The sequence below is a fragment of the Pseudomonas sp. TE6288 genome, from assembly GCF_054062095.1.
Window position 1 is genome coordinate 168764 of sequence record NZ_JBSSEW010000007.1, and the last position, 57671, is coordinate 226434.

At 63.2% G+C, this 57671-nt stretch carries 48 protein-coding genes (2 of these 48 running past the window's edge); 21 read left to right on the forward strand and 27 right to left on the reverse strand.

Going from position 1 to position 57671, the window contains the following annotated elements:
• Positions 1–841, reverse strand: partial view of a phospholipase gene (locus tag ACVWY1_RS09450; RefSeq protein WP_102684908.1) — the 5' portion only. 794 nt of this gene lie to the left of the window's left edge; only the first 841 of its 1635 coding nucleotides appear in the window; the start codon lies at positions 839–841; its stop codon lies off the left edge, out of view.
• Between the two features lie 189 nt (positions 842–1030).
• Between ACVWY1_RS09450 and ACVWY1_RS09455 the strand changes: the two genes are divergently transcribed.
• The 7 genes from ACVWY1_RS09455 to ACVWY1_RS09485 all read left to right on the forward strand — a co-directional run bounded on the left by ACVWY1_RS09455 (position 1031) and on the right by ACVWY1_RS09485 (position 10930).
• Complete coding sequence (locus ACVWY1_RS09455; protein ID WP_139669025.1) at positions 1031–1972, forward strand: AEC family transporter; 942 nt, start codon at positions 1031–1033, stop codon at positions 1970–1972.
• 120 nt (positions 1973–2092) lie between these two features.
• Positions 2093–3448: an amino acid permease gene (locus ACVWY1_RS09460; protein WP_277501867.1), complete on the forward strand. Its 1356-nt coding sequence runs from the start codon at positions 2093–2095 to the stop codon at positions 3446–3448.
• 482 nt (positions 3449–3930) lie between these two features.
• Complete coding sequence (locus ACVWY1_RS09465; RefSeq protein ID WP_457378174.1) at positions 3931–4599, forward strand: FadR/GntR family transcriptional regulator; 669 nt, start codon at positions 3931–3933, stop codon at positions 4597–4599.
• Between the two features lie 13 nt (positions 4600–4612).
• Positions 4613–5893, forward strand: coding sequence for a CynX/NimT family MFS transporter (locus tag ACVWY1_RS09470; RefSeq protein ID WP_277501863.1), 1281 nt, complete (start codon positions 4613–4615; stop codon positions 5891–5893).
• Between the two features lie 115 nt (positions 5894–6008).
• Positions 6009–6479, forward strand: coding sequence for a nuclear transport factor 2 family protein (locus ACVWY1_RS09475; protein ID WP_457378175.1), 471 nt, complete (start codon positions 6009–6011; stop codon positions 6477–6479).
• Between the two features lie 43 nt (positions 6480–6522).
• Positions 6523–6813: a GIY-YIG nuclease family protein gene (locus tag ACVWY1_RS09480; RefSeq protein WP_457378176.1), complete on the forward strand. Its 291-nt coding sequence runs from the start codon at positions 6523–6525 to the stop codon at positions 6811–6813.
• Between the two features lie 313 nt (positions 6814–7126).
• Positions 7127–10930: a YobI family P-loop NTPase gene (locus tag ACVWY1_RS09485; protein ID WP_457378177.1), complete on the forward strand. Its 3804-nt coding sequence runs from the start codon at positions 7127–7129 to the stop codon at positions 10928–10930.
• Positions 10931–11298: 368 nt separating this feature from the next.
• Here ACVWY1_RS09485 and ACVWY1_RS09490 read toward each other — a convergent pair whose 3' ends face one another.
• The 3 genes from ACVWY1_RS09490 to yejK all read right to left on the reverse strand — a co-directional run bounded on the left by ACVWY1_RS09490 (position 11299) and on the right by yejK (position 13315).
• Positions 11299–11562 (reverse strand): DUF3077 domain-containing protein, encoded by a 264-nt coding sequence (locus ACVWY1_RS09490; RefSeq protein ID WP_214500541.1) that lies wholly within the window; start codon positions 11560–11562, stop codon positions 11299–11301.
• A gap of 149 nt (positions 11563–11711) precedes the next feature.
• Positions 11712–11954: a hypothetical protein gene (locus tag ACVWY1_RS09495; protein WP_046854291.1), complete on the reverse strand. Its 243-nt coding sequence runs from the start codon at positions 11952–11954 to the stop codon at positions 11712–11714.
• A gap of 353 nt (positions 11955–12307) precedes the next feature.
• The gene (gene yejK, locus ACVWY1_RS09500) at positions 12308–13315 is read right to left on the reverse strand and encodes a nucleoid-associated protein YejK (RefSeq protein WP_110699888.1); all 1008 of its coding nucleotides are present in this window, start codon (positions 13313–13315) and stop codon (positions 12308–12310) included.
• Between the two features lie 392 nt (positions 13316–13707).
• Between yejK and ACVWY1_RS09505 the strand changes: the two genes are divergently transcribed.
• Positions 13708–13989, forward strand: coding sequence for an HU family DNA-binding protein (locus ACVWY1_RS09505; RefSeq protein WP_004882926.1), 282 nt, complete (start codon positions 13708–13710; stop codon positions 13987–13989).
• Positions 13990–14036: 47 nt separating this feature from the next.
• Here ACVWY1_RS09505 and rlmF read toward each other — a convergent pair whose 3' ends face one another.
• From rlmF to ACVWY1_RS09530, 5 genes are all read right to left on the reverse strand, one after another.
• Positions 14037–14987 (reverse strand): 23S rRNA (adenine(1618)-N(6))-methyltransferase RlmF, encoded by a 951-nt coding sequence (rlmF, locus tag ACVWY1_RS09510; RefSeq protein ID WP_102685469.1) that lies wholly within the window; start codon positions 14985–14987, stop codon positions 14037–14039.
• A gap of 119 nt (positions 14988–15106) precedes the next feature.
• Positions 15107–17953, reverse strand: coding sequence for a valine--tRNA ligase (locus tag ACVWY1_RS09515; protein ID WP_457378178.1), 2847 nt, complete (start codon positions 17951–17953; stop codon positions 15107–15109).
• A gap of 128 nt (positions 17954–18081) precedes the next feature.
• Positions 18082–18456, reverse strand: a complete 375-nt coding sequence (locus ACVWY1_RS09520) for a DNA polymerase III subunit chi (RefSeq protein WP_277501852.1) — start codon at positions 18454–18456, stop codon at positions 18082–18084.
• A gap of 5 nt (positions 18457–18461) precedes the next feature.
• Positions 18462–18890, reverse strand: a complete 429-nt coding sequence (locus ACVWY1_RS09525) for a DNA polymerase III subunit chi (RefSeq protein WP_102682976.1) — start codon at positions 18888–18890, stop codon at positions 18462–18464.
• Between the two features lie 50 nt (positions 18891–18940).
• Positions 18941–20434 (reverse strand): leucyl aminopeptidase, encoded by a 1494-nt coding sequence (locus ACVWY1_RS09530; RefSeq protein WP_457378179.1) that lies wholly within the window; start codon positions 20432–20434, stop codon positions 18941–18943.
• Positions 20435–20728: 294 nt separating this feature from the next.
• Here ACVWY1_RS09530 and lptF point away from each other — a divergent pair, with 294 nt between their 5' ends.
• Entirely contained in the window at positions 20729–21844 is a 1116-nt protein-coding gene (gene lptF / locus ACVWY1_RS09535) for an LPS export ABC transporter permease LptF (RefSeq protein WP_102682966.1), read from the forward strand.
• Positions 21837–22898, forward strand: a complete 1062-nt coding sequence (lptG, locus tag ACVWY1_RS09540; protein WP_023632477.1) for an LPS export ABC transporter permease LptG — start codon at positions 21837–21839, stop codon at positions 22896–22898. The genes lptF and lptG overlap by 8 nt, the downstream gene beginning before the upstream one ends.
• A gap of 80 nt (positions 22899–22978) precedes the next feature.
• Here the strand turns inward: lptG and ACVWY1_RS09545 are convergent, their stop codons facing one another.
• The 12 genes from ACVWY1_RS09545 to arcD (ACVWY1_RS09600) all read right to left on the reverse strand — a co-directional run bounded on the left by ACVWY1_RS09545 (position 22979) and on the right by arcD (ACVWY1_RS09600) (position 37185).
• Complete coding sequence (locus ACVWY1_RS09545; protein WP_046854298.1) at positions 22979–23467, reverse strand: RDD family protein; 489 nt, start codon at positions 23465–23467, stop codon at positions 22979–22981.
• 92 nt (positions 23468–23559) lie between these two features.
• Positions 23560–23772 (reverse strand): cold-shock protein, encoded by a 213-nt coding sequence (locus ACVWY1_RS09550; RefSeq protein WP_139669039.1) that lies wholly within the window; start codon positions 23770–23772, stop codon positions 23560–23562.
• Positions 23773–24120: 348 nt separating this feature from the next.
• Positions 24121–25242, reverse strand: a complete 1122-nt coding sequence (gene gcvT / locus ACVWY1_RS09555; RefSeq protein WP_457378180.1) for a glycine cleavage system aminomethyltransferase GcvT — start codon at positions 25240–25242, stop codon at positions 24121–24123.
• A gap of 26 nt (positions 25243–25268) precedes the next feature.
• On the reverse strand, positions 25269–26645 hold the full coding sequence (locus tag ACVWY1_RS09560) for an L-serine ammonia-lyase (protein ID WP_457378181.1): 1377 nt from the start codon (positions 26643–26645) through the stop codon (positions 25269–25271).
• Positions 26646–26785: 140 nt separating this feature from the next.
• Positions 26786–29641: an aminomethyl-transferring glycine dehydrogenase gene (gene gcvP, locus ACVWY1_RS09565; protein WP_457378182.1), complete on the reverse strand. Its 2856-nt coding sequence runs from the start codon at positions 29639–29641 to the stop codon at positions 26786–26788.
• A gap of 9 nt (positions 29642–29650) precedes the next feature.
• Positions 29651–30034, reverse strand: coding sequence for a glycine cleavage system protein GcvH (gcvH, locus tag ACVWY1_RS09570; RefSeq protein WP_102682962.1), 384 nt, complete (start codon positions 30032–30034; stop codon positions 29651–29653).
• Positions 30035–30336: 302 nt separating this feature from the next.
• Positions 30337–31845, reverse strand: a complete 1509-nt coding sequence (locus tag ACVWY1_RS09575) for a sigma-54-dependent transcriptional regulator (protein ID WP_277501842.1) — start codon at positions 31843–31845, stop codon at positions 30337–30339.
• Positions 31846–31949: 104 nt separating this feature from the next.
• The gene (locus tag ACVWY1_RS09580) at positions 31950–32318 is read right to left on the reverse strand and encodes a DUF5064 family protein (RefSeq protein ID WP_031315061.1); all 369 of its coding nucleotides are present in this window, start codon (positions 32316–32318) and stop codon (positions 31950–31952) included.
• A gap of 56 nt (positions 32319–32374) precedes the next feature.
• The gene (gene arcC, locus ACVWY1_RS09585; protein WP_102682959.1) at positions 32375–33304 is read right to left on the reverse strand and encodes a carbamate kinase; all 930 of its coding nucleotides are present in this window, start codon (positions 33302–33304) and stop codon (positions 32375–32377) included.
• A gap of 85 nt (positions 33305–33389) precedes the next feature.
• On the reverse strand, positions 33390–34400 hold the full coding sequence (locus ACVWY1_RS09590; protein ID WP_046854307.1) for an ornithine carbamoyltransferase: 1011 nt from the start codon (positions 34398–34400) through the stop codon (positions 33390–33392).
• 68 nt (positions 34401–34468) lie between these two features.
• Positions 34469–35725, reverse strand: a complete 1257-nt coding sequence (gene arcA, locus ACVWY1_RS09595) for an arginine deiminase (RefSeq protein WP_139669056.1) — start codon at positions 35723–35725, stop codon at positions 34469–34471.
• Between the two features lie 32 nt (positions 35726–35757).
• Positions 35758–37185: an arginine-ornithine antiporter gene (gene arcD, locus ACVWY1_RS09600; protein WP_102682957.1), complete on the reverse strand. Its 1428-nt coding sequence runs from the start codon at positions 37183–37185 to the stop codon at positions 35758–35760.
• 425 nt (positions 37186–37610) lie between these two features.
• On the opposite strand from arcD (ACVWY1_RS09600), the gene arcD (ACVWY1_RS09605) reads away from it, so the two are divergent.
• On the forward strand, positions 37611–39038 hold the full coding sequence (gene arcD / locus ACVWY1_RS09605) for an arginine-ornithine antiporter (protein ID WP_139669058.1): 1428 nt from the start codon (positions 37611–37613) through the stop codon (positions 39036–39038).
• A gap of 24 nt (positions 39039–39062) precedes the next feature.
• Here the strand turns inward: arcD (ACVWY1_RS09605) and ACVWY1_RS09610 are convergent, their stop codons facing one another.
• The 6 genes from ACVWY1_RS09610 to gap form a co-directional block, all read right to left on the reverse strand.
• Positions 39063–39476: a YbaN family protein gene (locus ACVWY1_RS09610; RefSeq protein ID WP_139669060.1), complete on the reverse strand. Its 414-nt coding sequence runs from the start codon at positions 39474–39476 to the stop codon at positions 39063–39065.
• A gap of 49 nt (positions 39477–39525) precedes the next feature.
• The gene (locus ACVWY1_RS09615; protein ID WP_457378183.1) at positions 39526–40131 is read right to left on the reverse strand and encodes a biliverdin-producing heme oxygenase; all 606 of its coding nucleotides are present in this window, start codon (positions 40129–40131) and stop codon (positions 39526–39528) included.
• Positions 40132–40311: 180 nt separating this feature from the next.
• Positions 40312–42918, reverse strand: a complete 2607-nt coding sequence (locus ACVWY1_RS09620; protein WP_277501836.1) for a TonB-dependent receptor — start codon at positions 42916–42918, stop codon at positions 40312–40314.
• Positions 42919–43043: 125 nt separating this feature from the next.
• Positions 43044–44006, reverse strand: coding sequence for a FecR family protein (locus ACVWY1_RS09625; protein WP_110699855.1), 963 nt, complete (start codon positions 44004–44006; stop codon positions 43044–43046).
• A 93-nt stretch (positions 44007–44099) separates the two neighbouring features.
• Positions 44100–44612: an RNA polymerase sigma factor gene (locus tag ACVWY1_RS09630; RefSeq protein WP_023632569.1), complete on the reverse strand. Its 513-nt coding sequence runs from the start codon at positions 44610–44612 to the stop codon at positions 44100–44102.
• A 386-nt stretch (positions 44613–44998) separates the two neighbouring features.
• On the reverse strand, positions 44999–46000 hold the full coding sequence (gap, locus tag ACVWY1_RS09635) for a type I glyceraldehyde-3-phosphate dehydrogenase (protein WP_038706743.1): 1002 nt from the start codon (positions 45998–46000) through the stop codon (positions 44999–45001).
• A gap of 266 nt (positions 46001–46266) precedes the next feature.
• Between gap and edd the strand changes: the two genes are divergently transcribed.
• From edd to ACVWY1_RS09685, 10 genes are all read left to right on the forward strand, one after another.
• Complete coding sequence (gene edd / locus ACVWY1_RS09640) at positions 46267–48093, forward strand: phosphogluconate dehydratase (protein WP_277501831.1); 1827 nt, start codon at positions 46267–46269, stop codon at positions 48091–48093.
• On the forward strand, positions 48090–49046 hold the full coding sequence (locus tag ACVWY1_RS09645; RefSeq protein ID WP_102682952.1) for a glucokinase: 957 nt from the start codon (positions 48090–48092) through the stop codon (positions 49044–49046). Before edd ends, ACVWY1_RS09645 begins: the two co-directional genes overlap by 4 nt.
• Positions 49047–49143: 97 nt before the next feature.
• The gene (locus ACVWY1_RS09650; RefSeq protein ID WP_219730381.1) at positions 49144–49839 is read left to right on the forward strand and encodes a response regulator; all 696 of its coding nucleotides are present in this window, start codon (positions 49144–49146) and stop codon (positions 49837–49839) included.
• A complete protein-coding gene (locus tag ACVWY1_RS09655) occupies positions 49823–51277 on the forward strand; it encodes an ATP-binding protein (RefSeq protein WP_102682950.1) in 1455 nt (484 codons plus the stop codon). The genes ACVWY1_RS09650 and ACVWY1_RS09655 overlap by 17 nt, the downstream gene beginning before the upstream one ends.
• Before the next feature lie 121 nt (positions 51278–51398).
• The gene (locus ACVWY1_RS09660; protein ID WP_457378184.1) at positions 51399–52616 is read left to right on the forward strand and encodes a D-mannose isomerase; all 1218 of its coding nucleotides are present in this window, start codon (positions 51399–51401) and stop codon (positions 52614–52616) included.
• A gap of 115 nt (positions 52617–52731) precedes the next feature.
• Positions 52732–54039 (forward strand): ABC transporter substrate-binding protein, encoded by a 1308-nt coding sequence (locus tag ACVWY1_RS09665; RefSeq protein ID WP_139669078.1) that lies wholly within the window; start codon positions 52732–52734, stop codon positions 54037–54039.
• A gap of 149 nt (positions 54040–54188) precedes the next feature.
• Entirely contained in the window at positions 54189–55097 is a 909-nt protein-coding gene (locus tag ACVWY1_RS09670) for a carbohydrate ABC transporter permease (RefSeq protein WP_457378185.1), read from the forward strand.
• Entirely contained in the window at positions 55090–55935 is an 846-nt protein-coding gene (locus ACVWY1_RS09675; RefSeq protein WP_457378186.1) for a carbohydrate ABC transporter permease, read from the forward strand. The genes ACVWY1_RS09670 and ACVWY1_RS09675 overlap by 8 nt, the downstream gene beginning before the upstream one ends.
• A 3-nt stretch (positions 55936–55938) precedes the next feature.
• Positions 55939–57093: a sn-glycerol-3-phosphate ABC transporter ATP-binding protein UgpC gene (locus ACVWY1_RS09680; protein WP_434729142.1), complete on the forward strand. Its 1155-nt coding sequence runs from the start codon at positions 55939–55941 to the stop codon at positions 57091–57093.
• A gap of 13 nt (positions 57094–57106) precedes the next feature.
• Positions 57107–57671 carry the 5' portion of a carbohydrate porin gene (locus tag ACVWY1_RS09685; RefSeq protein WP_371926796.1) on the forward strand. 809 nt of this gene lie beyond the right edge of the window, so only the first 565 of its 1374 coding nucleotides appear in the window; the start codon lies at positions 57107–57109; its stop codon lies off the right edge, out of view.

The window sequence follows — 57671 nt, forward strand, 5'->3', positions numbered from 1 at the left end:
CGGAGAACAGGTCGGTGAGGAAGTGGTCGGCGAAGGCGTTCATCGCATAGGCCAGTTGCAGGTCGCGTTCGGCGCCGCTGGCGCGGGCTTTCAGCGCCTGTTGCAAGGCTGCGGCGTGGCCGGCCTGGTAGGCCAGCAGCGCCCAGGGGCCGAAGTGGTCCCAGTTGCTGGCGGCCAGCTTCAGGTAGCGGCCCAGGGGGAACAGGTCGGAGGCGAAGCTGCCGCCGCCGGTGATGCGGTTCCAGCGTGCCGACAGGCTGTCGCCCAGTGCCTCATAGGCTTCATGGGGCTGACGGCCGTCCTTGATGGCCTGGTTGGCTGCGCGGATTTCTTCCTGCATGACCGCGAGGATCTGTTCGGCTTCCGCCTTGGCCGCCGGCAGGCGCGCCAGGGAGTCGAACGCCTGGATGAAGCGCTCGACTCGTTCGGCGTCGGTGCCGCCATCGGCAATCGGGCGCTCGGGCACCCCATAGAAGTCGCCGCCCAGGGCGATCACCTGGCCATAGGTCAGGTTCAGGCCGTTGGGCAGCGGCAATGGTGACTGATGGGCGGGGGTGCCTGGTTGGCCTGTCTCGTAACGCAACAGGGTGTTGTCGCCGATGGCGGTGTGTTCTGCGCCTTCGAAGAATAGCTCCGGGCCGCGCTGCGCAGCATTGCCGCCAGCCGACGGTGGCGCAGGGCGGTGATACTTGAGGGTGTGGTGGCCGTGCATGACCAGCACCAGATGGCTGTCGGGGCCGGGCAGGGCGATGCCGTGCTCATCGAACAACTGGTCGAGGTCAGCGACCACCAGCGTGGCCTGGGCTTTCATGGCCGCAGGCGCTGTTTGCATTCCTGACATGATTTGCTCCTTGCAATGTCTGGATAATCCATTTTTATACTGTATGTATATACAGTGATATGCATCATATGCAGGAAATTTCCTACGTCAAGCCCCCTTTGTGCTGGCATCTGGCAGCTGTGGCGGGCGCAAGCCCCCGGCTCTCACGTATGATTGCCCTCCTAACCGCATTTCCCGGGACCACGTTGCATGCTCGCCCTTCTCATCCAGACACTGAACATCACGGCACCTGTATTCGCCATGCTGTTCATGGGCGTGCTGCTCAAGCGCATCCGCTTGATCGACGACAACTTCAACCGGGTCGCCTCCAAGCTGGTGTTCAACGTGTGCATGCCGGCGCTGCTGTTCCTCGGCATCTACCACGCCGACCTGGCGTCGGCGGTAAAACCAGGGGTGATGCTCTACTTCGTCGGCGCGACGCTGGCGTGCTTCGGCCTGGCCTGGGGCCTGGCGATCTGGCGCTGCCCGCGGGCCGACCGCGGCGTCTACACGCAAGGCGCGTTTCGCGGCAACAACGGCGTGATCGGCCTGGCACTGGCGGCCAGCCTGTATGGCGACTACGGTATATCCCTCGGCGCGGTGCTGGCCGGGCTGGTGATCCTCATGTACAACTCGCTGTCGGCGGTGGTACTGGCGGTGTACAGCCCGGACCTGAAGTCCGACCCGTGGAGCATCTGCAAGAGCATCTTCAGCAACCCGTTGATCCTCAGCGTGCTGGTGGCAACACCCATGGCCTACGGCCAGGTGCCGCTGCCCAACTGGCTGCTGACCTCCGGTGACTACCTGGCCCAGATGACCCTGCCGCTGGCGCTGATCTGCATCGGCGGCACCCTGTCGCTGGCGGCCCTGCGCGACAGCGGCAGGCTGGCCGTCGATGTCAGCCTGGTGAAGATGGTCTGGCTGCCGCTGCTGGGCACCCTGGGTGCCTGGCTGTGCGGGTTCCGTGGTGCCGAACTGGGCATCCTGTTCCTCTACATCGCCAGCCCCACTGCGGCGGCCAGCTATGTGATGGCGCGGGAGGCCAACGGCAACCATGAACTGGCGGCGTCGATCATCGTGATCACTACACTGATGGCCGCCGTCACCACGAACATCGGGATTTTCTTCTTGCAATGGGGTGGATGGATCTAGTGTGGTGTTTCACAAATAACGACCATAACTCGAGGCTTTTTATTGGTCGTATTTGCAAAACACCACACCAGCTCAGTTGCAAGCAAAACCAATAACACTGCCTCACCTAAAGGACACTTCATGCAAGACCAGAGCACGCCCGAGCGCTTGCAGCGCGGGCTGAAGAATCGTCATATCCAGCTGATCGCGCTGGGCGGGGCCATCGGCACCGGGCTGTTCCTGGGCATCGCCCAGACCATCCAGCTGGCCGGCCCGTCGGTGCTGCTGGGCTACGCCATCGCCGGCCTGATGGCCTTCCTGATCATGCGCCAGCTGGGCGAGATGGTGGTCGAGGAGCCGGTCGCCGGCAGCTTCAGCCACTTCGCGCACCAGTACTGGAGCGAGTTCGCCGGTTTCGTCTCGGGCTGGAACTACTGGGTGGTGTATGTGCTGGTCGGCATGGCCGAACTCACGGCCGTGGGGATCTATGTGCAGTACTGGTGGCCGGACTTCCCCACCTGGGCCACTGCGGCGATCTTCTTCGTGGTGATCAACGCCATCAACCTGACCCAGGTGAAGGTATATGGCGAAATGGAGTTCTGGTTCGCCCTGGTCAAGGTGGTGGCCATCGTCAGCATGATCGGTTTCGGCGCCTGGCTGCTGACCAGCGGCCACGGCGGGCCGGATGCCAGCGTCGCCAACCTGTGGCAGTACGGCGGCTTCTTCCCCAATGGCGTCACCGGGCTGATCATGGCCCTGGCGGTGATCATGTTCTCCTTCGGGGGGCTGGAGCTGGTGGGCATCACCGCCGCCGAGGCGGCCAACCCGCGTGAGAGCATCCCGAAGGCCACCAACCAGGTGGTCTATCGCATCCTGATCTTCTACATCGGCGCACTGGCCGTGCTGTTGTCGCTGTACCCCTGGCAGAAGGTGGTGCAGGGCGGCAGCCCGTTCGTGATGATCTTCCACGAACTGGACAGCGACCTGGTGGCGACCATCCTCAACATCGTGGTGCTGACCGCCGCGCTGTCGGTCTACAACAGCTGCGTGTACGCCAACAGCCGCATGCTGTTCGGCCTGGCCACGCAGGGTGACGCGCCGCGCCAGTTGCTTAAGGTCAGCCGCCGTGGCGTGCCGCTCACCGCGCTGGGTGTATCGGCGTTCGCCACCGGCCTGTGCGTGGTGATCAACTACCTGATGCCGGGCGAGGCCTTTGGCCTGCTGATGGCCCTGGCGGTGTCGGCGCTGGTGATCAACTGGGCGAGCATCAGCATCACCCACCTGAAGTTCCGCAAGGCCAAGCTGGCGGCCGGCATCACGCCGTTCTACAAGAGCCTGTGGCACCCGCTGAGCAACTACCTGTGCCTGGCGTTCATCGTGCTGATCCTGGTGGTGATGTACCTCACCCCGCCAATCCGTATCTCGGTGATGCTGATCCCGGCGTGGATCGCCGTGCTGTGGGTCGCGTTCCGGATGAAGAAGGCACGTCAGGCCTGATCCGCTCCATGTCGGTTTCAGGATCGCAGTGGCGATAACATCGCCACTGCCAACCACGAAACTCGCATTTCTTGCTCTTGCTCTTGCTCTTGCTCTTGCTCTTGCTTCTAAGCGCACGATAGCTCAGGCGCCGCCGATTGCGACTTCAGGAGGCCGAGTGCAGGGCTTGCGTAGGGAGGCGACGGGCATGGATGCCCGTCGAGCGCCGATCAGGCCATGGATGGCCCGTCGGCGCGTACTCCCGGAGCAAGCCCGGAGCGAGGGAACCCCGGAGCGCAGCGCAGGGGCCGTATGAACGGAGCCGAACGGTTTTGCTTACTTTTCCCAAGAGAAAAGTAAGCCGCCGTAAAGGCGGAAAGGTGACTAAAAGTCGACATCTTCCAAGAATGTGCATATAAAAATCAAAACAGCCACTTAAAGAACAGCACCTACCGCCCCTTGCTCCACCCCCACCAACCCGCTATCGTCAAGCAATTCATCCGATGACTGGACGTAAGCCCCCCGTGACCCCGCTCATCAAACGCAGCCTGGTAGAACAAGCCGTAGACCAGCTCCGCGAGCGCATCGCTCAGGGCACCTGGTCAGTAGGCCAGCGCCTGCCCACCGAACCAGAGCTGGCCAACGACCTGGGCATCAGCCGCAACACCGTGCGTGAGGCCATGCGCGTTCTGGCTTTCAGCGGCCTGGTGGAAATCCGCCAGGGCGACGGCAGCTACCTGCGCACCGCCGTGGACCCGCTGCAGGCCGTGCAGGTGATGTCGCGCTGCGCCGTCGAACACGCCCGCGAGACCCGCCATATTCTTGAAACACAAGCCATCGGCCTGGCCGCGTCGCGCCGCACCGAAGCCGACCTGCAGGCACTGCGCGAAGCCCTGCAACACGGTGCGCAGCACTACCACGGCGATGTGGATGCCTATGTCGAATGCGACCTGGTCTTCCACCAGCGCCTGGTGGATGCCGCCCACAACCCGGCCTTGAGCGAGCTGTACCGCTACTTTTCCGGCGTGGTCGGCGCGGCCCTGCAGCACAACATGACGACCGTCCCCCGTTGTCAGGCCGTGTTCGACCTGCACGGGCAGATCCTCGACGCCCTTGAACAACGCGATCCGGAGCGGGCCAAGCACCTGAGCCGGACCCTTATCGAATCCTGACCACGAGAAGGCCATGGCCGAACAACTGACCCGCAACACCGCGCCCCGCGAGGCGGACCTCGAAGAACTGCTGATCGACGCCGAGGCCGACGATGAGCAAGTCCAGCAACAGCCTGTCGTGCTGCGCCGGCCCTGGCTGTTGTTGCTGGGCCTGGTGCTGGTGGCGCTGAACCTGCGCCCGGCGCTGTCGAGCATGTCGCCCGTACTTGGGCAGGTGTCCGAAGGGCTGGGGCTCAGCGCATCGCAGGCGGGGCTGCTGACCACCTTGCCGGTGCTGTGCCTGGGGCTTTTCGCGCCGCTGGCACCGGTCCTGGCACGACGTTTCGGTAGCGAACGGGTCATCCTCGGTATCTTGCTGACCCTGGCGCTGGGCATCCTGGTGCGCAGTACCCTGGGCGCCACCGGCGTGTTCCTCGGCAGCCTGATGGCGGGTGCGAGCATCGGCATCATCGGCGTGCTGCTGCCTGGCATCGTCAAGCGTGATTTCCCACAACATGCAGGCACCCTGACCGGCGTCTACACCATGGCGCTGTGCCTGGGCGCGGCAATGGCCGCGGGTGCCACGGTGCCCTTGACCCGCCACTTCGATGACAGCTGGGCGCTGGGGCTGGGCTTCTGGGTGCTGCCGGCGTTGCTGGCGATGCTGGTGTGGCTACCCCAGTCCCACCAGGGGCATGGCGTGCACAAGGTGGCTTACCGGGTGCAAGGCTTGTGGCGTGATCCGCTGGCATGGCAGGTGACCCTGTACATGGGCCTGCAGTCGTCGCTGGCCTACATCGTGTTCGGCTGGTTGCCGTCGATCCTGATCGGCCGTGGGCTGAGCCCCACCGAGGCAGGGCTGGTGCTGTCCGGCTCGGTGATCGTGCAACTGGTCAGTTCGCTGAGCGCGCCATGGCTGGCGACGCGCGGCAAGGATCAGCGCCTGGCCATCGTGGTGGTGATGCTGGTGACCCTGGGCGGGCTGTTCGGCTGCCTGTACGCGCCGCTGGAAGGGCTGTGGGGCTGGGCGATCCTGTTGGGGCTGGGCCAGGGCGGCACCTTTGCCCTGGCGTTGACCTTGATCGTGCTGCGCTCCAAGGACGCCCATGTGGCGGCCAATCTTTCGAGCATGGCCCAGGGCGTGGGCTACACCCTGGCCTCCATGGGGCCGTTCGCGGTAGGGCTGGTGCATGACCTGACCGGGGGCTGGGGCGCGGTGGGCTGGATCTTCGCGGTACTGGGGATCGGCGCCATTGTGTTCGGCTTGGGTGCCGGGCGTGCGTTGCATGTGGGGGTGGTCAGCGAGCGGGTCTGAGGTCTGCTGGCAGCTGGTTCGGGCTTCGGCACCATTCATGGCGCAAATGGCTGTGGCGCCAAAGCCGGGCCCGGACTATCTTGCGCTTCTCGAGCCCAAGCACGGATAACCGCCAATGAGCGATGCCAACAGCGCCCTGATCACCCGTTTCTACCAGGCCTTCCAGCGCCTGGACGCCGAGGCCATGGTGGCCTGCTACAGCGACGACATCGTTTTCAGCGATCCGGTCTTCGGCACCTTGCGCGGGCAGGATGCCGGGGACATGTGGCGCATGCTCACCCGCCGCGCCAAGGATTTCACCCTGACCTTCGACAACGTGCGCAGTGACGAACGCGGCGGCGGCGCGCATTGGGTGGCAACCTATCTGTTCAGCCAGACCGGGCGGGTGGTGGTCAACGATATCCAGGCGCGCTTCGTGATTCGTGACGGGCTGATCTGCCAGCACGACGACAGTTTCGACCTGTGGCGCTGGACGCGTCAGGCCCTGGGCATGCCGGGCGTGCTGCTGGGCTGGTCGCCGATGGTGCAGAACAAGGTACGCCAGCAGGCGTTCAAAGGCTTGCGCGCATTCCAGCAGGCGCGCTGAGGCGTTAAGCTGGCGGCCTTCTTCCGTTGCACCGAACCGAGCCGTGAGCGAAACAGCGCCTTCCCCCGACTGCAAACCCTGGTACGTCTATCTGGTGCGTGCCGCCAATGGCTCGCTGTACTGCGGTATCAGCGACGATCCGCAGCGGCGCTTCATCAAGCACCAGAAAGGGCAGGGCGCGCGGTATTTCAAGACCAGCCCGGCGCAGGCGCTGGTGTATGTGGAGCAGTGGCCGGACAAAGGCGAGGCGCTGCGCCAGGAGCGTTTGGTGAAGAAACTGCGCAAGGCGGCGAAGGAGGCGTTGGTGGCGTCCTATATTGGTACAACGGGCTAGGAAGATCACTATCCCACTTGTGGTCGCACTGTACTCTCGCCATGTGAGCGTCCTAGTCGATGGTCTTTTTCTGCATACGACCGGATGAGCTTCCTCGCCCCTTGAGGTGCTATCGACTAGAAGTCGCAATTACAGTCTGATCTGCCGGAGCCCAAAAGCCTCAGTCTTGGCCCTTTAGTATCTAGGGGCTGGTTCCCGAAGCTGGGTTATGGCATATAGCCGCTATTGAAGCCACGTTAGCAGGTTTGGCGTGACCAGCCTCTATAGCAAAATTCACGCCTTTAGCTAGGTGAATAGGCCTACAGGATTATTGATGCTCAACGGACTTAGACTACGCATCCAAGAACAATGTATCGCCTTCTCAGTAGCCTGGGAGATCGGGCTTCAAATTTTCCGATCCCTCATCAGGCCCTCTGTACCCGCAGGCACTTTTGAGCCTCTCACACCCGTGCTGGTGGAAAAGGATCTGTTTCAAAGCTACGAGCGGGAGCTTCTGGCAGCGCTGGACAATGATGAGGTCTTGAACATCGCTTTAACTGGAGGGTACGGCGCAGGCAAGTCGAGTGTCATCAAAACGTTCTTTGAACGACATCCTGAGTTCAGGACTGCATACGTATCATTGGCTACTTTCAGTAAAGATGCTCCCTCACCCTTACCAGTATCTGAGGCAGAACAAGCATCTGATCCGAAACCTGGCAGGGCTTCATCCGGTGTCTCCACAATCGAAGCCTCGTCGTCGGGTGATCTGATCACCAGGATTGAAGAGACGATTGTCCAGCAATTGCTTTACACCGTCCCTGCAGCACGGCTGCCAAAGACGCGACTTAAGAGGATCGTTCAGACCCGAAGGCGCACGATATATTATCGTACGGCAGCGATCGCAGCACTTGTTTTAGGTAGCTTGCGTCTCTACGTACCTACCGTCGAAAAACTCCCAAGAATTGATCCTGATTGGATTATCCCAGCTTTGATGCAAATTCCTGGCTGGATTGCTGTCGGCATAGTCTGTTATGTGATCTGGTACCTGCTGCATGGCAGTATAAAGCTCCTTTCAATGCTCAGTATCGATGGTCTAACTATCAAGGGCGGCAAGCTTGAAGCTACGAACCATGGTTCCGTTTTACATAAAAATGTTGATGAGATCATTTACTGCTTTGAGAGGAGCAATATTCGGGTCGTAGTCATCGAGGACTTGGATCGTTTCGGCACTCAAGAAATATTCTTCCGGCTTCGTGAAATTAACTTTACGATCCGGAATTCTCCTCAAATTAAGCGTCCTGTTCATTTTATATATGCCATTCGAGATGAGCTGTTCACGGTAACGGATAAGACGAAGTTCTTCGATCTCATAGTTCCGGTCATACCTGTCGTTAACTCAGAAAACTCACGAGAAAAGCTTAATGAGTACATGGGCGTTCGTAGAGTAAATGGTAATAGGCTGGGTGAGAGACTTGATCCTATTCTTGTGGAGACGGTGTGTTATTACATCGACGAAATGCGGTTGATAAAAAATATTGTCAATGAGTACGATATTTTTGCGAATTTACTATCCCGCGGCGGCCTTGAGTTGGACCAGAATAAGCTGTTCGCCATGGTTGTTGTGCGAAATTTGTATCCTGATGAGTTTGCGGAACTCACCAAGCGAAGGGGGAAGGTTTACTCGGCTTTGACAGGTTTCTCGGTTTGGGCGGAAACTGAGGCTCAGCAGCTTTTGAAAGAAGTTGAGATCTTAAAAGAGGAACGAGCTGAACGCGTAAGATTTGGGGAGGAACAATTAATTGATGCACGACTCCGTGTATGGTATGAGGCATTAAAGGCAAGCGGTGTTGAAGGTGCGAACTATCTTCTCGTCGATAACCATCAGAGATATGCTGTAAACGATTTTTTGCAGGACGAGACATTTGACCTGATTTGTAACGCTACGCAATGGCAGAGTATTTTAGTTTCTAGCTGGTCAAACCATAATCCCCAAGGTAATGTAATTAAACCCAAAGATGCTTTGGTGCGGGCCTCATATGAAAAGCGAGCATCGAGAGTGCTGATTCCTATGAAGGTCGTCGATGAGGCTATAGGGGGGCTTGAAAGAGAAATCGTTAAATTAAAAACTGTTTCATTTCGTGAAGCTGCGCGCGGAAACTACGGCGCGGCTATTGCGGAGCAGCTGTCAGGGCTGGATGTGATCGTGTATTTACTGCGCAGCAGCTACCTGGATACGGATTATAGTGATTATCTTGGCTTCTTCTACGAGGGATCTCTAACTCGTGGAGATCAGAACTTGCTTCTAGCTATTCGCCGCCGCGTTCTGCTCGATGTTACTGAACCTATAGCTAATCCTTCTCAAGTAATCGGTAAGTTGGATCATGACTATCTGGATGGTGGTTGTGGGATAATTGTTGCCCTGCTTGTAGAGCTTTCTATCACGGCAGTGCCTGCTGACCTGTCCGATGTTCGGACGCAAAAGCTTGAGGTTATATTTAGGAGTGGCGGGAAGCATTTGACTAGGATGGCTGATGCAGTAGTGGCTATTTTGGAGAGTGAGGCTTGCTCCAAATTTATCCAAGCGATGCACGTCATCCAGCCAGATCTTTATATTCGGTTGTTCGAGGCAGAGCAGTTTCAAATAGTTAAATCTCGTCAAAATCTAGTATGCGCTCTACTGGATAGCCTTGTTTTGGATCAGTTGGCGGTAACTGACCGGCGATTTCAGTTGCTGGAAATTATTCAAGACCTTCCCGCAGTGGAAGCTCTGATTCCAAAGCTAAATACTAAACTCTGTGGTTGGGCATGGTTGCGCCGTGAGCCGGTAAGATTCAAATCTCTGGTGATGGGTCTCGAAGAACATGCACTGCGGCGGCTTGTAGAATGGGGTTGTTTAGAACTTTCCTTGCCAATGATTAAATTGTTGTGCGACACGCTAGATGGCTCCCTTGCGGAAGTGTCCTATACTCGATTGAGTGCTCTTAGTATTGCAGGTTTAAATATCTCAATCGAACGTGATCCACATGCTTTCATCACGGAACTTCTCGAGCAGGAGGGGGTTATTCAAGAAGATGAAGAGGCGTTGAGGTATCTACTTTCCTTGATTCGAGGAGAGCCAGCCTTGCAAGAAGAATATTTCGCTAGAACAGATTGCAAACTCGATAAGTTAGAGGGTTTCTCGGATAATATTTGGGAATGCGCTCTTCGACATGACCGTGTAGTGTCGACGGCTTCAGCTGGTTGGCAGTATTACGACCATATGGTAGTCCGGTCTACCGAAAGGCCTGGCGAGTCACCAGATGTCACTAATAAGCAAGTAATTAATGACATTTTTGCTGATTTTTTGACAAGGAATGCAGTAGAGGCCCAACAGCTCTGGGATGAAGCACGACCTGATCTTGACTGTTTGCAAACCCACATCCTGGCGTCGGAATTGATCGAAGACAGTACCCTTGAGCAGATTTTTGCTCGAGCCTTGATAAAGACCGAAGCCATCGTCGATGCAATAATGACGCGTGAGCGATGGGAGTACCTTGCAACTGCTGATTTCGTACCTTTCGATATTGAAATTAACGAAGCCTTTGGCAATCAGGGGCTTGAACTGGAACTGGCTTACCTCCGGAAGCACTGGTCGGAGGCTAAAGGGGTAGTTGATCTGCTGAGACAGGATCCCTATATCGTTGGCGCCTTGGCGAGAGCGCCTGAAGTCTCCATCAAGGACATTGGCGAAATGTGGGCAGGTGTTGTAGAGCGGGAGCTTGAGGGAGACGAAGCTGTTCGCGATACGCTTGGAGCAGTCTGTGCTCGTGCAAATAGAGAAGAAGTAAACCTCCCGCGAAATTGCTTGAAGGTTGTTTCTAATATGGCCGGCGACGCTTCGCGAACTCCGGAAGAACGAATGGAATTGCTCGTCCAGGCTGTGGGATTGAATGCTGACTGGACGGCCATCGCGTCTATTCTAACCCTACTGGGGGGCGCCTATGAAAAACTTGCAGCGAAGAAAGCGCTGGTACGTTTTCCGCCAACTGCACTTGATTCAATGCTCGCTCATGCCCTCTGTAAAAGAGGATTCGTTGGGACACCGAAGGAGAGCGGGAAACATATCGAGATGCGCAGCAGGCCTTCTGCTATGGTTTGAAGTCGCACTATTCCATTCCACACAGCCTCGATTCGTGTCCGGTTGAAACCGCGCGATTAGGGGGGCTCTGAAATGAACGGCTCTGGGTAAAGCTGAGAGCCGCTATGGTTGCAGGCACTCGAAGCGATCCGTGTCTAGCACTCATCCCCTGACGAAGGTCGGCTTGCATTCAAGAATCATGATGAATGCGATTGGTGAAGACAACTTATGCAACCATGTATAGCGTAGATCCGACACGTCGAGCTGCCCTGACTTAGAAACAGGCTGTTTAGTTGGATGGCGCCACTCCTCACCACCGCTCCCATGACTGGTTACGGCGCCTTGGCTCTGTACACCTGTGGCGCCGCCTTGTCCTGCAATTTTAGTTATCAGTGCTTCATGCCTAACTCGGCATCATCCATCAGCGCCTTGGCCAGGGCGCTCAGGTAATACGACGCCCAGAGCAGCTGGGGCTTTTCTTCCATGATCCCGGTGATGGTCAGGTCGCGTACGCAGCCCATCAGTTCCGAGGCCTGGTCGCGGGCGTGCTGGCAGGGGATGCCGGGCTCGATGCAGAACAGCGGGTCGGTCATGCCTTCGCCCTGGTAGAACTTGGTCTTGCCGGCGGTGGTGGGGATGTTGTCTGTGGTCATGGTTGTTCTCCCTGAAATGGTCGGTGCCTGTGCGGGCGCCATCGCGGGGCAAGTCGCAGCGGCGAACCGCCGCTCCCACGTAGCTAAGTACTGCGAAGTTCTGGCGTGGGAGCGGCGGTTCGCCGCTGCGACTTGCACCGCGATTGGGCTTAATGCAACGTTGGCGCTTGCGCCGGCATCTGCACCTGGATCAACGCCGCTTCGAGCAACACACGCAGCGACTCCATCTCATGCATCGACGCCATCATCAGCACGGCAGCCGGCGACCTGGGTTTTAGCTGCACGGCATGATGGGCCACGGTCAAGGCGCACAGGGCGTACTCGGTGGCCTGGATGAGGGTGTCTTCAAGGGAATGAGGGTTGTGGGGTGGATCGGGAACGATCTTAAGCATGGTCAAGGTCCTGTTCGTGGATAGGGACCACCACCGGTTGCTGTCAAACAAGAAGGTGGCAGCTGTACATGGGTTGACAGACCGGTGAACAAGACCAGAAACCGGCGCACACGAGGTGCCCCACGCACAGCCGCCATAAAGCAGCGCCATGCGGTTTTGTTCGGAGCGGCCTGTCAAAGCCGGTCGCTGAATGTGCAGCGACCGTCCGAGACTAGAGGCCAACCCAGAGCACCGCAATGGCTTGAAAGGGGTTGGAAGTATGTTTGGGAAATGGACTACAGGGAATGGGGAAAGTCTTATAAACAGACGATCTGTCCCAGGTCGCCGGAGGGCGCAATGCGCCCCCGACCTTCTCAGTCCTTGCGCCGTTTCAGCTGATCGATCAGCTGGGTCGGCAGGCCTTTGATGACCAGCGTCCCGGCTTCTTCGTCATACTCGACCTTCGAGCCGAGCAGGTGCGCCTCGAAGCTGATCGACAACCCCTCGGCACGCCCGGTGAAGCGGCGGAACTGGTTGAGGGTGCGTTTGTCGGCCGGGATCTCCGGCGACAGCCCATAGTCGCTGTTGCGGATATGGTCGAAGAACGCCTCGGGGCGGTCTTCGTCGATCAGGCTGGAGAGCTCTTCCAGCGTTACCGGCTCGCCCAGCTTGGTCTGGGTGGTGGCGTAGTCGACCAGGGTCTGGGTCTTCTCGCGGGCGGATTCTTCCGGCAGGTCCTCTTTCTCGACAAAGTCGCTGAAGGCCTTGAGCAGGGTGCGGGTCTCGCCCGGGCCATCCACGCCTTCCTGGCAGCCGATGAAATCGCGGAAGTAATCCGAGACTTTCTTGCCGTTCTTGCCCTTGATGAACGAGATGTACTGCTTGGAGTTCTGGTTGTTCTTCCACTCGGACAGGTTGACCCGCGCCGCCAGGTGCAACTGCCCCAGGTCCAGGTGGCGCGAGGGCGTCACGTCGAGCTCGGCGTTGACCGCCACGCCTTCACTATGGTGCAGCAGGGCGATGGCCAGGTATTCGGTCATGCCTTGCTGGTAGTGGGCGAACAGCACGTGGCCGCCAGTGGACAGGTTGGACTCTTCCATCAGCTTCTGCAGGTGCTCGACGGCCACGCGGCTGAAGGTGGCGAAGTCTTTCTCCCCGTCCTGGTATTGCTTGAGCCAGCCGCTGAACGGATAGGCCCCGGACTCGCCGTGGAAGAAGCCCCAGGCTTTGCCTTGCTTGGCGTTGTAGCTGTCGTTGAGGTCGGCCAGCAGGTTCTCGATGGCGTCGGAGGCCGCCAGTTCGCTGTCGCGAGCATGGAGCACGGCGGGGCTGCCATCGGGCTTCTTGTCGATCAGGTGAACGATGCAATGACGGATTGGCATGGAATTCTCGGTGATAGGAGCGGTGAAAAGCCGCGCTGCAAAAGGCGTTCAGTTTAACCCAGGGCGAGGGTGGTGCAGTGGCCAGATGTTGGCGTATATGTCGGTTGTTCGTTTTTTGTTCAAATATTTGCGATTTTTCTGAAAACCCCCGAAAAACCTGAACAAAAACGCGGTCGGCAGCGGATATTTATCGATTCCTGTGGTAGCTTTGCGCGGTCTTGCGCCCCTTGGGTGGCGCATTGCTGGCAGATCGCTTGCGCGGTGTCGAACCAAACGCCGATTTGCGTATCTACATACGCGATCGACGCGGCCTCTGGATTGTCCCGGGCTGGCCCGACCACCGACCAAGCACGCTGCACAACCACTGAATTTGATAGGGAAGGAACACCACCATGGCACTGACCAAAGACCAACTGATTGCCGATATCGCTGAAGCCATCGACGCGCCGAAAACCACCGCGCGTAACGCCCTGGAGCAACTGGGCCAGATCGTCGCCGACCAACTGGAAAACGGCGCCGAAATCACCCTGCCAGGCATCGGCAAACTGAAAGTCACCGAGCGTCCTGCCCGTACCGGCCGCAACCCTTCGACTGGCGCTGCCATCGAAATCGCTGCCAAGAAAGTCGTCAAGTTCGTTCCAGCCAAAGTGCTGACCGACTCGATCAACAAGTAATTGTTGATTTGACGAAACCGCGCCCGGCTTGCCCGGGCGCGGTTTTTTCATGCCCGTGATTTACGCAAGGCGTGCCATTGCTGGCGTGCGCCATCGTCCTGGAAGCTCCAGGCGACCATGCGGCTCTGCTTCTGCCCTTGGCCCATCTCGATGATGCGCAGGGCCTTCACCCCGGCCTTTTTCAAGGCTGCCTCGATACCCGGCAGGTTGCTGGCCTTGGACACCAGGCTGGTGAACCACAGCACCTGGGCCGCGTACTGCGCGCTTTCGGCGACCAACTGGGCGACGAAGCGGATCTCGCCACCTTCGCACCACAGCTCATTGTTCTGCCCGCCGAAATTCAGCACCGGCAGCTTGCGCTTGGGGTCCTGCTTGCCGAGGTTCTTCCATTTGCGCTGGCTGCCGCGCGTGGCTTCCTCGCGCGAGGCGTGGAAGGGCGGGTTGCACAGGGTCAGGTCGAAGCGCTCGTCGGCCTGCAGCAGGCCGCTGAGGATGTGCTTGCGATCCGCTTGCAGGCGCAGGCCGATGGCCTTGTCGAGCTTGTTGGCCTGGACGATGGCCTTGGCCGAGGCCAGTGCCACGCTGTCGATGTCGGAGCCGGTGAAGCGCCAGCGGTAGTCGCTGTGCCCGAGCAGGGGGTAGATGCAGTTGGCGCCGACGCCGATATCCAGGGCGTGCACCTGGGCGCCGCGGGGGATTTCGCCGCCGTTGTCTTCGCCCAGCAGGTCGGCCAGCACATGGATGTAGTCGGCGCGGCCGGGGATCGGCGGGCACAGGTAGTCGGCGGGGATGTCCCAGTGCTGGATGCCGTACTGGGCCTTGAGCAGGGCGCGGTTGAACACCCGCACGGCTTCAGGGTTGGCGAAGTCGATGCTGGGTTTGCCGTAGGGGTTGGTGATGGTGAAGCGGGCCAGGTCCGGATGCGCCTTGATCAGGGCGGGGAAGTCGTAGCGGCCCTGGTGGCGGTTGCGCGGATGCAGGGTGGGTTTCTGGGTCATGGTGGGGTCCTGAAAAAGCATCGCCGGCAAGCCGGCTCCCACAGGATAGTGCAGTACCTGTGGGAGCCGGCTTGCCGGCGATGGGCTGCGAAGCAGCCCCCTATGGCTTCACGTTTGAATTACAGCGCAGCAATTCGCGCATGCTGTTCGGTGAAGTTGGCCAGGGCCTGCTCCGATTCGGCCAGCTTGGCGCGTTCCTTCTCGATCACCGCAGGCGGGGCCTTGTCGACGAAGGCGGCGTTGGACAGCTTGCCGCCGACGCGCTGGACTTCACCTTGCAAGCGCTGGATCTCCTTGCTCAGGCGCGCAAGCTCGGCGTCCTTGTCGATCAGACCGGCCATCGGCACCAGCACTTGCAGGTCACCCACCAGGGCGGTGGCCGACAGCGGTGCTTCGTCCTGCTCGCCGAGCACGGTGAACGACTCGACCTTGGCCAGCTTCTTCAGCAGCGCTTCGTTTTCCTGCAGACGACGCTGGTCGTCGGCGTTGGCGTTTTTCAGGAACAGCGGCAGCGGCTTGCCCGGGCCGATGTTCATCTCGGCGCGGATGTTGCGCAGGCCGACCATCAGTTCCTTGAGCCACTCGATGTCGCCTTCGGCGGCGGCGTCGATGCGGCTCTCGTTCGCTTCAGGCCATGGCTGCAGCATGATGGTCTTGCCGTCGATGCCGGCCAGCGGCGCGATGCGCTGCCAGATCTCTTCGGTGATGAACGGCATGAACGGGTGGGCCAGGCGCAGCGCCACTTCCAGCACGCGCACCAGGGTGCGGCGGGTGCCACGGGCGCGCTCGACCGGGGCGTTCTCGTCCCACAATACCGGCTTGGACAGCTCCAGGTACCAGTCGCAGTACTGGTTCCAGATGAACTCGTACAGGGCCTGGCTGGCCAGGTCGAAGCGGAACTGCTCGAGCTGGCGGGTGACCTCGGCTTCGGTACGCTGCAGCTGCGAGATGATCCAGCGGTCAGCCAGCGACAGCTCGTAGGCCTCGCCGTTCTGGCCGCAGTCCTCGCCCTTGTCCAGCACGTAGCGGGCGGCGTTCCAGATCTTGTTGCAGAAGTTGCGGTAGCCTTCGACGCGGCCCATGTCGAACTTGATGTCACGGCCGGTGGAGGCCAGCGAGCAGAAGGTGAAGCGCAGGGCGTCGGTGCCGTAGCTGGCGATGCCTTCGGGGAACTCGGCCTTGGTCTGCTTGGCGATCTTCTCGGCGAGCTTGGGCTGCATCATGCCGCTGGTGCGTTTTTCCAGCAGGGCGTCGAGGGTGATGCCGTCGACGATGTCTAGCGGGTCGAGGACGTTGCCCTTGGACTTGGACATCTTCTGCCCCTGGCCATCACGCACCAGGCCGTGCACGTAGACGGTCTTGAACGGTACCTGCGGGGTGCCGTCCTCGTTCTTGATCAGGTGCATGGTCAGCATGATCATCCGGGCGACCCAGAAGAAGATGATGTCAAAGCCTGTGACCAGCACGTCGGTGGAGTGGAACTTCTTCAGGAACTCGGTCTGTTCCGGCCAGCCCAGGGTGGAGAAGGTCCACAGGCCTGAGCTGAACCAGGTGTCGAGCACGTCGTCGTCCTGGCGCAGCTTCACATCGCTGCCCAGGTTGTGCTTGGCGCGCACTTCGGCCTCGTCGCGGCCAACATAGACCTGGCCGGCCTCGTCGTACCAGGCCGGGATGCGGTGGCCCCACCACAGCTGGCGGCTGATGCACCAGTCCTGGATGTCGCGCATCCAGGAGAAGTACATGTTCTCGTACTGCTTGGGCACGAACTGGATGCGGCCGTCTTCGACGGCGGCGATGGCAGGCTCGGCCAGCGGCTTGGTGGAGACGTACCACTGGTCGGTCAGCCATGGCTCGATGACGGTGCCGGAGCGGTCGCCTTTCGGCACCTTCAGGGCGTGGTCGTCGATGCTGACCAGCAGGCCTTGGGCGTCCAGGTCGGCAACCATCTGCTTGCGCGCGACGAAGCGGTCGAGGCCGGCGTACTGGGCTGGCAGCGAGGTGTCGAGCTGGTCGTTGACGCTGCCGTCGAGGTTGAACGCCTGCACCGCGGCCAGCACGGTGGCGTTCTTGTCGAAGATGTTCAGCAGCGGCAGGTTGTGGCGCTTGCCGACTTCGTAGTCGTTGAAATCGTGGGCCGGGGTGATCTTCACACAGCCGGTGCCGAATTCGGGGTCGCAGTAGTCGTCGGCGACGATCGGGATCAGACGGCCGACCAGCGGCAGTTTGACGAACTTGCCGATCAGGGCCTGGTAGCGCTCGTCGGTCGGATTGACGGCAACGGCGACGTCACCGAGCAGGGTTTCCGGACGGGTGGTGGCAACCACCAGGTGGTCCTTGCCGTCGGCGGTCTTGGCGCCGTCGGCCAGCGGATAGCGCAGGTTCCACAGGTGGCCCTTCTCGTCGTGGTTTTCCACTTCGAGGTCGGAGATCGCCGTGTGCAGCTTGGTGTCCCAGTTGACCAGGCGCTTGCCGCGGTAGATCAGGCCGTCTTCGTGCAGGCGCACGAAGGCTTCCTTGACCGCTTCGGACAGGCCGTCGTCCATGGTGAAGCGCTCGCGGCTCCAGTCCACCGACGAGCCCAGGCGGCGGATCTGGCGGCTGATGTTGCCGCCCGACTGGTCCTTCCACTCCCAGACTTTCTCCAGGAATTGCTCACGACCTAGGTCGTGGCGGTTCTGGCCCTTGGCCTCGAGCTGGCGCTCGACCAGCATCTGGGTGGCGATACCGGCGTGGTCGGTGCCCGGCTGCCACAGGGTGTCGCGCCCTTGCATGCGGCGGAAACGGATCAGGGCGTCCATGATCGCGTTGTTGAAGCCGTGGCCCATGTGCAGGCTGCCGGTCACGTTCGGCGGCGGGATCATGATGGTGTAGGACTCGCCTGCACCTTGTGGGGCGAAATAGTTCTCGGACTCCCAGGTGTTGTACCAGGAAGTTTCGATGGCGTGCGGCTGGTAGGTCTTATCCATGCGCGGCGGGACCCTTAGGCATTAATTCGGGAAAGCCGGGAAGTATAACCAAGCTGCGCGTTTCAAGACAGGTGTAGCGGGCAAGCCCGCTGGTGGGAGCGGGCTTGCCCCGCGATGCGGACGAAGGGTTACTCGGAACGCTTGAGCAACCGCTCCAGCCGCGCGTCGAGGCGGCGCTTGATCTCGGTCTCGATGTGCGGGGTGAAGTCGTTGATCACGTCTTGCATGATCGACTGCGCCGCGGCGCGCAGTTCGGCGTCCAGGTGCAGCAAGGTGTCCTGGCGGCGGGTCTGGGCATCCTCTTCAGGTGCCGGAGTCGGTGACGGCGCTGCGGCGGCGACGGGCGCTGTGGCGCTCGGCTCGTCGAGCAGCAGGGGGATCTGCTCCACGGTTTCGGTGAGCAGGGGCGGTTGCAGGTCGGCGTCGCCCAGCAGCTCGCGGATCGACTCCAGGTCGTCGAGCAGGTGGGCGGAATGGGTGAGGGAGTTCAGCTGCTTGTCCATCGTCGTCAGAGTCGCTGTAAGCGGTGGTCTTGCAGAGCATAGCCCTGTTCGCGGTAGAAACGGAACCGTTCACGAGCGGCCAGGCGGATGGCCGGCTCCTCGACGACGATTTCGGCAACCCGTTCGAACTGGCCGACGAAGGCCGGGACGTCGCCGCCCAGGTTGATCAGCAGGTCACGGTGTTGGCCAGCATCGGCGCCGACACCCAGCGCGACAACGGCGTCCGGGTGCTGTTCGGCATGGTCGTGGGGCAAGAAGGCCTCGCCCTTGAACTGCCACAGGCGCAGGTCGAGTTCGCTGCGCTGCGCCTCGTCCTGGCAGTGCAGATAGACCCGGTGGCCGAGGCGCCAGGCCTTTTCGCACAGCTTGCAGGCGAAATCCAGGCGCACCGACAGCGAGTCGCTGGGCAGGATGTAGAAGTCGACTTTGCTCATGGTTGTTCAGTGCCAGCCGGTGGCGCGTGGGCGCCACCGGCTGCGCGCCATCAGGCGCCGGCGCGGTCCAGCAGGTACTGGGTGAGCAGCGGTACCGGGCGGCCCGAGGCGCCCTTGTCCTTGCCGCCGCTGATCCAGGCGGTGCCGGCGATGTCCAGGTGCGCCCAGTGGTAGGCCTTGGCGAAGCGCGACAGGAAGCAGCCGGCGGTGATGGTGCCGGCCTTCGGGCCACCGATGTTGGCGATGTCGGCGAACGGGCTGTCCAGCTGCTCCTGGTACTCATCGAACAGCGGCAGTTGCCAGGCGCGATCGTCGGCGCGCTTGCCGGCATCGAGCAGTTGGCCGACCAGCGCGTCGTCATTGCCCATCAGGCCGGAGGTGTGGCTGCCCAGGGCGACGATGCAGGCGCCGGTCAGGGTGGCGATGTCGATCACCGCCTGCGGCTTGAAGCGTTCGGCGTAGGTGAGGGTGTCGCACAGCACCAGACGGCCTTCGGCGTCGGTATTGAGGATCTCGACGGTCTGCCCGCTCATGGTGGTGACGATGTCGCCGGGGCGGGTGGCGCCGCCGCTCGGCATGTTCTCGGCGCAGGCCAGCAGACACACCAGGTTGATCGGCAGCTGCAGCTCGAGCACGGCGCGCAGGGTGCCGAACACGCTGGCGGCGCCGCACATGTCGTACTTCATCTCGTCCATGCCGGCACCGGGCTTGAGGCTGATGCCGCCGGTGTCGAAGGTGATGCCCTTGCCGACCAGCACGAACGGTTTTTCGCTCTTCTTGCCGCCCTGGTAGTTGAGCACGATCAGCCGCGGTGGCTGGTCGCTGCCCTGGCCCACGGCGTAGAACGCGCCCATGCCCAGGTCCTTGATCTTCTTCTCGTCCAGCACCTCGACCTTGAGGCCCTTGTGCGCCTTGCCCAGGTCCTTGGCCTGTTCGGCGAGGAAGCTCGGGTGGCAGACATTCGGCGGCAGGTTGCCCAGGTCGCGGGTGAAGGCCATGCCGGTGGCGATGGCGCTGGCATGCTTGACGGCGCGCTCGGCCTCGGCCTGGCCGGCCTTGGCGGTGAGCAGGGTGACTTTCTTCAGGGCGCGCGGTTCGGCCTTCTGGCTCTTGTAACGGTCGAACACGTAGTTGCCGTCGAGCAGGGTCTCGGCCAGCAGGCGGTATTTGCCGTAGTGGCCATCGCGGCCGGTAACGGCGATGTCGTCCAGGGCCAGCACGGCGTCGCCGCCACCCAGGCCTTTGAGCACGCCGGCGACGCTGGCCACCAGCTTGCGCCAGGCGCGGTCGCCGAGGGCTTCGTCCTTGCCGCTGCCGACCAGCAGCACGCGCTCGGCCTTCAGGCCCGGCAGGCTGTGCAGGAGCAGGGTCTGGCCCGGCTTGCCGGCCAGGTCGCCGCGCTTGAGCAGCGCGCTGATGGCGCCTTCGCTGGCCTGGTCGACGGCCTTGGCGGTGGCGCCGAGCTTGCGGCCTTCACCGACGGGTACGACCAACGTCGCGGTCTTGACGGATACAGCGGCTACGCTTTTTACAACCAATTCCATGTCTGGGGTCCCCGAATGATCTGTCTGTCAGTGGGCGCTGTCTTTCGCAGGCGCTCGGAATTCGCGGCTGACGGGCGCTGCCTGCCAGCGGAAAAGCTGCCAGTTTGAGCCCGCCGCGACCACGATGACAACCCCGATATGCGCCATGCTGCGCGGCCAAGTGACAGGCGCCGTCAATCACAGGATAATGCGCGCACTTTTACATGGAGGTTCGCCTTGGCGAACCGGCATTGGTCTTGGCTGTCCGAATCGTTCGTCTGGCTTTGAGCCCCTGACAACCCAGGAGTGTCTGGTTTGATCGTCTTTCGTTATCTGTCCCGCGAGGTCCTTGTGACCTTGAGCGCCGTCAGCGCTGTGCTGCTGGTGATCATCATGAGCGGGCGCTTCATCAAGTACCTGGCCCAGGCGGCCCAAGGCATGCTCGACCCGGGCGTGCTGTTCATGATCATGGGGTTCCGCCTGCCGGGCTTCCTGCAACTGATCCTGCCGCTGGGGCTGTTCCTCGGTATTCTGCTTGCCTATGGCCGGTTGTATCTCGAAAGCGAGATGACCGTGCTCTCGGCCACTGGCATGAGCCAACAGCGCCTGCTGGCCGTGACCATGGTGCCGGCGGCCCTGGTCGCCTTGCTGGTGGCCTGGCTGAGCCTGAGCCTGGCCCCCCTGGGGGTTGCCCAGGTGCAGAAGATCATCGCCCAGCAAGACACCCTGACCGAGTTCGACACCCTGGTGCCGGGCCGTTTCCAGACCCTGCGCGATGGCTCCCGGGTGACCTACACCGAGCAGCTGTCCGATGACCGTATCAACCTGGCGGGCGTGTTCATCTCCGAGAAGCGCTTCAACCAGGACAAGACCAAGGACCGCGCGCCTTCGGTCCTGGTCGCCGAGAAGGGCCACCAGGAAGTGCAGGCCGACGGCAACCGCTATCTGGTGCTGCAGAACGGTTACCGCTACGACGGCAATCCCGGCCAGGCCGACTACCGTGCCATCAAGTACGACACCTATGGCGTGCTGCTGCCAAAGCCGGAGGTCGCCGAGGAGGTGACCGAGCGCGAGGCCATCCCGACCTCCGACCTGTTCGGGCATCAGGGGCTGCGTGAGCGTGCCGAGCTGCAATGGCGCCTGTCGCTGCCGCTGCTGGTGTTCGTGGTCACCTTGCTGGCGGTGCCGCTGTCCCGCGTCAACCCGCGCCAGGGCCGCTTCCTCAAGCTGCTGCCGGCGATTCTCCTGTACATGGCCTATCTGACAATGCTGATTTCCGTGCGTGGCGCCCTGGAGAAGGGCAAGTTGCCTCTCTCGCTGGGTATCTGGTGGGTCCATGGCCTGTTCCTGCTGATCGGCCTGGCGCTGATGTACTGGGAGCCGCTGCGTCTCAAGCGCGCCGCTCGCCGTGCGGAGGTGGCCCGTGGTTAAACTGGATCGCTACATCGGCCAGAGCGTGCTGCTGGCCATTCTCGCCGTGCTGGGCATCATCCTCGGCCTGGCCTCGTTGTTCGCCTTCATCGATGAGATGGGCGACCTGAGCGACACCTACACGGTCATGGACGCCAGCAGCTTCGTGCTGCTCACCGCGCCGCGCCGGCTCTACGACATGCTGCCTATGGCGGCGCTGATCGGCTGCCTGATCGGCCTGGGCAGCCTGGCCAGCAGCAGCGAGCTGACCATCATGCGCGCCGCCGGCGTGTCCATCGGTCGCATCGTCTGGGCGGTGATGAAGCCGATGCTGGTGCTGATGCTGGTCGGCTTGCTGATCGGCGAATACGTGGCCCCGGTGACCGAGAACAAGGCCCAGGCTGACCGTTCGCTGGCCCAGGGCGGAGGCGAGGCGCAAAGCTCCAAGCGCGGCATGTGGCACCGCCAGGGCGAGGAATTCGTGCACATCAACTCGGTGCAGCCCAATGGCCTGCTGCTGGGTGTGACCCGCTACCGGTTCGACAGCGAGCGCAAGATCCAAACCTCCAGCTTCGCCCGCCGGGCGCAGTACGTCGATGGCAAATGGATGCTCAACGACGTGGCCACCACCTACTTCCGCGGTGACCATACCGAAGTGGTCAAGAGCCCTGAAGAGGTGTGGGACGTGTCGGTGACTCCTGAGCTGCTCAACACCGTGGTGCTGGCACCGGAGTCGCTGTCGATCACCGGGCTGTGGGACTACATCCACTACCTGTCCGATCAGGGGCTGAACAACGCGCGCTACTGGCTGGCGTTCTGGACCAAGGTCCTGCAGCCGGTGGTCACCGCAGCACTGGTGCTGATGGCGATTTCGTTCATCTTCGGTCCGCTGCGTTCGGTCACCCTTGGCCAGCGCGTGTTCACCGGTGTGCTGGTGGGCTTCGTGTTCCGCATTGCCGGGGAGCTGTTGGGCCCATCGAGCCAGGTGTTTGGCTTCCCGCCGCTGCTGGCGGTGGTGATCCCGGCCGGTATCTGTGCGCTGGCGGGCTTGTGGTTGATGCGCCGGGCGGGTTGATGGCCTGAGCTGCACAAAGAAGCCGACCCTTGGGTCGGCTTTTTTGCGGGTGCTTTTCGCAAGCCTGATGCCCGCGCAGCTCACTTCTTGCGCTTGGGCAGGCGTACCAGCTGGGTCTCGGAATAGATGTCGTGCCAGCTGCGTTTACGCTTGTCGAACAACGACCAGATGAAACCCAGCCCCAGGCACAGCCATGAGGCGATCGACACCACGAAACGCAGCAACGCCTGCCAGAGGCTGATGGCGCTGCCATCGGCGTTCTGCACGCGCATGCCCCACACCTGCATGCCGAGGGTCTGGCCGCCGTGGGTCCAGAACTTGGCGAAGAAGCCGAACAGGGCGAACAGCAGGATCGTCGACAGCAGCGGGTCGCCGTCCAGGGCACCGGCCTCGGTGAGCTCGCGCATGCGCGCCTCGCCGATGATCGCCATCTGGATCATCTTGTAGGCGCCGGCAGTCACGATCAGCAGGGCGGTGCACAGCAGGAAGTCGTAGAACATCGCGGCCAGGCGACGGCCCAGGCCGACCGGCGGGAAATCACCCTGGGGGTTGAGCAGTGGCTTGGACATGCATGACAGCTCCAGATGGCAAAGGCCCATTCTATGGAATTGCGCGCACAAAAAAGCCCCTGTGCGTCAACACAGGGGCTTTTTTCAGGAAGTCACGCTTCTGGAATGACTTCGTCAGCTTGCATGCCTTTCTGGCCTTGCACAGCGATGAAGGTCACTTTCTGGCCTTCCTTGAGGCTCTTGAAGCCGTTGCCTTGAATGGCACGGAAGTGAACAAACAGATCAGCACCGCTTTCTGGGGTGATGAAGCCGTAACCTTTTTCGTCATTGAACCACTTGACGGTACCGTTCTGACGCTCAGCCATTGTCTTATTTCCTATGAAGCTTAAATATTGATGACAGTTTCTTTCACACTTTTTGTAAGTGAAAGACTACTGGGCTGGGTTGCAGGAAAGTAAGAGACGTCGAACGGGTTGTAGCAGATTGCGGCTACTGGCCCAGGTCACGAACTGTTGCGACCCATGCAAACACAGTGCAGTGACTCTACGCCAACTGCCGAGCGAAAAACAAGCCCTCGCGACGAGCGAAAATCAGGCTTTTTCCGATCACCGAACGATTTGTCGGAAACGCCGTGGCGCCTGGCCTGGCGCTATGTTCAGAAGTTATTGGGCAGGTTCGAAAACGAATATGTCGAGCCTGCCCAAACCACTCATTCAGCCACGGTAGTAACGCTGTGTCACGAAAGGCATTTTGCTGACTTTCATGGCAACTTGCTTGCCGCGCACCATTGCAAACAGCGGGGTGTCCAGCGTGGCGTGTTCGTTATCGACATAACCCATTGCGACCGGCGCGCCGAGCGTCGGGCCGAAGCCGCCGCTGCACACCTCACCGACCACTTCGCCTGCCGCGTCGACGATCTGCGCGCCTTCACGCACCGGGGTGCGCTCCTGGGGCAGCAGGCCGACACGCTTGCGTGCCACGCCTGCCTGTTGCTGGGCAAACACGGTCTCGGCGCCCGGGAAACCACCGGCACGCGCGCCGTCGGCCCGACGCACCTTGGAAATGGCCCACAGCAGGCTGGCCTCGATCGGCGTGGTGGTGGTGTCCATGTCGTGACCGTACAGGCACAGGCCGGCTTCCAGGCGCAGTGAGTCGCGTGCGCCAAGGCCGATTGGCTGTACCTCTGGCTCGGCCAGCAGACCGCGCGCCAGCGCTTCGGCCTTGTCGGCCGGCACGGAGATCTCGAATCCGTCCTCACCGGTGTAGCCCGAGCGGCTGACATAGCAGTCGGCGCCGAGCAGTTGGACAGGCTGGAACTGCATGAATGTCATCTTCGACACCGCAGGTGCCAGGCGCTCCAGCACCTTGACCGCAGCCGGGCCTTGCAGGGCCAGCAGGGCGCGTTCCTCGAACAGGGGCTGGATCTCGCAGCGGCTGCCGATGTGCTGGCGCAGGTGGGCCAGGTCTTGGTCCTTGCAGGCGGCGTTCACCACCAGGAACAGGGTGTCGTTGCCGAGGTTGGCGACCATCAGGTCGTCGAGAATGCCGCCCTCGGCATTGGTGAACATGGCATAGCGCTGCATGCCTACCGGCAGGTCGATGATGTCCACCGGCACCAGGGTTTCCAGGGCCTTGGCGGCGTCGTTGCCGCGCAGGATGATCTGGCCCATGTGCGAAACGTCGAACAGGCCGGCCTGCTCGCGGGTGTGCAGGTGCTCCTTGAGTACGCCCAAGGGGTATTGCACGGGCATGTCGTAGCCGGCGAACGGCACCATGCGCGCGCCCAGTTCCAGGTGCAGGGCGTGCAGCGGGGTCTTGTGCAGTGTTTCGGACATCGGTGACTCCTCGGTTTTTATTCGGGTCAACATTCGATGATGTTGACGGCCAGACCGCCGCGGGCGGTCTCTTTGTATTTGCTTTTCATGTCGGCGCCGGTCTGGCGCATGGTACGGATGACCTTGTCGAGGGAAACGTAGTGCTGCCCGTCGCCGCGCAGGGCCATGCGCACCGCGTTGATCGCCTTTACCGAGCCCATGGCGTTGCGCTCGATGCAGGGCACCTGGACCAGCCCGCCAATGGGGTCGCAGGTCAGGCCCAGGTTGTGTTCCATGCCGATCTCGGCGGCGTTCTCCACTTGCTGCGGGGTACCGCCCATCACTTCGCACAAGGCGCCTGCGGCCATGGAGCAGGCCACGCCGACCTCGCCCTGGCAGCCCACCTCGGCCCCGGAGATCGACGCGTTCTCCTTGTAGAGAATGCCGATCGCCGCGGCGGTGAGCAGGAAGCGCACCACCCCGTCCTCGTTGGCGCCGGGCACGAAGCGCATGTAGTAGTGCAGCACCGCCGGCACGATGCCGGCCGCGCCATTGGTCGGCGCCGTGACCACACGTCCGCCATAGGCGTTTTCCTCATTCACCGCCAGGGCATAGAGGTTGACCCAGTCGAGCACCGACAGCGCATCACGCAGGCTGGCTTCCGGATGCCGGCTGAGCTGGCGGTACAGCGCCGGAGCCCGGCGCTTGACCTTCAGCCCGCCAGGCAGGATGCCTTCGTGCCGACAACCCGCCTCGACGCAGTCCTGCATCACCTGCCAGATGCGCAGCAGGCCGGCACGGGTCTCTGCTTCGGGGCGCCAGGCGGCCTCATTGGCCAGCATCACCTGGCTGAACGGCAGGTGCTGCGCGGTGCAGTGGCCGAGCAATTCCTTGCCGGTCTTGAAAGGGTAGGGCAGTACGGTGCTGTCCTCGACGATGCGGTCATGGCCCGCCGCATCCTCGTCGACCACGAAGCCACCGCCCACCGAGTAGTACTCGCGGCTGCGGATCTGCAGGCCGGCGGCATCGAAGGCGCGGAAGATCATGCCGTTGGGGTGGTAGGCCAGCGGTTTGCGGATCATCGCCAGGTGCTGCTTTTCGACGAAGGCGATGTCGTGTTCACCGAGCAGGCTGAGCTGACCGCTTTCACGAATGGCTTGCAGGCGTGCGGGGATGGCTTCGGTATCGACGGTGTCCGGATGCTCGCCTTCCAGGCCAAGCAGCACGGCCTTGTCGCTGCCGTGGCCCTTGCCGGTGGCACCGAGCGAGCCATACAGCTCGGCCTTGACCTTGGCCGTGCTGGCCAGCAGGCCATCACGACGCAAGCCTTCGGCGAAGCGCGCGGCGGCACGCATCGGGCCGACCGTGTGCGAGCTGGAGGGGCCGATGCCGATCTTGAACAGGTCGAAGACGCTCAAAGACATGCTGCTTCCTCCTGATGATGGCCAGTAAGCCCATTGGGGCTGCTACGCAGCCCATCGCCGGCAAGCCGGCTCCCACAGATTAGCGCTGAACCTGTGGGAGCCGGCTTGCCGGCGATGGGGCGCGCAGCGGCCCCACCCGATCAGACGTCCTGGTAGCTCTCGATCGACGGGCAGGCGCAGACCAGGTTGCGGTCGCCGAACACGTTGTCGACCCGGCCAACCGGCGGCCAATACTTGCCTTCCACCAGGCTCGGCAGTGGGTACACCGCCTGCTCGCGGCTGTAGCCATGGACCCATTCGCCGGCCAGCTCCGCCGCGGTGTGCGGGGCGTTCTTCAGCGGGTTGTCGTCCTTGTCCAGGCTGCCGTTCTCGACCGCGCGAATCTCTTCACGGATCTGGATCATGGCGTTGCAGAAGCGATCCAGTTCCTCTTTCGACTCGCTTTCGGTCGGTTCGATCATCAGCGTGCCGGCCACCGGGAAGGACATGGTCGGGGCGTGGAAGCCGAAGTCGATCAGGCGCTTGGCGACGTCGTCGACACTGATGCCGCTGGTGTCCTTGAGCGGACGCAGGTCGAGGATGCACTCGTGCGCCACCAGGCCGTTGCCGCCGGTGTACAGCACAGGATAGTGCTCTTCCAGGCGGCGGGCGATGTAGTTGGCGTTGAGAATCGCCATCTGCGAGGCGCGCTTGAGGCCCGCGCCACCCATCATGCGAATGTACATCCAGGTGATCGGCAGGATGCTGGCGCTGCCGAACGGTGCGGCGCATACCGCGCCCTGGGTGTTTTCCAGCTGGGCATGGCCCGGCAGGAACGGCGCCAGGTGCGCCTTGACGCCGATCGGGCCGACGCCCGGGCCGCCGCCGCCGTGGGGGATGCAGAAGGTCTTGTGCAGGTTCAGGTGCGAGACGTCGCCGCCGAACTTGCCTGGGGCGCACAGGCCGACCATGGCGTTCATGTTGGCGCCGTCGATGTACACCTGGCCGCCGTTGTCGTGGATGATCGCGCAGATCTCGCCGATGGCTTCCTCGAACACGCCGTGGGTCGACGGGTAGGTGATCATGATCGCCGCCAGGCGTTCGCGGTGTTCGATGGCCTTGGCGCGCAGGTCGTCGATATCGACGTTGCCGCGCGCGTCGCAGGCGGTCACCACCACGCGCATGCCGGCCATGTGCGCGGTGGCCGGGTTGGTGCCGTGGGCCGAGGACGGGATCAGGCAGATGTCGCGGTGGCTGTCGCCACGGCTGCGGTGGTAGGCGCGGATCGCCAGGAGGCCTGCGTACTCGCCTTGGGAACCGGCGTTGGGCTGCAGCGACACGGCGTCATAGCCGGTGGCGGCGCAGAGCATGGCTTCCAGCTCGCTGGTCATCTGCAGGTAGCCCTGGCTTTGCGCGGCCGGGGCGAACGGGTGCAGGTTGCCGAACTCGGCCCAGGTCACCGGGATCATCTCGCTGGCGGCGTTGAGCTTCATGGTGCACGAGCCCAGCGGGATCATGCTGCGATCCAGGGCCAGGTCCTTGTCGGCCAGGCGGCGCAGGTAGCGCATCAGCTCGGTTTCGCTGTGGTAGCGGTTGAACACCGGGTGCTCGAGGATCGCCGACTGGCGCAGCAGGCCGGCCGGCAGGCGCACGGCGACCGTGTTGGCCAGGGCGGTGAAGTCAGGGCTGGCCTGGCCGCCGGCGAACAGCTGCCACAGGGCCTCGACATCGGCCTGGGTGCTGGTTTCGTCCAGCGACAGGCCCAGCTGGGCGGCGTCGACCTGGCGCAGGTTGATGCCCTGGGCGCGGGCCTTGTCGTGCAGCGCGCCGGTGCTGTCACCGGTGGCCAGGGTCAGGGTGTCGAAGAAATCACCGGTGACGACCTTGATGCCCAGCTTGATCAGGCCGGTAGCGAGGATCGCGGTCAGCGCATGGGTGCGCTCGGCAATGCGCTTGAGGCCGGCAGGGCCGTGGTACACGGCGTACATGCTGGCGATGTTGGCCAGCAGCACCTGGGCGGTGCAGATGTTGCTGGTGGCCTTCTCGCGGCGGATGTGCTGCTCGCGGGTCTGCATGGCCAAGCGCAGGGCTGGCTTGCCGAAGCGGTCGATCGATACCCCGACCAGACGGCCCGGCATGTCGCGCTTGAAGGCGTCGCGGGTGGCGAAGTAGGCCGCGTGCGGGCCACCGAAGCCCAGCGGCACGCCGAAGCGCTGGGCGCTGCCGATGGCCACGTCGGCGTCGAACTCGCCCGGCGGGGTGAGCAGGGTCAGGGCCAGCAGGTCGGCGGCCACGGCCACCAGGGCGCCTGCGCCGTGCAAGCGCTGCACCACCTCGCGGTAGTCGAACACGTCACCGTTGCTGGCCGGGTACTGCAGCAGGGCACCAAAGAAGGCGCTGACGTCGCCCAGTTCGCGCTCGTCGCCCACCACCACCTCGATGCCCAGGGGTTCTGCGCGGGTGCGCAGCACGTCGAGGGTCTGCGGGTGGCAGTGCACGGAGGCGAAGAAGGCATGGCTGGCCTTGTTCTTCGACAGGCGCTTGCAGAAGGTCATGGCTTCTGCGGCGGCGGTGGCTTCGTCGAGCAGGGAGGCGTTGGCGATCGGCAGGCCGGTGAGGTCGCTGATCAGGGTCTGGAAGTTCAGCAGCGCTTCCAGGCGGCCTTGGGAAATCTCCGGCTGGTACGGGGTGTAGGCGGTGTACCAGGCCGGGTTCTCCAGCAGGTTGCGCAGGATCGGTGCCGGGGTGTGGGTGTTGTAGTACCCCTGGCCGATGTAGCTCTTGAACAGCTGGTTCTTGCCGGCGATGGCTTTCAATGCGGCGAGGGCATCGGCCTCGCTCTGCCCGTCGTGGCTGCCGAGCACGCTGGTGCCCTTGATGCTGTCGGGGATGACCGCGGCGGTCATGGCTTCCAGCGAGTCGAAGCCCAGGGTCGTGAGCATGGCCTGCTCGTCAGCGGCGCGTGGGCCGATGTGGCGGGCGATGAATTCGTTGGCGGTGCCGAGGTTGATGGTCATGGCGATTCCTCAGGCGTCGTCGTTGGCTTTGAGCAGGCGGTCGTAGGCATTCTGGTCGAGCAGGGCTTCGACTTCAGCCATGTCGGCAGGCTTGAAGCGGAAGAACCAGCCTTCGCCCAGCGGGTCTTCGTTGACCAGCTCGGGGCTATCGTTGAGGCCTTCGTTGACCGCGACCACTTCACCGGTCAGTGGCATGTATACGCCGCTGGCGGCCTTGACCGACTCCACGGTGGAGGCTTCGGCGCCCTTGTCGTACTGCTGCAGCTCCGGCAGTTGCACATAGACCACATCACCCAAGGCGTTCTGGGCGTAGGCGGTGATGCCCACGGTGACGCTGCCATCGGCTTCGACGCGCAGCCATTCGTGATCTTCGGTGAAACGCAACTCGCTCATGGGATTCCTCGGGAAGCAGGGGCGTTGGGCGCGGTAGGTTCCGCGCTCTTAAGGTTGGAATTCCCTTAGCAATAATGCGGCCAGTCTTAAAAAGACTTATAAATCAAATAGTTAGTTTATGAATGCAATCGATTCGTCATTTTTTTGGAATGAAATCGATACAGGAGGAGGGTGATTCAAAAGCATTGTGGGATCAAACCCTTGTGCACAGGCACCCAGATGGATGTGTAGCGAATTCGGTACGATGTAATGATTTCAATACGGCCTGCTTCCGGGGGCAAGACTGGTCCGGCGAAGCGGCATCAGGCCTTGTTTGGAATACCGTACTTGCGCAAGCGCTGGGCTATCGCGGTATGCGAGGTTTGCAAGCGCCCCGCCAACTGCCGCGTCGAGGGATAGCTGGCATACAGGCGTTGCAGCAACTCCCGCTCGAAATCCCCCACTGCCTGTTCCAGGCTCGCTACCTCGCCATCCTGCCCCCGCGCGACCGAGGTGCCGGCGATGTCCAGATCGCCGATATCCACCACATTGCTTTCACAGATGGCTGCGGCGCGGAAGATCACGTTCTGCAACTGGCGCACGTTGCCAGGCCAAGGGTTGGCCAGTAATGCCGGGTGTGTAGCGGGTGCGAGCCGGCAGGGCGGGCGCTGGATCTGGGTGCAGGCCTGCTGCATGAAGTATTGCGCCAGGGACAGGATGTCCTGGCCGCGATCACGCAGTGGCGGCACCTGCAGGTTGAGCACGTTGAGGCGGTAGAACAGGTCTTCACGGAAGGTGCCCTCGGCGACCATGCGCTCGAGGTCGCGGTGGGTGGCGCTGATGATGCGCACATCCACCTTCACCTCGCGGTCGCCGCCGACGCGGCGGAAGCTGCCGTCGCTGAGGAAACGCAGCAGTTTGGCCTGCAGGTACGGCGACATCTCGCCGATCTCGTCGAGGAACACCGTGCCCTGGTTGGCCAGCTCCATCAGCCCGGGCTTGCCGCCGCGCTGCGCGCCGGTGAAGGCGCCCGGGGCGTAGCCGAACAGCTCGCTCTCGGCCAGGCTCTCGGGCAGTGCCGCACAGTTGAGGGCGAGGAACGGCGCGGCATGGCGGCTGCTGATGGCGTGGCAGGCGCGCGCCACCAGCTCTTTGCCAGTGCCGGTTTCGCCATTGACCAGCAGCGGCGCGTCGAGGGCCGCCACGCGCAGGGCGCGGGCCTTGAGGGTGCGAATCGTCGGGGAGTCGCCGAGCATGGCGTCGAAGCCTTCGGCGTGGTCGTGGTGCAGGGCCGACAGGCGCTCGCCCATACGGTTGGGCGGGTACAGCGTCAGCAGGCCGCCGGCATGGGTGATTGGCGTGGCGTCGAGCAGCAGGCTCTGGCCGTTCAACTGCATTTCGCGCATGGGCAGGTGGAAATTGTTGTCCAGCAGGGCCTGGAGCAGGTCGGGGTCGCCGAACAGCTCGCCCACCGAACGCCCGGCGGACTCACGCCCGCACAGGGCGATCAGCGCCGGGTTGGCCAGCAGCACCTTGCCGGCACTGTCCACCGCCAGCACCGGGTCGCTCATGGCGGCGAGCAGGGCGTCGAGTTGCAGGTGCCGGCGTTGGCCGGGGAGGATGTCGACCACTTCCACCGATTGCACGCCGCGTACCTCGAACAGCGCGTCGTGCAGCTCTTCGAGCACGGCGGGGCTCAGGGTCGGGGCGTCGATGTAGACGTTCGGCGGGACCATCTCCACGGCATCGAGGTTGAGGTTGCGGGCGCCGAGCAGGGCCAGGACTTCCTGGGTGATGCCGACGCGGTCGATGAAGCTGACGTGGATGCGCATGGGGAGATCGGGGCAGTGGCCAAGCGAGTGCGCCAGTATGCCTTGGGAAGGGCGCTAAACCCAATCGCGGGCAAGCCCGCTGCCACGAAGCCCCGCGATTGGACTCAGCCCAGATGCTCAGGCTTGATCGAATCGCCCGATTTGACATCGAGCTTCTGGCGAATGTCTTCGAACATGTAGTCGTAGAGCTTGTGCGGCGAACCGAGACTCTCGAACTTCTTCGGCGCTGGCAGGTACGACTGGGCCTTGCGGCTCAACTGCATCAGAAAGCTCGGCAGCACCTGGTCCTTGGCCAGGAAGAACTTCTCATCGACGGCCTTGCCCTCGATGTGGCCATGCATGCGGAACTGGATGCCGCGGCCTTCGCTGGGATCCGACACGGCCTCGTAGTCGATGCACAGGTCGTAGCTGTGGTCGTTGGTGTTCAGCGCGGTGCGCTCGATATGCACGTGACCGGGTTGATACTGGGCCATGGCGAGGTCCTCCGGAAGGTTGAAAACGGCCGGTGCCAGGCACCGGCCAACTGCGTTCAACGGTAGCTGATTCCCGGCTTGGCGGTGGAAACGCGGGTACCGGCGGTGCCTTTGACGATGTCCTCGATGTTCTCCAGCGAGCTGATTACCGCGACCTTGCCGGTATGCCGGGCGAAATCGCAGGCGGCCTGCACCTTCGGCCCCATGGAGCCGGCGGCAAAGCCCAGCTTCTCGAGCTCGTCGGGGTGCGCCTGGGCGATGGCTTTTTGTGTCGGCTTGCCGAAATCGATGTACGCCGCATCGACGTCGGTGGCGATGATCAGCAGGTCGGCTTCCAGCTGTTCGGCCAGCAGCGCCGAGCACAGGTCCTTGTCTATCACCGCCTCGATGCCCTTGAGCTTGCGGTTTTCGTCGTACATGGTGGGGATGCCGCCGCCGCCGGCGCAGATCACGATGCTGCTTTTTTCCAGCAGCCACTTGATCGGGCGGATCTCGAAGATGCGCTTGGGTTTAGGGCTGGCCACCACCCGGCGGTACTTGTCGCCGTCGGGCTTGACCACCCAGCCTTTGTCCTTGGCCAGGCGCTCGGCCTCGTCCTTGGCGTACACGGGGCCGATGAACTTGGTCGGGTCCTTGAACGCCGGGTCGTTGGCGTCCACTTCAACCTGGGTGAGCAGCGTGGCGAACGGCACCTCGAAGTCCAGCAGGTTGCCCAGTTCCTGTTCGATCATGTAGCCGATCATGCCTTCGGTTTCAGCGCCAAGCACGTCCAGCGGATAGGCTTCATCTGGCTTGTACGACAGCCCCTGCAGCGACAGCAGGCCGACCTGCGGCCCGTTGCCGTGGGCGATGACCAGTTCGTTGCCGGGATGGATCTTGGCGATCTGTTCGGTGGCGGTGCGGATATTGGCGCGCTGGTTGTCGGCGGTCATCGGCTCGCCGCGGCGCAGCAGGGCGTTGCCGCCCAATGCAACAACGATACGCATGGGGAATGTCCTTTGCGATTTAGGGTGAGCGCCTCATTCCTTTGTGGGAGCCGGCAAGCCGGCTCCCACAGAGTCAAGGCCGCTGTCAGAGATCAGCCAGGGTCGACACCAGGATCGCCTTGATCGTATGCATGCGGTTTTCCGCCTGCTCGAAGGCGATGCACGCCGGCGACTCGAACACGTCATCGGTCACTTCGATGCCGTTGGCCAGGTGCGGGTACTGTTCGGCGATCTGCTTGCCGACCTTGGTGTCGGAGTTGTGGAACGCCGGCAGGCAGTGCATGAACTTGGTGCGCGGGTTGCCGGTGGACTTCATCAGCTCCTTGTTCACCTGGTAGGGCAGCAGTTGCTGGATACGCTCGCCCCAGGCCTCGACCGGCTCACCCATCGATACCCAGACGTCGGTGTGGACAAAGTCGACGCCCTTGACCGCGGCTTTCGGGTCTTCGGTCAGGGTGATGCGCGCGCCGCTTTCTTCTGCGTACTTTTTGCAACGCTCGACCAGGTCGTCATGCGGCCACAGCGCCTTGGGCGCGGCGATGCGCACGTCCATGCCGAGCTTGGCGCCGATCAGCAGCAGCGAGTTGCCCATGTTGTTGCGGGCATCGCCCAGGTAGGCGTAGCTGATGTCGTGCAGTGGCTTGTCGCTGTTTTCGCGCATGGTCAGCACATCGGCGATCATCTGGGTCGGGTGATACTCGTCGGTCAGGCCGTTGAATACCGGCACGCCGGCGAACTTGGCCAGTTCCTCGACGATCTCCTGCTTGAAGCCGCGATACTCGATGGCGTCGTACATGCGCCCGAGCACGCGGGCGGTGTCCTTCATGCTCTCCTTGTGGCCGATCTGCGAGGAGTTGGGGTCGATGTAGGTGACGTTGGCGCCCTGGTCGTAGGCGGCGACTTCGAAGGCGCAACGGGTGCGGGTCGAGGTCTTCTCGAAGATCAGGGCGATGTTGTTGCCCTTCAGGTGCTGCTGCTCGGTGCCGGTGTACTTGGCGCGCTTGAGGTCGCGGGACAGGTCCAGCAGGTAACGCAGCTCGCGGGTGGTGTGGTGTTCGAGGCTGAGCAGGTTACGGTTGTGGATGTTGAACGCCATGATGATTCTCCTTGAGTTCGGTAATCCCCCGGCCGCCGCTGGGTGAGCACGGCCGGGGTGATGGACGTTTAGTAGTCGATAGGGTCGCGCACGATCGGGCAGGTCATGCAGTGACCGCCGCCGCGGCCCCGGCCCAGTTCGCCGGCGCTGATGGTGATGACTTCGACCCCGGCCTTGCGCAGCAGGGTGTTGGTGTAGGTGTTGCGGTCATAGCCGATGACCACGCCGGGCTCCACGGCCACCACGTTGTTGCCGTCATCCCATTGTTCGCGCTCGGCGGCGAAGCTGTTGCCGCCGGTCTCGACCACGCGCAGTTTCTTGAGGTTGAGCGATTCGGCCACCACTTCGATGAACGATTTGTTCTCGCGACGCACGTCCATGCCGTAAGGCTTGCTGCTATCCGGACGAATCACGAACGGCACGATTTCCTTGACCACTTCGGGGAAGACGGTGACCAGGTCGCGGTCGCAGAAGCTGAACACGGTGTCCAGGTGCATGGCGGCGCGGGATTTCGGCAGCCCGGCGACCACCACCTTCTCCACCGCGCCCTTGGCGAACAGCGATTGCGCCAGTTGGCCGATCGCCTGGCGCGAGCTGCGCTCACCCATGCCGATCAGCACGACACCGTTGCCGATCGGCATCACATCGCCACCTTCAAGGGTGGCCTTGCCATGGTCCTTGTCCGGGTCGCCGTACCAGACTTCGAAGTCGGCATGGGTGAACTCTGGGTGGAACTTGTAGATGGCGCTGGTCAGCAGCGTTTCCTGGCGTCGCGCCGGCCAGTACATCGGGTTGAGGGTGACGCCACCATAGATCCAGCAAGTGGTGTCACGCGTGAACTGGGTATTGGGCAGCGGATCGAGCAGGAAACTGGAGTGGCCGAGGTAGTCGCGGTACATCTTGATCACGCTCGCGCCTTCGCTGTCGGGCAGGTCTTCGCCTGCCACGCCGCCGATCAGATACTCGGCCAGCTTGCGTGGCTCAAGCCCTTCGAGCCAGCTGCGCACTTCGTTCTTCAGGCCGATGCCAACAGTGTCGTCGGTGATCTTGCGGTCGAGGATCCATTTCAGCGCTTCGGGGTTCTGCACGGTCTCGGTCAGCAGGTTGTGCATTTCCAGGACCTCGATGCCGCGTTCACGCATCTTGGTGACGAAGTCGAAATGGTCGCGCTTGGCCTGGTTGACCCAGATGACGTCGTCGAACAGCAGCTCGTCGCAATTGCTTGGGGTCAGCCGTTGGTGCGCCAGGCCCGGGCTGCAGACCATCACTTTGCGCAGCTTGCCGGCTTCGGAATGTACGCCGTATTTCTGTTTCTCAGTGGACATGGTGAATCCTCCTGTAATGCGAAGACATGGGTTCAGAGCGTCAGGAAGCCGTCATACAAGCCGTAGGCAGCCACCAGGGCGCCCGCGACCACGGCGGCGAAGATCAGTTTTTCCACGCTGGTGAAGATTGGCTGGCCGACCTCGCGCTTGGCCTTGGCGAACAGGATCGCGCCAGGGGCATAGAGCAGCGCCGAGAGCAGCAGGTACTTGACGCCACCGGCGTACAGCAGCCAGATCGCGTAGAGCAGGGCGATGCCGCCGATGATCAGGTCTTTCTTGCGTTCGGCCAGGGCCTGTTCGTAGGTTTCGTTGCGCCAGGCGAGCAGGAAGGCATAGGCCGCCGACCACAGGTAAGGCACCAGGATCATCGAGGTGGCGAGGTAGATCAGCGACAGGTAGGTGCTGTTGGAGAACAGGGTGATGACCAGGAAGATCTGCACCATGGCGTTGGTCAGCCACAGGGCGTTGGCCGGTACATGGTTGGCGTTCTCGCGGCGCAGGAACTCCGGCATGGTGTGGTCCTTGGCGGCGGCGAACATGATCTCGGCGCACAGCAGCACCCACGACAGCAGGGCGCCGAGCAGCGAGATGATCAGGCCGACGCTGATCAGCACCGCGCCCCAGTGGCCCACCACATGTTCAAGCACGGCGGCCATCGACGGGTTCTGCAGCTTGGCCAGCTCGGGTTGGGTCATCACGCCCAGCGACAGCACGTTGACCAGCACCAGGAACAGCAGCACGGTGACGAAGCCGATGACCGTGGCCTTGCCGACGTCGGAGCGTTTTTCCGCACGGGACGAGAAGATGCTCGCGCCCTCGATGCCGATGAACACCCACACCGTGACCAGCATCATGTTGCGCACCTGGTTCATCACGCTGCCCAGCTCCGGTGTGCCCACGGCCCAGATATCCGCGGTGAACACATCGAGCTTGAAGGCGAACAGGCAGATCAGGGCGAACAGGGCCAGCGGCACGACCTTGGCCACGGTGGTGACCAGGTTGATGAACGCGGCTTCCTTGATGCCGCGCAGCACCAGGAAGTGCACGGCCCACAGCAGGACCGAGGCGCCGATCACTGCCGCCGGGGTGTTGCCCTCGCCGAAGATTGGGAAGAAATAGCCCAGGGTGCTGAACAGCAGCACGAAGTAGCCGACGTTGCCCAGCCAGGCGCTGATCCAGTAGCCCCAGGCCGAGGAAAAGCCCATGTAGTCACCGAAACCGGCCTTGGCGTAGGCGTACACACCGCCGTCGAGGTCGGGTTTGCGGTTGGCCAGGGTCTGGAACACGAAGGCGAGGGTGAGCATGCCCACCGCGGTGATGGCCCAGCCGATCAGCACGGCGCCGACACCGGCGCTGGCGGCCATGTTTTGCGGTAACGAGAAGATCCCGCCACCGATCATCGAACCCACTACTAGTGCAACAAGCGCACCCAGTTTTAGTTTTCCGGGAGAATCAGACATTTATCGACTCCGTACCAGGAGAAAGTTGACCTCAGAATAAATCTGACGCCTGGATCATTCGCTGACTTAGATCAGTTCATGCCAGCATGAAGGTAAGAAAATTCCCTCATGCGCCTCCTGGAGGATGCCGACAGCTTCGTTGCAGGCCTTGTGCGCTGGCACCTCCATGTCCTTCTGGAGCAAACGCCCCGTTCTGCCTGCGAACCATGAAGTTAGTCTCTTTTGGAGGTTTCGCAAATTTTTCACAGTAAATAGCGACGCATTTAGGTGAGGGTTGAGATAGTTCGCAACTGCCACTTTTATCGGTCGCGGGCTATAGACAGTCCGGTTATTAGTGCTATAGCTTTAATGGCTCGATTCAATAAGAAACTTGTAACATTCATGTTGCCAAATACGTTTACGCGCACCCGCGCACGAGGAGCCCCATGAGCGAACCGGGACAGAAGCTGCGCCTTGGCGCGCTGATCGCACTGGTGGTCGGTTCGATGATCGGCGGGGGGATCTTTTCGTTGCCGCAGAACATGGCGGCACGCGCCGATGTCGGGGCGGTGCTGATCGGCTGGGGCATCACCGCAGTGGGCATGCTGGCGCTGGCCTTCGTGTTCCAGACCCTGGCCAACCGCAAGCCGGAGCTGGACTCGGGGGTGTATGCCTACGCCAAGGCTGGTTTCGGCGACTACATGGGCTTTTCCTCGGCCTGGGGCTACTGGATCAGTGCCTGGCTGGGCAATGTCGGCTACTTCGTGCTGCTGTTCAGTACCCTTGGCTTCTACTTCCCGGTGTTCGGCCAGGGCAACACGCCTGTGGCCATCGGCTGCGCCTCGTTGCTGCTGTGGGCGGTGCACTTCCTGGTGCTGCGCGGCATCAAGGAGGCGGCGTTCATCAACCAGGTGACCACCGTGGCCAAGGTGGTGCCGTTGCTGATGTTCATCGTCATCGCCGCGTTCGCCTTTCGCGCCGATATCTTCACCCGCGACATCTGGGGGCTGAGCAATCCGCAGTTCGGCAGCGTGCTGGAGCAGGTACGCAACATGATGCTGGTCACAGTGTTCGTGTTCATCGGCATCGAGGGGGCGAGCGTCTATTCGGGGCGGGCGCTGCACCGTTCGGACGTGGGCAAGGCCACGGTGATCGGTTTTCTCGGTGTGCTGGCGCTGCTGGTGCTGGTCAACGTGTTGTCGCTGGGGGTGATGACCCAGCCGGAGCTGGCCGGCTTGCAGAACCCCTCTTTGGCCTCGGTGCTGGAGCATATCGTCGGGCCCTGGGGCGCGTTGCTGATCAGCATCGGCCTGGCGGTGTCGCTGATCGGGGCGTTGCTGTCGTGGGCGCTGCTGTGTGCCGAGATTCTCTTCGCCACCGCCCGCGACAAGACCATGCCGCGGTTCCTGGCGCGGGAAAACGCCAACCATGTGCCGGCCAACGCACTGTGGCTGACCAATGTGATGATCCAGGGCTTCCTGCTGATCACCCTGTTCTCGGCCGGGACCTATACCAGCCTGATCTACCTGGCGTCGTCGATGATCCTGGTGCCTTACTTCTGGTCGGCAGCCTATGCGGTGTTGCTGACCGTGCGTGGCGAGAGCTACCAGGGGCAGGCGGGGCTGCGGCGCAAGGACATGCTGGTCGCAGTGATCGCGCTGTTGTATGCGGTGTGGTTGCTGTATGCCGGTGGGCTCAAGTACATCCTGCTGTCGGCGTTGCTCTACGCGCCGGGGGTAGTCCTGTTCGCCCGGGCCAAGCGTGAGCAGGGGCAGGTGCTGTTCACCACATGGGAGAAGCTGATTTTCGCGGCGGTGCTGGTGGGCGCCGGGCTGGCGGCGTATGCGCTGTATTCGGGGTTGCTTAGCCTCTGACGGCTCATGGCGGGCGCGATTGAATCAATTTTGCAGTTCGACGCTGCCTTGAGGAATAGGCCGTTCCGGGCGCGACCAGATCCACAGGTTGCCCAGCGCCATGCCGCCGATGGCGAGGAACACGGGCCAGTGGTGCTCGAGGACGATCAGCATGAGGCTCGCGCACAGCAGCATGCTGAGGGTCGCGCTGACCTTGGCGCGGCGCTGGATCACCTTGCCGTTGCGCCAGTTGAAAAGGATTGGGCCGAACAGCCGGTGGTTCTCCAGCCAGGCGGACAGGCGCGGCGAGCTGCGGGTGGCGGCCCAGGCGGCGAGGAGGACGAACTCGGTGGTGGGCAGCCCGGGAATGACGATGGCCACCAGGCCAATCCCCAGGCTGACGTAGGCCAGGATCGCGTAGAGCAGGCGGGATACTTTGGAGCGGGCGATTCGGGTCATGGTCTCACTGCAACGGTGCGGCCGCCCGCGGGCGGCCGGGTAAAGCGTGTCAGGCCAGCGCCGCGTCGGCGGCATAGGCATGCTTGAGCAGCTCGGTGAAGCGTTCGAAGGCGGCGACCGCGCCACGTTCGGCGGCGGCGTCTTCCTCGGGCGACAGGTCCAGGCTGTCGAGAATGCGGGTGAACTGTTTCCAGCCTTCGGCGCGACCACCCGCCGGTTCGCCCAGGTGACGGGCGCCGAAGGTTTCGGACAGTTCCAGGGCCACGGCGCGCTTGATCAGGAACGCGGCGCCCAGTTTGGAGCCTTCGGAGACGAAGATCCAGCCCAGGGCTTCGCCCAGGCTTGGCTTGCCCAGGGCGCCGGCGAAGGGCGCGGGCACTTCGGTGTCGAGGTCGGCCAGGTCCAGGCGGGCCTGCTCGGCGCGGCAGCGCTCGGCCAGATCCGGCACGATGGCGATCAGTTGCGGGTCGGTGTACAGCGCCTGCAGCTCGGACTGGAACAGGTACTGGGCGACCACGAAGCGGGCGAAGCTCTCGCGGCTGTCGAACGGCTTGTGCGACTTGACCAGGGCGTCCAGCTCGGTGTGCGGGGCGTGGGTGACCTGGTTCAGGTGCTGGGAGCGCAGGTTGGCGCGTTCGGTGGAAGGGGCGGTCATGGGGGCATCCTTGGAAAATGGGGCGTCTAGTGACAAGACGAAACAGAAGACGCGGAACAGTAAAAAAACCTCACCTGCGAAGTGAAATCATTCGCACAGGGCTCGACGCAGCGCCGGGCAAGCCTGCTCCCTCAGGCGAGCTGGGGAACGGGCTTGTCCGGCGATGGCGATCTCGCCTCGTCAGATGTCCCACACCAGGTTGATGGCGAAGTTGCGACCCGGCGCCGTCAGGCGATCGAGGTTGGCCGGCTGGGTGGCGGCCGCTTCGCTTTGGCCATTGGGGCTGCCCACCATGGCGTACTTGCGCACATCGTCCCACTGCCAGTACTTCTTGTCGGCCAGGTTGTAGACGCCGCCGTTGATGGTCAGGTCGTCGGTGATCCGGTAGAACCCGGTGAGGTCGAGCACGCCGTAGCCTGGCGTGCGGAAGTCCGAGCTGGAGCCGTCCGGGGCGAAGAACTTGGTGTCGTCCACCCGGTTCTTGCGCTTGACCACGGTCCAGCTGAGCTGGCTGCCATAATCCGCTTGCTCGTAGCCGACCCCGAAGACGCCGGTCAGTGGGTTGACACTGTTCAGTGGCTGGCCGGTGTCGTCATTGCGGCCATAGGCATAGGCGATGGAGCCGATGCTGTAGAGGCCTTCCGGGGCGCCAAAGCGGTCCAGGTTCAGGCGGCCCTTGACCTCGGCGCCCTTGATGGTGGCGTGCTTGATGTTGCTGGTCTGGAAGGCGCTACCCAGGTTGGAGGACTTCACCGCCTCTTCGTTGATGAAATCTCGGTACTTGTTGTAGAAGACCGCCACATCGAAGCTGCCGGCATCGAAGTTGCCACGCAGGCCGGTTTCGTAGCTTTTGCTCTTTTCAGGTTGCAGGCCTGGGTTTGGCTCCACCACGTAGCCACCGGCCGGGTTTTCGAAGCGGCCCCAGATGGCCTTGGCGCTGGGAGTACGGAAACCTTCGGCATACTGGCCGTACCAGGTGTAGTTGTCGTTGAAGGCATAGGTCACACCGAGCTTGGGCGATACCCGGTGCCACTTCTTGTTCTCGTCGTTGCGGCTGGTTTCCGGAGTCGGGCTGGTGTCCTGCGCGCCGCGCAGGTATTCGGCGGTCATCTTCGGATCGATGCGGGTGTAGTCGTAGCGCGCGCCCGGCAGGAAGGTCCAGTTGTTCCAGCGAATTTCGTCCTGGACGAACAGGCTGTAGGTGTCGATGGTCGGATCGGGGAAGTCGCTCACGGGCGCCTGGTAGTCAGCCGGGCTGTCCTGGCCCACGGCCCGGCAACTGCCGCCGACCACCAGGCAGGTTCCGCTACCGGTGCGCAGGCCCGTGACCTTCTCGTGCTTGAACGTTGTGCCGTAGGTCAGCAGATGGTCCGTGGCACCGATGCTGAAGGCTTTGTCCAACTGGGCGTCGAGTACCCATTGGCGGTCCTTGTAGGTGGTGTCGCGCTGGCGCTGGACGGTGCGGCTGAACGGGAAATAGATTTCCGAGGTGGCCTGGTCGGTCTTGGCGATCTGGTAGTTCAGGCTCCACTTCACGTGGTCGGCGACCAACGAATCCAGGCCGAACTCGTGATTGAGGCCGAAGCGTTCCCGGGTGACCGTGTCATTGCCGGTACGGCTGCGGTACATGCCCAGAGGCCGGCTGCCATCGAACGGCCCACCCACTGCGCTGAGGATGTTCTGGTCGCGGTCGTCCTTGTAGCGCTCGTAGGTGAAGCCCAGGCGAGCGTCGTCGGCGTAGTTCCAGCCAAGCTTGGCCAGGACGTTGGTGGTGCGCACGTCTTCGGGGTTGGCCTTGGTGCGATCGATGCCGGTACCGCCGTGCTCGCCGTAGGACTCGGTTTCGTGGCCGTTGCGCTGGCTCAGGTGCAGCAAGCCATCGAAATCACCGTGGCGCCCAGCGACCGTGGCGGAGGTCAGCCAGCTCTCATCGGCCGAGCTGTAGCCGGTCTTCAGGCGGGCACCGACATCCTTGCCCGGCTTGATGATGTCCTCGGGGTCGAGAGTGAAGTAGCTGACCGCCCCGCCGATGGCGTTGCTGCCATACAGCACCGAGGCCGGGCCTCGCAGGATCTCCACGCGTTTGACGACTTCGGGGTCGACGTAGTTGCGCTGGGTCTGGGCAAAGGGACCGTAGAAGAAGCTGTCGGGAATCGACACGCCGTCCACCTGGGTCAGTACCCGGTCGCCATCGATACCGCGGATGTTGTAGCCGTTCAGGCCACTGCGCTGGCCGGTGCCGGACACCGAGACGCCAGGCTCGTAACGTACCAGCTGCTTGATGTCGTTGACGTTCTGCCGGTCCAGTTGCTCGCGGGTCTGCACGCTGACGGTGCTCGGCACCTGGCTGACGTCCTGGGCGCTACGGGTGGCGCTGACGGTCACCTGCTGCAGGGCGATGGCGTTGCCGGCGGCCTGGCGTTCGAGCACCACGTTGCCGTTGCCGATCTTGCGGTAGCCCAGGCCGGTGCCGCGCAGCAGGCGCTGCAGCGCCGCTTCCGGGGCCAGCGAGCCCTGTACGCCCGGCGAGGCCACGCCGTCGGCCAGCTCGGCGCTGAAGCCGACCTGCCAGCCGGTGACCTGGCTGAAGGCATTGATGGCCTCGACCAGCGGTTGCTGGGCGATGGCGAAGCGGTAGTCGCCCATGCGCGGGCTGCTCGCCTGGGCCGGTTCCACGGCCAGCGCGGGCAGGCTGCAGGCGCCGCTGGCGAGCAGGGCCAAGGTCAACAGGGACAATTGCCCGCGGCGGCGGGAAGAAGAGGACGGGCGGATTTGACCTGTGGGCATCGAAAGCGCTCCCTGTCGCGCGTAAGTCATAGACAGTGTTTGTTCTCGTTTTAGAACGAGAATCAATCGTATTGGCTATAACGAGACGGGTGAGGCAGGGTGATCGCGTAAAAAAACTTGCAAGGTCAGTTGAGGATTACCACGGCCGGGTATTCATGCAGTTGCGCCGAGGTGATGTGGGCCAGGGCACGTAGCGTTTCCAGCGGCTGGTCGAGGCGGTAGTTGCCGGTGACCGCGACCTGCTCCAGGTGTGCGTTGCGGTTGATGATCCAGCCCGGGTAGTAGCGGCGGACCTCGGCGAGCACCTGGCTCAGCGGGCAGTTCTCGAACACCAGGCGGCCTTCGATCCAGGCCAGGTCCTTGCTCATGTCGGGGCGCTGGCGCTGACCGAAGCCCGTGGGGCCGACGCTGATGCTGTCACCGGCACTCAGGCGGATGCGCTGGTCGCTCGCGGCCTGCAGGTCGACGTCGCCGCGCTGCACCCGCACCTGGGCTTCGCCATCGAGGTAGCGCACGGCGAAATCGGTGTCGCGCACGCTGGCGCGCAGTGGGCCGGCCTGGACTTCAAGCGGCGGCTGGCTGGCGTTGGACACCTGGAAATACGCCTCGCCCTGCAACAGGCGGGCAACCTTGCGGCCATCGCGTTCGTCGCTGGCGAAGGCCGAATTGGTGTTGAGCAGCACCTTGGCGCCGTGGTCCAGCTCCAGGCGCTGGCGCTCGCCGACCACGGTCAGGTGGTCGGCCTGCAGGCGCACCGGCAGGTTGCCGAAAGTGAACAGCCCGACCAGCAGCACCGCGGCGGTAGCCAGCGGTTTCCAGTGGCTGCGCAGGCGCCCGGCAAGCGAGCGCTTGCGCCTGTGCTGCAACTGGCCGGCGGCCTGGCGCAGCGAGGCGCCGTTCCACAGCGCTTCGGCCTCGACATAGGCCTCGGCGTTTTCCGGCTCGGCGCCCAGCCAGTGCTCGAACGCGCGGGTGTCGTCTTCGCTGGCGCATTGCAGGCGGATCAACCAGTCCAGCGCCTCTTCGCGGGCACGGGCGCGGGCATCAGGCTCGGCGGGTGACGGGCGAGGGGTGGGGTGGTCGGTCACGGGGGATCCTTGCATCGGGCATTTTTTGCGCATGATCAGTGCAGACCTTGCCCATGGCAAGGGCTTTGCGCTGACCCGCGGCGAGCGGTCGCGTCACTGGTGACGATCGGCCACGCCCATGCAGATGGCCATGATCAGTTTCAGCTCCTTCTGCACGGTACTGGCCGAGACGCTCAACTGCTCGGCGATTTCCAGGTAGCTGGCGCCGTGCAGGCGGCTGAGGATGAAGATGCGTTGCTGGCGTTCGCTCAACTGGCCGAGGCTGACGCTCAGGTGCTTGAGCAGTTGCTCGGCGTGGGCGGCGTCCTCGCTGCTCGCGGCAGGCGCCGCGACGTTATGCAGGACTTGCTCGGGCACGTCGTCCACCAGCGTGCGCGCCTGCACCCGGCGCGTGCGCAGGTGGTCCAGGGCAAGGTTGCGGGCGGTCTGGAACACGAAAGGTTCCAGGTGCTCGATCGGGCGCTCGCCCAGGGCGCGGGTGACCCGCAGGTAGGTTTCCTGCAGCAGGTCCTCGGCGGTGCTGGGGTTGCCCACCATGCGCTGCAGCGTGCGCAGCAGAGTGAGACGCTGAGTGAGGAACACTGAGTTGAACCGGGACTGACTCACGGGGGGACCTGGCCGATGAAAAGCTAATGATAATGCTTATCATCTTGTTGTCAGGTCAAGCTGGGAATTGTTAGGAAAAGGTAAAGATTGTGTGGGGAGTTATTTCGGGGGTGTATGCCGTGAGGTTTTCAGCGCTTATGAGGTCGAGCGCCGCCCGCGCGGCGCATCGCGAATAAATTCGCTCCTACATTTTGTTGCAACGTAACCATGCCTGTAAGGCCATGGTTGTCAGCCTTGTTTGCAGGGTTCAAGACATGCGCCAGGACTGGCACCCATGGCGTGACAGGTTCGGCACGTTGCAACAAATGTAGGAGCGAATTTATTCGCGATGCGCCGCGCGGGCGGCGCTCGATCCCACAGCCGCTAAACCTCTACAGCCAGGCCCCTCAGCGTGCGTTGAACAACGCCAGGCAGTTATCCAGCATGCGGTTGGAGAAACCCCACTCATTGTCGTACCAGGCCAGTACCTTGAGCATCCGCCCATTGGCACGGGTGTGGTTGGCGTCGAAGATCGACGACAGTGGGTTGTGGTTGAAGTCGCACGACACCAACGGCAGGGCGTTATAGCCCAGCACCCGGGAATGACGGCTGGCCTCGAGGAACAGCTGGTTGACTTCCTCGGCGCTGGTTTCGCGCTGCAGGTTGACGGTGAGGTCGACCAGCGACACGTTGATCACCGGCACTCGTACGGCCATGCCGGTGAGCTTGCCGGCCAGTTCCGGCAGTACCAGGCCGACGGCCTCGGCGGCGCCAGTCTTGCTCGGGATCATCGACTGGGTGGCCGAGCGGGCGCGGTACGGGTCGCTATGGTAGACGTCGGTGAGCACCTGGTCGTTGGTGTAGGCGTGGATGGTGGTCATCAGGCCTTGCTCGATGCCGAACTCGCGGTGCAGCACCTGGGCGATCGGTGCCAGGCAGTTGGTGGTGCACGAGGCGTTGGAGATGATCTGGTGCGAGGCGCGCAGCACATCGTGGTTGACCCCATATACCACGGTGGCGTCGACACCCTTGGCCGGGGCGCTGACAATCACCTTGCCGGCCCCGGCGCTCAGGTGCGCAGCGGCCTTGGCACGTTCGGTGAACAGCCCGGTGCATTCGAACACCACATCGATGGCCAAGGTCTTCCAGGGCAGCTCGGCAGGGTTGCGGATGGCGCTGACGGCGATGCGGTCGCCATTGACGGTGAGGCTTTCGTGGTCGGCCTCGACAGTGGCGTCAAAGGTGCCGTGGACGCTGTCGTATTTGAGCAGGTGGGCATTCATCGCGCTGTCGCCCAGGTCGTTGATGGCGACGACCTGCAGGTCCTGGCGGTAGCCCTGCGTGTACAGTGCGCGCAGGACGTTGCGTCCGATGCGGCCGAATCCGTTGATGGCGATGCGTAGGGTCATGGTATTACCTCTGGCAGTCGGGTGAAGCCTGTGGCACAAAGGACAGCTTCACTGAAACGGTTTTGTTGTTGGAATTACAAGATTATTCACCGAGAGATAGAAAACAAGCCTTTTTGCTGGCAGTATTTTGTTTAAACATACAACGAGTGGTTGGGTTATCCCCCTGTCGAGCGGTCCATGCGCCTTTTCCTAGAGACTAGGTCGCAATCGTTTGGAGGGAAAATGCCCCAGTAAAGCCGCCCCACAGTTAGCCTGGAGTCCAGTACATGCATCCGCGCATCCTTGAGGTCACCGAACGGCTGATCGCCCGCAGCCGCCGTACCCGTGAACGCTACCTTGAGCTGATCCGTGGGGCGGCCAGTGACGGACCCATGCGCGGCCAGTTGCAGTGCGCCAACTTCGCCCATGGCGTGGCTGGCTGCGGTGGGGACGACAAGCAGACCCTGCGGCTGATGAACGCGGCCAACGTGGCCATTGTCTCGGCCTACAACGACATGCTCTCGGCGCACCAGCCGTACCAGCACTTCCCCGAACAGATCAAACAGGCACTGCGCGAAGTCGGTTCGGTCGGCCAGTTCGCCGGCGGCGTGCCGGCCATGTGCGACGGCGTCACCCAGGGCGAGCCGGGCATGGAGCTGGCCATCGCCAGCCGTGAAGTGATCGCCATGTCCACCGCCATCGCCCTGTCGCACAACATGTTCGATGGCGCGCTGATGCTGGGCATCTGCGACAAGATCGTCCCCGGGCTGATGATGGGCGCCTTGCGTTTCGGCCACCTGCCGACGATCTTCGTGCCGGGCGGGCCGATGGTCTCGGGCATCTCCAACAAGGAAAAGGCCGATGTGCGCCAGCGCTACGCCGAGGGCAAGGCCACCCGCGAGCAACTGCTCGAATCGGAAATGAAGAGCTACCACGGCCCCGGCACCTGCACTTTCTACGGCACCGCCAACACCAACCAGCTGGTGATGGAGGTCATGGGCCTGCACCTGCCGGGCGCCTCGTTCGTCAACCCCTACACGCCGCTGCGCGATGCCCTCACCGCCGAGGCCGCGCGCCAGGTCACGCGCATGACCAAGGCCAGTGGCAGCTTCATGCCCATTGGCCAGATCGTCGACGAAAAGGCGCTGGTCAACTCGATTGTCGCCCTGCACGCCACCGGCGGCTCGACCAACCACACCCTGCATATCCCGGCCATCGCCCAGGCCGCCGGCATCCAGCTGACCTGGCAGGACATGGCCGATCTGTCCGAGGTGGTGCCGACGCTGTCCCACGTCTATCCCAACGGCAAGGCCGACATCAACCACTTCCAGGCCTCCGGTGGCATGGCCTTCCTCATTCGCGAACTGCTCGACGCGGGCCTGCTGCACGAGGATGTCAACACCGTGGCCGGGCATGGCCTGCGCCGCTACACCCAGGAGCCGTTCCTGGAGGATGGCCGCCTGGTCTGGCGCGAGGGGCCGAAGGACAGTCTCGACGAAAGCATCCTGCGCCCGGTGGCGCGGCCGTTCTCCGCCGAGGGCGGTTTGCGGGTGATGGAAGGCAACCTTGGCCGTGGCGTGATGAAGGTTTCCGCCGTGGCGCCCGAGCACCGGGTGGTCGAGGCGCCTGCCCGGGTGTTCCACGACCAGCAGTCGCTGGCCGATGCATTCAAGGCCGGCGAGCTGGAGCGGGACTTCGTCGCCGTGGTGCGCTTCCAGGGGCCGCGCTGCAACGGCATGCCCGAGTTGCACAAGCTGACGCCGTTCCTCGGCGTGCTGCAGGATCGCGGCTTCAAGGTGGCGCTGGTCACCGACGGGCGCATGTCCGGTGCCTCGGGCAAGATCCCGGCGGCTATCCACGTCTGCCCGGAGGCTTTTGATGGTGGCCCGCTGGCGCGGGTGCGCGATGGTGATATCGTGCGCGTCGATGGTGCCGAAGGCACGCTGCGGATCATGGTCTCGGCCGAGGAACTGGCCGACCGTGAACTGCCTGCGCCACCCAAGGGCAACGACCTGGGGTGCGGGCGTGAGCTGTTCGGCTTCATGCGTGTGGCGTTCAGTTCCGCCGAGCAAGGCGCGAGCGCCTTCACCTCGGCCCTGGAGAACCTCGAATGAAGGCCTTGCTGGTCGGCGACATCGGTGGCACCAACGCGCGTTTTGCCGTGTGGCGCGACAATGAACTGCAGGCGGTGCAGGTGCTGGCCACCGCCGACTACACCAGCCCTGAACAGGCCATCGAGGCCTATCTGGCCGACCAGCGTATCGCCCGTGGCGGCCTGGCGGCGGTGTGCCTGGCGGTGGCAGGCCCGGTGGACGGCGACGAATTCCGCTTTACCAACAACCACTGGCGCCTGAGCCGCAGCGCGTTCTGCCAGACGCTGCAGGTCGACCGCCTGCTGCTGATCAACGACTTTTCCGCGATGGCGCTGGGCATGACTCGCCTGCGCGCAGGCGAATTTCGTGAAGTCTGCGCAGGCCTCGCCGATCCATCGCGCCCGGCGCTGGTGATCGGCCCCGGCACAGGCCTGGGCGTGGGCAGCCTGCTGCGCCACGGTGAGCACTGGCTGGCGCTGCCGGGGGAGGGCGGGCATGTCGACCTGCCGGTGGGCAATGCCCGTGAGGCGGCGATCCACCAGGAAATCCACCGGCAGATCGGCCATGTCAGTGCCGAGACCGTGCTCAGTGGCGGTGGGCTGGTGCGCCTGTACCAGGCCATCTGTGCGCTCGATGGTGCTGCGCCGACGCACAAGACCCCGGCGCAGATCACCGACGCGGCGCTGGCCAACGAGCCACGGGCGCTGGCGGTGGTCGAGCAGTTCTGCCGGTTCCTCGGCCGGGTGGCGGGCAACAATGTGCTCACCCTCGGGGCGCGGGGTGGCGTCTACATTGTCGGTGGCGTGATTCCCCGTTTCGCCGAATTGTTCCTGCGCAGCGGCTTTGCCGCGAGCTTCGCCGACAAGGGCTGCATGAGCGGCTACTTCGCCGGGGTGCCGGTATGGCTGGTGACGGCGGAGTTTTCCGGGTTGCTGGGGGCGGGGGTGGCGCTGCAGCAAGCGCTGGATCGGTGATCGTTGGGGCCGCTTTGCGGCCCCAAACAGCAGACACAAAGATCTGCGCATAACAAGAGGACTGACCATTGTGACCACTGCCGGCAAATCGATCCTGATGGTCGACGACGACCAGGACATCCGCGAACTGCTGCAGACCTACCTCGCCCGCTGCGGCCTGCAGGTGCACGCCGAACCTGACGGCCAGGGCTTTCGCCGCGCCCTGGACGCCAACCCCTACGACCTGGTGATCCTCGACGTGATGCTGCCCGACGAAGACGGCTTCAGCCTGTGTCGCTGGGTTCGCCAGCACCCGCGCCAGGCGCGGGTGCCGATCATCATGCTCACCGCCAGTTCCGATGAAGCCGATCGGGTCATCGGCCTGGAGCTGGGCGCCGACGACTACCTCGGCAAACCCTTCAGCCCGCGAGAGCTGCAGGCAAGGATCAAGGCCTTGTTGCGCCGTGCCGATTTCGGCCAGGCGACGCTGGCCAGTGCGGTGCTGGCCTTCGATGACTGGCGCCTGGACACGATCAGCCACCGTCTGTTCCACCGCGACGGCGAAGAAGTGATCCTCTCCGGCGCCGACTTCGCCCTGCTCAAACTGTTTCTCGATCACCCGCAGCAGATCCTCGACCGCGACACCATCGGCAACGCCACCCGTGGTCGCGAACCGATGCCGCTGGACCGTATCGTCGACATGGCGGTCAGTCGCCTGCGCCAGCGCCTGCGCGACACGGAAAAACCACCCCGGCTGATCCGCACCGTGCGTGGCAGCGGCTACCTGCTGGCGGCCAATGTCTGCCCGGCCTGACGAGCGTCGCTGGCGCCTGCTGCCGCGCTCGCTGTTGGGGCGCATGCTGCTGCTTACCTTGCTGGTGGTATTGCTGGCTCAGGGCCTGTCCAGCGTGATCTGGGTCGCGCAATTGCGCGCCAGCCAGCTGCAGGGCTTGCGCGCCAGCGCCAGCAGCCTCGCGCACTCGATGAGTGCCAGTGTCAGCTACTTCCGCTCGCTGCCGGTGGCCTACCGGCCCATGGTATTGGATCAGTTGCGCAGCATGGGCGGCACGCGCTTCTTCGTCTCGCTCAACGTCAAACCGCTGGAAATGCCGGTGTTGCCGATCACCCCGCGCAAGCAGGCGGTGATCGACGTATTCCAGGAGGTGCTGCACGAGCGTCTTGGCCAGCAGATGGAGATCTCCGTGGAGTTCGTCAGCCCCGACGATCTGCGCATCTTCAACAGCGGCCTGAAACTCGATGAGCTGCCCCGTTCGTGGGCGCACTATTCGTTGACCCTCGAGCCGCTCAACCCGCCGGTGCTGGTGACCCAGATCCGCCTCGGCGAAGGCGAGTGGCTGTACATCGCCTCGCTGCTGCCCGAGCCCTACACCAGCCTTGAGGCCGAACGCTTGCCGCGTCAGCAGATCGGCTTCATTGCCCTGACCACCGTGCTGTTGCTGCTGTTCATCGGTCTGTTGGTGCACTGGCAGAGCCGGCCGCTCAAGCGCCTGGCACGGGCGGCGCGGGAAATGTCGCTGGGGGCGGACGTCGCCCCGGTGGCCGAAGGCGGCGGTAGCGAAGTGGTCGAGGTGGGGCGGGCGTTCAACAACATGCGTGATCGGATAAGCCGTTACCTGACCGAGCGTTCCCAGCTGTTCAGCGCCATTTCCCATGACCTGCGCACACCGATCACGCGCCTGCGCCTGCGAGTGGAGCTGCTCGAGGACGAGAAGCTGCAGGCCAAGTTCAGCCGCGATCTCGATGAGCTGGAGCTGCTGGTCAAGGGGGCGCTGCAATGTGTCAAGGACACCGATATCCACGAGAATATCGAGCCGATCGACCTCAATCAGGTGCTGGAGCTGCTGGCCGAGCCTTATCTCGGCGATGGGCGCATCACCCTCGAGGGTCAGGCGCTGGCGCCGTACCCCGGCAAGTCGCTGGCGTTGCGCCGCTGCATCGGCAACCTGATCGACAATGCCATCAAGTATGGCGAGCGGGCGCAGCTGCGCATCATCGACACCGCCGAGAGCTTCGTGCTGCAGGTGGACGACCAGGGCCCGGGGGTGCCGGAACAGCGCCTGGAACAGGTGTTCGAGCCGCACTTCCGCCTGGCCGGGCAGCAGCAGGGGTATGGGCTGGGGCTGGGCATCGCGCGCAACATCGCCCATAGCCATGGCGGCGAGGTGAGCCTGTTAAACCTGCGCGAGGGTGGGTTGCGGGTGACCTTGTACCTGCCGCGTACAGCCGAATGAGCCCTTGCCCCGCGATAAGCGCTTCGATGTAACGATGCGGTGACAATCGAGCCGGGCTTCGTGACATGCCAGCCAGGATGGCTGACTAGAATCGGCTGACAACAACAAGGAAGGTGCACCCATGGCCATCAGCTGGCTCGACTCCCCGACACACCATGCCTGGCTCGACGCCGAGGCCCTGCGCCTGCTCGCCTTCGCCAGGGCTTCGCGCCTGCCCCAGGGGTTCGGCAACCTCGATGACGAAGGCCGCCTGCCCCGTTGCGCCCTGGCCGAGACCATGAACACCGCGCGCATGACCCACAGTTTCGCCTTGGCGCATATCCAGGGCGTTCCGGGTTGCCGCGAGCTGGTCGAGCATGGCGTCGGCGCCCTGCAAGGCCCGTTGCGCGACCAGGAACATGACGGCTGGTACGCGCAGCCCGAAGGTCATGGCGACACCGGCAAGGCCGCCTACCTGCATGCCTTCGTCGCTCTCGCCGCCAGCTCGGCGGTGGTGGCGGGCATCAGCCAGGCGTCGGCGTTGCTGGAGGCGGTAACCCAGGTCATCGCGCAGCGCTTCTGGTGCGAAGAGGAAGGCGCCCTGCGCGAGTCGTTCTCCCGCGACTGGCGGCAGGCGGAGGCCTACCGGGGCGCCAACAGCAACATGCACGGCGTCGAAGCCTTCCTCGCCGTGGCTGACGTGACCGGCGACACACAGTGGTTGCTGCGCGCCCAACGGATCGTCGAGCGCTTGATCCTGACCCACGCCGCCGCCGACGGTATGCGCGTCACGGAACATTTCGATGCGCAGTGGCAGGCGCTCCCCGACTACAACCGCGACAACCCCGCCGATGGCTTCCGTCCTTACGGGACCACGCCCGGCCACGCCTTCGAATGGGCGCGCCTGGTGCTGCACCTGGAGGCGGCCCTGCAAAGGGCGCAACTACCTGTGCCCGAGTCCTTGCTGCCCGCCGCCCGGGGCCTGTTCGACAGCGCCTGTCGCCACGCCTGGCAGGCAGACGGCGCGCCGGGGCTGGTCTACACCCTGGACTGGCACGACCGCCCGGTGGTGCGCGAGCGCCTGCACTGGGTGCATGCCGAGGCCTGTGCCACTGCCGCGGCGCTGTTGCGACGTACCGGTGAAGCCCAGTACGAACACTGGTACCGCTGCTTCTGGGACTTCATCGCCAGCCACTTCATCGACCGCGCCCATGGCAGCTGGCACCACGAGCTCGACCCGGCACTGCTGCCCAGTGCGCGCATCTGGGGCGGCAAGCCTGACCTCTACCACGCCTACCAGGCCCTGCTGCTGCCACGCCTGCCGCTGGCGCCGAGCCTTGCCACGGCCCTGGCTTTGTAACCAGACGATGACATTCGCGCATCCGTTCGTTACCTGGCGCCGGGCGCGACCTCCCTACACTCCATGCCATGCAAGCGACAGTCTTGCCTCGCATAACAACAAGAAAGGTAATCCCATGCATCCGACGCTTCGTCTCGCCGCCGCGATCTCCTTCGCCTCCCTGTTCTCCCTCAGTGCCCAGGCCGCCGACTCCAAAGGCAGCGTGGAAGTCGTCCATTGGTGGACCTCCGGCGGCGAGAAGGCCGCGGTCGACGTGCTCAAGGCGCAGGTCGAGAAGGACGGCTTCACCTGGAAGGACGGCGCCGTGGCTGGCGGTGGTGGCGCCACCGCCATGACCGTGCTCAAGAGCCGCGCCGTGGCTGGCAACCCGCCCGGGGTCGCGCAGATCAAGGGCCCGGATATCCAGGAGTGGGCATCAACCGGTTTGCTGGATACCGATGTGCTCAAGGACGTGGCCAAGGAAGAGAAATGGGACGGCCTGCTCGACAAGAAGATCGCCGATACTGTGAAGTACAAGGACAAGGAATCCAAGGAACCACCTAGTTACGTTGCCGTCCCAGTAAACATCCACCGTATCAACTGGCTGTGGATCAACCCGGAAGTGTTCAAGAAGGCCGGTATCGACAAGGCCCCGACTACCCTAGATGAATTCTACGCCGCCGCCGACAAGCTCAAGGCCGCCGGTTTCATCCCGCTGGCCCACGGTGGCCAGCCGTGGCAGGACAGCACCGTGTTCGAGAGCGTGGTGCTCTCGGTGATGGGCGTCGAGGGTTACAAGAAGGCCCTGGTCGAGCTGGACGAAAAGGCCCTGACCGGCCCCGAGATGGTCAAGGCGCTCACCGAACTGAAGAAAGTCGCCACCTACATGGACCCTGACGGCAAGGGCCAGGACTGGAACCTGGAGGCGGCCAAGGTCATCAACGGCAAGGCCGGCATGCAGATCATGGGCGACTGGGCCAAGAGCGAATGGACCCTGGCGAAGAAGACCGCTGGCAAGGACTACCAGTGCGTGGCCTTCCCCGGCACCGACCAGGCCTTCCTCTACAACATCGACTCGCTGGTGGTGTTCAAGCAGAAGGACAAGGGTACCGCGGCAGGCCAGCAGGACATCGCCCGCAAGGTGCTGGGCGAAGACTTCCAGAAGGTCTTCAGCATCAACAAGGGCTCGATCCCGGTGCGTAACGACATGCTTGCCGACATGGGCAAGTACGGCTTCGACAGTTGCGCCCAGACGGCGGCCCAGGACTTCCTGGCCGATGCCAAAAACGGCGGCCTGCAACCGAGCATGGCGCACAACATGGCCACCACCCTGGCGGTTCAGGGAGCGTTCTTCGATGTGGTGACCAACTACATCAACGATCCCAAGGCCGATCCGGCCGACGCGGCGAAGAAGCTGAACGCAGCTGTCAAAGCGGCCAAGTAAGGGGCTGACGGCCCTATCGCCGGCAAGTCGCGGCGGCGAACCGCGGCTCCCACAGGTACAGCGATCAGCCTGAGCACACCTGTACCTGTGGGAGCTGGCTTGCCAGCGATAAGGCCCGCGCAGGCAATCTCGTATCGGGAACCCAGATCATGACTACAGCAACCGCCCGCCTGCGGGCCTCACCCCTGGACGCGCTGCAGCGCTGGCTGCCCCAGCTGGTGCTGGCGCCGAGCATGCTCATCGTCCTGGTGGGCTTCTACGGCTACATCCTGTGGACCTTCGTCCTCTCGTTCACCACCTCTACTTTCCTGCCCACCTACAAGTGGGCGGGCCTGGCCCAGTACGCCCGGCTGTTCGACAACGACCGCTGGTGGGTGGCGAGCAAGAACCTGCTGCTGTTCGGCGGGCTGTTCATCGGCATCACCCTGGCCATCGGCGTGTTCCTTGCCGTGCTGCTCGACCAGCGCATCCGCCGCGAAGGCTTCATCCGCACCATCTACCTGTACCCCATGGCGCTGTCGATGATCGTCACCGGTACCGCCTGGAAGTGGCTGCTCAACCCCGGCATGGGCCTGGACAAGCTGCTGCGTGACTGGGGCTGGGAAGGCTTTCGCCTGGACTGGCTGATCGACCCCGACCGGGTGGTCTACTGCCTGGTGATCGCTGCCGTGTGGCAGGCCTCGGGCTTCATCATGGCGATGTTCCTCGCCGGCCTGCGCGGCGTCGACCAGTCGATCATCCGCGCCGCACAGCTCGATGGCGCCAGCCTGCCGCGCATCTACTGGACCGTGGTGCTGCCCAGCCTGCGCCCGGTGTTCTTCAGCTCGCTGATGATCCTCGCGCACATCGCGATCAAAAGCTTCGACCTGGTCGCGGCGATGACCGCGGGGGGGCCGGGCTACTCGTCGGACCTGCCGGCAATGTTCATGTACTCGTTCACCTTCAGCCGTGGGCAGATGGGCATGGGCTCGGCCAGCGCGATCCTCATGCTGGGCGCGATCCTGGCGATCATCGTCCCCTACCTGTACTCCGAACTGCGGGGCAAACGCCATGATTAGTCCTGTCGACAAACCCGCGCTGAACCTCAGCCGCATCGCCATCCACGCCGTGCTGCTGCTGGCGGTGCTGCTGTACCTGGTACCACTGGTGGTCATGCTGCTGACCAGCTTCAAGACCCCCGAGGACATCAGCACCGGCAACCTGCTGAGCTGGCCTGCGGTGTTCACCGGCATTGGCTGGGCCAAGGCCTGGGCCACGGTCAACGGCTACTTCCTCAACTCGATCCTGATCACCGTGCCGGCGGTGCTGATCTCCACGGCCATCGGCGCGCTCAACGGCTACGTGCTGTCGATGTGGCGCTTCCGTGGCTCGCAGTTGTTCTTCGGCCTGCTGCTGTTCGGCTGCTTCCTGCCGTTCCAGACCGTGCTGCTGCCGGCCTCGTTCACCCTCGGCAAGCTGGGCCTGGCCAGCACCACCGGCGGCCTGGTGCTGGTGCATGTGGTGTACGGCCTGGCCTTCACCACATTGTTCTTCCGCAACTACTACGTGAGCATCCCCGAGGCGCTGGTCAAGGCGGCACGCCTGGACGGCGCCGGGTTCTTCACCATCTTCGGGCGGATCATCCTGCCGATGTCGACGCCGATCATCATGGTCTGCCTGATCTGGCAGTTCACCCAGATCTGGAACGACTTCCTGTTCGGCGTGGTGTTCTCCAGCGGCGACTCGCAACCGATCACCGTGGCCCTGAACAACCTGGTCAACACCAGCACCGGGGCCAAGGAATACAACGTCGACATGGCCGCGGCGATGATCGCCGGGCTGCCGACGCTGCTGGTCTACGTGATTGCGGGCAAGTATTTCGTGCGCGGGCTGACCGCCGGCGCGGTCAAGGGGTAAGTCATGGCAACACTCGAACTTCGCAATGTGCACAAGACCTATGGCGCGGGCCTGCCGGACACGCTCAAGGACATCCAGCTGGCGATCAAGGACGGCGAGTTCCTGATCCTGGTCGGGCCCTCGGGCTGCGGCAAGTCGACGCTGATGAACTGCATCGCCGGCCTGGAAAGCATCAGCGGCGGGGCGATCCTCATCGACGACGAGGATGTCAGCGGCATGAGCCCCAAGGATCGCGACATCGCCATGGTGTTCCAGTCCTACGCGCTGTACCCGACCATGAACGTGCGCGACAACATCGCCTTTGGCCTGAAGATCCGCAAGATGTCCCAGGCCGCCATTGACGAGGAGGTGGCGCGGGTGGCCAAGCTGCTGCAGATCGAGCACCTGCTGGGGCGCAAGCCCGGCCAGCTGTCCGGCGGCCAGCAGCAGCGCGTGGCCATGGGCCGGGCGCTGGCGCGGCGGCCGAAGATCTACCTGTTCGATGAACCGCTGTCGAACCTCGACGCCAAGCTGCGGGTGGAGATGCGCACCGAGATCAAGCTGATGCACCAGCGCCTGAAGACCACCACGGTGTATGTCACCCATGACCAGATCGAGGCCATGACCCTGGGCGACAAGGTGGCGGTGATGAAGGACGGCATCATCCAGCAGTTCGGCACCCCGCAACAGATCTACAACGACCCGGCCAACCTGTTCGTTGCCAGTTTCATCGGCTCGCCGCCGATGAATTTCATTCCCGTGCGCCTGATGAAGCAGGACGGGCGGGTGCTGGCGCTGCTCGACAGCGGCCAGGCGCGCTGCGAGCTGCCGCTGGGCGTGGCGGCGGACGAGCTGGAAGGGCGCGAGATCATCCTCGGCGTGCGCCCTGAACAAATCTCGCTGGGGGCCGCCGAGGGCAACGGCATGCCCGCCATCCGCGCCGAAGTGCAGGTCACCGAGCCCACCGGCCCGGACCTGCTGGTGTTCGTCACCCTCAACCAGACCAAGGTCTGCTGCCGCCTGGCGCCGGATGTGGCGTGCCAGGTGGGCGACAGCCTCAACCTGCAGTTCGACCCGGCGCGGGTGCTGCTGTTCGACGCCGGCAGCGGCGAACGTCTCGACCTCGCCGCCAGCGGCACTGCCATCAAGGACAACGTGACTCGCTTCAAAGGCCGTTGAATCGTCTAGAACAATGCATAACAAGAAAAGAGGACGCAAAGGGATGGAACATCGCAATCGCATCAAGACCCTGGGATCGCTCGCCTTGCTGGCGCTGGTCGGCAGCAGCGGGGCCCAGGCCGCCGAGGCTTTCTCGTCGGAATCGAAATGGATGACCGGCGACTGGGGCGGCACCCGTACCGAGCTGCTGGAGAAGGGCTACGACTTCACCCTCGACTACGTTGGCGAAGTGGCCGGCAACCTGCACGGTGGCTACAACGACGACAAGACCGCGCGCTACAGCGACCAGTTCGCCCTGGGCGCGCACCTGGACCTGGAGAAGATCTTCGGCTGGAAGGACACCGAGTTCAAGCTGGCGATCACCGAGCGTAGCGGCCGCAACCTGTCCAACGACCGCATCAGCGACCCGCGTGCCGGGCAGTTCAGCTCGGTGCAGGAGGTCTGGGGGCGCGGCCAGACCTGGCGCCTGACGCAGATGTGGGTCAAGCAGAAGTACTTCGACGGCGCGCTGGACGTGAAATTCGGCCGCTTCGGCGAGGGCGAGGACTTCAACAGCTTCCCCTGCGACTTCCAGAACC

Excerpts from the sequence above, each read along its gene's own strand:
- ACVWY1_RS09575 (WP_277501842.1), bottom strand. The coding sequence starts at position 31,845 with ATGCGCATCCACGTCAGCTTCATCGACCGCGTCGGCATCACCCAGGAA.
- arcD (WP_139669058.1), top strand. The coding sequence starts at position 37,611 with ATGAGCGAACCGGGACAGAAGCTGCGCCTTGGCGCGCTGATCGCACTG.
- ACVWY1_RS09495 (WP_046854291.1), bottom strand. The coding sequence starts at position 11,954 with ATGCTTAAGATCGTTCCCGATCCACCCCACAACCCTCATTCCCTTGAA.
- ACVWY1_RS09515 (WP_457378178.1), bottom strand. The coding sequence starts at position 17,953 with ATGGATAAGACCTACCAGCCGCACGCCATCGAAACTTCCTGGTACAAC.
- arcA (WP_139669056.1), bottom strand. The coding sequence starts at position 35,725 with ATGTCCACTGAGAAACAGAAATACGGCGTACATTCCGAAGCCGGCAAG.
- ACVWY1_RS09680 (WP_434729142.1), top strand. The coding sequence starts at position 55,939 with ATGGCAACACTCGAACTTCGCAATGTGCACAAGACCTATGGCGCGGGC.
- ACVWY1_RS09660 (WP_457378184.1), top strand. The coding sequence starts at position 51,399 with ATGGCCATCAGCTGGCTCGACTCCCCGACACACCATGCCTGGCTCGAC.
- ACVWY1_RS09465 (WP_457378174.1), top strand. The coding sequence starts at position 3,931 with ATGACTGGACGTAAGCCCCCCGTGACCCCGCTCATCAAACGCAGCCTG.
- ACVWY1_RS09525 (WP_102682976.1), bottom strand. The coding sequence starts at position 18,890 with ATGAGCAAAGTCGACTTCTACATCCTGCCCAGCGACTCGCTGTCGGTG.
- ACVWY1_RS09590 (WP_046854307.1), bottom strand. The coding sequence starts at position 34,400 with ATGGCGTTCAACATCCACAACCGTAACCTGCTCAGCCTCGAACACCAC.
- rlmF (WP_102685469.1), bottom strand. The coding sequence starts at position 14,987 with ATGACCCAGAAACCCACCCTGCATCCGCGCAACCGCCACCAGGGCCGC.
- gap (WP_038706743.1), bottom strand. The coding sequence starts at position 46,000 with ATGACCCTACGCATCGCCATCAACGGATTCGGCCGCATCGGACGCAAC.
- ACVWY1_RS09520 (WP_277501852.1), bottom strand. The coding sequence starts at position 18,456 with ATGGACAAGCAGCTGAACTCCCTCACCCATTCCGCCCACCTGCTCGAC.
- ACVWY1_RS09645 (WP_102682952.1), top strand. The coding sequence starts at position 48,090 with ATGAAGGCCTTGCTGGTCGGCGACATCGGTGGCACCAACGCGCGTTTT.
- gcvT (WP_457378180.1), bottom strand. The coding sequence starts at position 25,242 with ATGTCCGAAACACTGCACAAGACCCCGCTGCACGCCCTGCACCTGGAA.
- ACVWY1_RS09490 (WP_214500541.1), bottom strand. The coding sequence starts at position 11,562 with ATGACCACAGACAACATCCCCACCACCGCCGGCAAGACCAAGTTCTAC.
- edd (WP_277501831.1), top strand. The coding sequence starts at position 46,267 with ATGCATCCGCGCATCCTTGAGGTCACCGAACGGCTGATCGCCCGCAGC.
- ACVWY1_RS09455 (WP_139669025.1), top strand. The coding sequence starts at position 1,031 with ATGCTCGCCCTTCTCATCCAGACACTGAACATCACGGCACCTGTATTC.
- arcC (WP_102682959.1), bottom strand. The coding sequence starts at position 33,304 with ATGCGTATCGTTGTTGCATTGGGCGGCAACGCCCTGCTGCGCCGCGGC.
- ACVWY1_RS09460 (WP_277501867.1), top strand. The coding sequence starts at position 2,093 with ATGCAAGACCAGAGCACGCCCGAGCGCTTGCAGCGCGGGCTGAAGAAT.
- ACVWY1_RS09550 (WP_139669039.1), bottom strand. The coding sequence starts at position 23,772 with ATGGCTGAGCGTCAGAACGGTACCGTCAAGTGGTTCAATGACGAAAAA.
- ACVWY1_RS09610 (WP_139669060.1), bottom strand. The coding sequence starts at position 39,476 with ATGACCCGAATCGCCCGCTCCAAAGTATCCCGCCTGCTCTACGCGATC.
- ACVWY1_RS09580 (WP_031315061.1), bottom strand. The coding sequence starts at position 32,318 with ATGGCCCAGTATCAACCCGGTCACGTGCATATCGAGCGCACCGCGCTG.
- ACVWY1_RS09475 (WP_457378175.1), top strand. The coding sequence starts at position 6,009 with ATGAGCGATGCCAACAGCGCCCTGATCACCCGTTTCTACCAGGCCTTC.
- ACVWY1_RS09665 (WP_139669078.1), top strand. The coding sequence starts at position 52,732 with ATGCATCCGACGCTTCGTCTCGCCGCCGCGATCTCCTTCGCCTCCCTG.
- ACVWY1_RS09655 (WP_102682950.1), top strand. The coding sequence starts at position 49,823 with ATGTCTGCCCGGCCTGACGAGCGTCGCTGGCGCCTGCTGCCGCGCTCG.
- gcvH (WP_102682962.1), bottom strand. The coding sequence starts at position 30,034 with ATGAGCGAGTTGCGTTTCACCGAAGATCACGAATGGCTGCGCGTCGAA.
- yejK (WP_110699888.1), bottom strand. The coding sequence starts at position 13,315 with ATGCCAATCCGTCATTGCATCGTTCACCTGATCGACAAGAAGCCCGAT.
- ACVWY1_RS09560 (WP_457378181.1), bottom strand. The coding sequence starts at position 26,645 with ATGTCTTTGAGCGTCTTCGACCTGTTCAAGATCGGCATCGGCCCCTCC.
- gcvP (WP_457378182.1), bottom strand. The coding sequence starts at position 29,641 with ATGACCATCAACCTCGGCACCGCCAACGAATTCATCGCCCGCCACATC.
- ACVWY1_RS09615 (WP_457378183.1), bottom strand. The coding sequence starts at position 40,131 with ATGACCGCCCCTTCCACCGAACGCGCCAACCTGCGCTCCCAGCACCTG.
- arcD (WP_102682957.1), bottom strand. The coding sequence starts at position 37,185 with ATGTCTGATTCTCCCGGAAAACTAAAACTGGGTGCGCTTGTTGCACTA.
- ACVWY1_RS09485 (WP_457378177.1), top strand. The coding sequence starts at position 7,127 with ATGCTCAACGGACTTAGACTACGCATCCAAGAACAATGTATCGCCTTC.
- ACVWY1_RS09470 (WP_277501863.1), top strand. The coding sequence starts at position 4,613 with ATGGCCGAACAACTGACCCGCAACACCGCGCCCCGCGAGGCGGACCTC.
- ACVWY1_RS09670 (WP_457378185.1), top strand. The coding sequence starts at position 54,189 with ATGACTACAGCAACCGCCCGCCTGCGGGCCTCACCCCTGGACGCGCTG.
- ACVWY1_RS09505 (WP_004882926.1), top strand. The coding sequence starts at position 13,708 with ATGGCACTGACCAAAGACCAACTGATTGCCGATATCGCTGAAGCCATC.
- ACVWY1_RS09650 (WP_219730381.1), top strand. The coding sequence starts at position 49,144 with ATGGTCGACGACGACCAGGACATCCGCGAACTGCTGCAGACCTACCTC.
- ACVWY1_RS09530 (WP_457378179.1), bottom strand. The coding sequence starts at position 20,434 with ATGGAATTGGTTGTAAAAAGCGTAGCCGCTGTATCCGTCAAGACCGCG.
- ACVWY1_RS09620 (WP_277501836.1), bottom strand. The coding sequence starts at position 42,918 with ATGCCCACAGGTCAAATCCGCCCGTCCTCTTCTTCCCGCCGCCGCGGG.
- ACVWY1_RS09545 (WP_046854298.1), bottom strand. The coding sequence starts at position 23,467 with ATGTCCAAGCCACTGCTCAACCCCCAGGGTGATTTCCCGCCGGTCGGC.
- ACVWY1_RS09675 (WP_457378186.1), top strand. The coding sequence starts at position 55,090 with ATGATTAGTCCTGTCGACAAACCCGCGCTGAACCTCAGCCGCATCGCC.